The organism is Psychrilyobacter sp. (assembly GCF_037132775.1).
Classification (GTDB): domain Bacteria; phylum Fusobacteriota; class Fusobacteriia; order Fusobacteriales; family Fusobacteriaceae; genus Psychrilyobacter.
The window spans coordinates 1-57,671 of sequence record NZ_JBAHZY010000132.1 but is presented as its reverse complement, the minus strand read 5'-3'; the positions used below and the strand labels follow the sequence as shown (position 1 = coordinate 57,671).

General features: G+C 32.5%; 50 protein-coding genes, 1 tRNA gene and 1 riboswitch (1 of these 52 running past the window's edge). Of the genes, 31 read left to right on the top strand and 20 right to left on the bottom strand.

Annotated elements, in window-relative coordinates; translation table 11 throughout:
- From miaB to V5784_RS09170, 5 genes are all read left to right on the top strand, one after another.
- Nucleotides 1-479, top strand: partial view of a tRNA (N6-isopentenyl adenosine(37)-C2)-methylthiotransferase MiaB gene (gene miaB, locus V5784_RS09190; protein ID WP_336888733.1) — the 3' portion only. It extends 850 nt beyond the left edge of the window; the window shows 479 of its 1,329 coding nt (coding positions 851-1,329); its start codon lies off the left edge, out of view; the stop codon is at nt 477-479.
- Between the two features lie 15 nt (nt 480-494).
- Complete coding sequence (locus V5784_RS09185; protein ID WP_336888732.1) at nt 495-1,511, top strand: hypothetical protein; 1,017 nt, start codon at nt 495-497, stop codon at nt 1,509-1,511.
- A gap of 2 nt (nt 1,512-1,513) precedes the next feature.
- Entirely contained in the window at nt 1,514-2,761 is a 1,248-nt protein-coding gene (gene rho, locus V5784_RS09180; RefSeq protein WP_336888731.1) for a transcription termination factor Rho, read from the top strand.
- Nucleotides 2,758-3,714 (top strand): M23 family metallopeptidase, encoded by a 957-nt coding sequence (locus tag V5784_RS09175; protein WP_336888730.1) that lies wholly within the window; start codon nt 2,758-2,760, stop codon nt 3,712-3,714. Before rho ends, V5784_RS09175 begins: the two co-directional genes overlap by 4 nt.
- A gap of 23 nt (nt 3,715-3,737) precedes the next feature.
- Nucleotides 3,738-3,813: transfer RNA gene (locus V5784_RS09170), tRNA-Thr, on the top strand.
- Nucleotides 3,814-3,895: 82 nt separating this feature from the next.
- Here the strand turns inward: V5784_RS09170 and V5784_RS09165 are convergent.
- The 12 genes from V5784_RS09165 to V5784_RS09110 form a co-directional block, all read right to left on the bottom strand.
- On the bottom strand, nt 3,896-4,306 hold the full coding sequence (locus V5784_RS09165) for a MaoC family dehydratase (protein ID WP_336888729.1): 411 nt from the start codon (nt 4,304-4,306) through the stop codon (nt 3,896-3,898).
- A gap of 2 nt (nt 4,307-4,308) precedes the next feature.
- Nucleotides 4,309-4,974 (bottom strand): 3-oxoacid CoA-transferase subunit B, encoded by a 666-nt coding sequence (locus V5784_RS09160; RefSeq protein ID WP_336888763.1) that lies wholly within the window; start codon nt 4,972-4,974, stop codon nt 4,309-4,311.
- The gene (gene atoD / locus V5784_RS09155; RefSeq protein ID WP_336888728.1) at nt 4,961-5,623 is read right to left on the bottom strand and encodes an acetate CoA-transferase subunit alpha; all 663 of its coding nucleotides are present in this window, start codon (nt 5,621-5,623) and stop codon (nt 4,961-4,963) included. Before atoD ends, V5784_RS09160 begins: the two co-directional genes overlap by 14 nt.
- Before the next feature lie 38 nt (nt 5,624-5,661).
- Nucleotides 5,662-7,053, bottom strand: coding sequence for a short-chain fatty acid transporter (locus V5784_RS09150; RefSeq protein ID WP_336888727.1), 1,392 nt, complete (start codon nt 7,051-7,053; stop codon nt 5,662-5,664).
- Nucleotides 7,054-7,429: 376 nt separating this feature from the next.
- Nucleotides 7,430-8,218 (bottom strand): OAM dimerization domain-containing protein, encoded by a 789-nt coding sequence (locus V5784_RS09145; protein WP_336888726.1) that lies wholly within the window; start codon nt 8,216-8,218, stop codon nt 7,430-7,432.
- Nucleotides 8,218-9,777 (bottom strand): lysine 5,6-aminomutase subunit alpha, encoded by a 1,560-nt coding sequence (locus V5784_RS09140; RefSeq protein WP_336888725.1) that lies wholly within the window; start codon nt 9,775-9,777, stop codon nt 8,218-8,220. Before V5784_RS09140 ends, V5784_RS09145 begins: the two co-directional genes overlap by 1 nt.
- Nucleotides 9,778-9,879: 102 nt before the next feature.
- Nucleotides 9,880-11,322 carry a hypothetical protein gene (locus V5784_RS09135; RefSeq protein WP_336888724.1) on the bottom strand — a complete coding sequence of 481 codons (1,443 nt, stop codon included), beginning with the start codon at nt 11,320-11,322 and terminating at the stop codon, nt 9,880-9,882.
- The gene (locus tag V5784_RS09130) at nt 11,319-12,290 is read right to left on the bottom strand and encodes a hypothetical protein (protein ID WP_336888723.1); all 972 of its coding nucleotides are present in this window, start codon (nt 12,288-12,290) and stop codon (nt 11,319-11,321) included. The genes V5784_RS09135 and V5784_RS09130 overlap by 4 nt, the downstream gene beginning before the upstream one ends.
- 49 nt (nt 12,291-12,339) lie before the next feature.
- Complete coding sequence (gene ablA / locus V5784_RS09125; protein WP_336888722.1) at nt 12,340-13,596, bottom strand: lysine 2,3-aminomutase; 1,257 nt, start codon at nt 13,594-13,596, stop codon at nt 12,340-12,342.
- Between the two features lie 26 nt (nt 13,597-13,622).
- Nucleotides 13,623-14,657, bottom strand: coding sequence for an L-erythro-3,5-diaminohexanoate dehydrogenase (locus V5784_RS09120; protein ID WP_336888721.1), 1,035 nt, complete (start codon nt 14,655-14,657; stop codon nt 13,623-13,625).
- An 11-nt stretch (nt 14,658-14,668) separates the two neighbouring features.
- Nucleotides 14,669-15,484 carry a 3-keto-5-aminohexanoate cleavage protein gene (locus tag V5784_RS09115; RefSeq protein ID WP_336888720.1) on the bottom strand — a complete coding sequence of 272 codons (816 nt, stop codon included), beginning with the start codon at nt 15,482-15,484 and terminating at the stop codon, nt 14,669-14,671.
- 9 nt (nt 15,485-15,493) lie between these two features.
- Nucleotides 15,494-15,865: a hotdog domain-containing protein gene (locus tag V5784_RS09110; RefSeq protein WP_336888762.1), complete on the bottom strand. Its 372-nt coding sequence runs from the start codon at nt 15,863-15,865 to the stop codon at nt 15,494-15,496.
- 88 nt (nt 15,866-15,953) lie between these two features.
- Nucleotides 15,954-16,134, bottom strand: a riboswitch (Lysine riboswitch).
- A gap of 632 nt (nt 16,135-16,766) precedes the next feature.
- Between V5784_RS09110 and V5784_RS09105 the strand changes: the two genes are divergently transcribed.
- The 3 genes from V5784_RS09105 to amrB (V5784_RS09095) all read left to right on the top strand — a co-directional run bounded on the left by V5784_RS09105 (nt 16,767) and on the right by amrB (V5784_RS09095) (nt 18,032).
- Nucleotides 16,767-17,342 carry a hypothetical protein gene (locus V5784_RS09105; protein ID WP_336888719.1) on the top strand — a complete coding sequence of 192 codons (576 nt, stop codon included), beginning with the start codon at nt 16,767-16,769 and terminating at the stop codon, nt 17,340-17,342.
- 110 nt (nt 17,343-17,452) lie between these two features.
- A complete protein-coding gene (gene amrB / locus V5784_RS09100; protein ID WP_336888718.1) occupies nt 17,453-17,608 on the top strand; it encodes an AmmeMemoRadiSam system protein B in 156 nt (51 codons plus the stop codon).
- Nucleotides 17,547-18,032 (top strand): AmmeMemoRadiSam system protein B, encoded by a 486-nt coding sequence (gene amrB / locus V5784_RS09095; protein WP_336888717.1) that lies wholly within the window; start codon nt 17,547-17,549, stop codon nt 18,030-18,032. Before amrB (V5784_RS09100) ends, amrB (V5784_RS09095) begins: the two co-directional genes overlap by 62 nt.
- A 640-nt stretch (nt 18,033-18,672) precedes the next feature.
- On the opposite strand, the gene V5784_RS09090 is transcribed toward amrB (V5784_RS09095), so the two are convergent.
- From V5784_RS09090 to V5784_RS09080, 3 genes are all read right to left on the bottom strand, one after another.
- A complete protein-coding gene (locus tag V5784_RS09090) occupies nt 18,673-19,896 on the bottom strand; it encodes a uracil-xanthine permease family protein (RefSeq protein WP_336888716.1) in 1,224 nt (407 codons plus the stop codon).
- A gap of 48 nt (nt 19,897-19,944) precedes the next feature.
- Nucleotides 19,945-20,325: a thioesterase family protein gene (locus tag V5784_RS09085; RefSeq protein ID WP_336888715.1), complete on the bottom strand. Its 381-nt coding sequence runs from the start codon at nt 20,323-20,325 to the stop codon at nt 19,945-19,947.
- A 108-nt stretch (nt 20,326-20,433) separates the two neighbouring features.
- Nucleotides 20,434-21,072: a YitT family protein gene (locus V5784_RS09080; RefSeq protein ID WP_336888714.1), complete on the bottom strand. Its 639-nt coding sequence runs from the start codon at nt 21,070-21,072 to the stop codon at nt 20,434-20,436.
- 411 nt (nt 21,073-21,483) lie between these two features.
- On the opposite strand from V5784_RS09080, the gene pepF reads away from it, so the two are divergent.
- The 18 genes from pepF to V5784_RS08990 all read left to right on the top strand — a co-directional run bounded on the left by pepF (nt 21,484) and on the right by V5784_RS08990 (nt 48,495).
- Nucleotides 21,484-23,415, top strand: coding sequence for an oligoendopeptidase F (pepF, locus tag V5784_RS09075; protein WP_336888713.1), 1,932 nt, complete (start codon nt 21,484-21,486; stop codon nt 23,413-23,415).
- Between the two features lie 21 nt (nt 23,416-23,436).
- A complete protein-coding gene (sppA, locus tag V5784_RS09070; RefSeq protein ID WP_336888712.1) occupies nt 23,437-25,146 on the top strand; it encodes a signal peptide peptidase SppA in 1,710 nt (569 codons plus the stop codon).
- Nucleotides 25,147-25,267: 121 nt separating this feature from the next.
- Nucleotides 25,268-25,627 (top strand): YbaB/EbfC family nucleoid-associated protein, encoded by a 360-nt coding sequence (locus V5784_RS09065; protein WP_336888711.1) that lies wholly within the window; start codon nt 25,268-25,270, stop codon nt 25,625-25,627.
- Between the two features lie 170 nt (nt 25,628-25,797).
- Complete coding sequence (locus V5784_RS09060) at nt 25,798-26,430, top strand: lysophospholipid acyltransferase family protein (RefSeq protein WP_336888710.1); 633 nt, start codon at nt 25,798-25,800, stop codon at nt 26,428-26,430.
- A 35-nt stretch (nt 26,431-26,465) separates the two neighbouring features.
- The gene (metG, locus tag V5784_RS09055; RefSeq protein ID WP_336888709.1) at nt 26,466-28,379 is read left to right on the top strand and encodes a methionine--tRNA ligase; all 1,914 of its coding nucleotides are present in this window, start codon (nt 26,466-26,468) and stop codon (nt 28,377-28,379) included.
- A 257-nt stretch (nt 28,380-28,636) separates the two neighbouring features.
- Complete coding sequence (galU, locus tag V5784_RS09050) at nt 28,637-29,506, top strand: UTP--glucose-1-phosphate uridylyltransferase GalU (protein ID WP_336888708.1); 870 nt, start codon at nt 28,637-28,639, stop codon at nt 29,504-29,506.
- Nucleotides 29,507-29,620: 114 nt separating this feature from the next.
- The gene (locus V5784_RS09045) at nt 29,621-31,783 is read left to right on the top strand and encodes a Tex family protein (RefSeq protein ID WP_336888707.1); all 2,163 of its coding nucleotides are present in this window, start codon (nt 29,621-29,623) and stop codon (nt 31,781-31,783) included.
- A gap of 1 nt (nt 31,784) precedes the next feature.
- Nucleotides 31,785-34,157 (top strand): ATP-binding protein, encoded by a 2,373-nt coding sequence (locus V5784_RS09040; protein WP_336888706.1) that lies wholly within the window; start codon nt 31,785-31,787, stop codon nt 34,155-34,157.
- Nucleotides 34,150-36,951: an isoleucine--tRNA ligase gene (gene ileS / locus V5784_RS09035; RefSeq protein ID WP_336888705.1), complete on the top strand. Its 2,802-nt coding sequence runs from the start codon at nt 34,150-34,152 to the stop codon at nt 36,949-36,951. Before V5784_RS09040 ends, ileS begins: the two co-directional genes overlap by 8 nt.
- Before the next feature lie 81 nt (nt 36,952-37,032).
- Nucleotides 37,033-37,497: a signal peptidase II gene (gene lspA, locus V5784_RS09030; protein ID WP_336888704.1), complete on the top strand. Its 465-nt coding sequence runs from the start codon at nt 37,033-37,035 to the stop codon at nt 37,495-37,497.
- 73 nt (nt 37,498-37,570) lie between these two features.
- Nucleotides 37,571-38,440, top strand: coding sequence for a glycine--tRNA ligase subunit alpha (gene glyQ / locus V5784_RS09025; RefSeq protein ID WP_336888703.1), 870 nt, complete (start codon nt 37,571-37,573; stop codon nt 38,438-38,440).
- A gap of 84 nt (nt 38,441-38,524) precedes the next feature.
- On the top strand, nt 38,525-40,603 hold the full coding sequence (glyS, locus tag V5784_RS09020) for a glycine--tRNA ligase subunit beta (RefSeq protein ID WP_336888702.1): 2,079 nt from the start codon (nt 38,525-38,527) through the stop codon (nt 40,601-40,603).
- A gap of 246 nt (nt 40,604-40,849) precedes the next feature.
- Nucleotides 40,850-41,323, top strand: a complete 474-nt coding sequence (locus tag V5784_RS09015; protein WP_336888701.1) for a helix-turn-helix domain-containing protein — start codon at nt 40,850-40,852, stop codon at nt 41,321-41,323.
- A 253-nt stretch (nt 41,324-41,576) separates the two neighbouring features.
- On the top strand, nt 41,577-42,554 hold the full coding sequence (locus V5784_RS09010; protein ID WP_336888700.1) for a hypothetical protein: 978 nt from the start codon (nt 41,577-41,579) through the stop codon (nt 42,552-42,554).
- Between the two features lie 189 nt (nt 42,555-42,743).
- Nucleotides 42,744-43,724: a hypothetical protein gene (locus V5784_RS09005; protein WP_336888699.1), complete on the top strand. Its 981-nt coding sequence runs from the start codon at nt 42,744-42,746 to the stop codon at nt 43,722-43,724.
- A gap of 502 nt (nt 43,725-44,226) precedes the next feature.
- The gene (gene malQ / locus V5784_RS09000) at nt 44,227-45,723 is read left to right on the top strand and encodes a 4-alpha-glucanotransferase (RefSeq protein WP_336888698.1); all 1,497 of its coding nucleotides are present in this window, start codon (nt 44,227-44,229) and stop codon (nt 45,721-45,723) included.
- A gap of 57 nt (nt 45,724-45,780) precedes the next feature.
- A complete protein-coding gene (locus V5784_RS08995; protein WP_336888697.1) occupies nt 45,781-48,171 on the top strand; it encodes a glycogen/starch/alpha-glucan phosphorylase in 2,391 nt (796 codons plus the stop codon).
- A gap of 81 nt (nt 48,172-48,252) precedes the next feature.
- Complete coding sequence (locus tag V5784_RS08990) at nt 48,253-48,495, top strand: TIGR03905 family TSCPD domain-containing protein (protein WP_336888696.1); 243 nt, start codon at nt 48,253-48,255, stop codon at nt 48,493-48,495.
- A 323-nt stretch (nt 48,496-48,818) separates the two neighbouring features.
- Here the strand turns inward: V5784_RS08990 and V5784_RS08985 are convergent, their stop codons facing one another.
- Both V5784_RS08985 and V5784_RS08980 read right to left on the bottom strand, forming a co-directional pair.
- Entirely contained in the window at nt 48,819-49,904 is a 1,086-nt protein-coding gene (locus tag V5784_RS08985; protein ID WP_336888695.1) for a transposase, read from the bottom strand.
- Nucleotides 49,905-50,234: 330 nt separating this feature from the next.
- Nucleotides 50,235-50,660 (bottom strand): MarR family transcriptional regulator, encoded by a 426-nt coding sequence (locus V5784_RS08980; RefSeq protein ID WP_336888694.1) that lies wholly within the window; start codon nt 50,658-50,660, stop codon nt 50,235-50,237.
- A gap of 418 nt (nt 50,661-51,078) precedes the next feature.
- Here V5784_RS08980 and V5784_RS08975 point away from each other — a divergent pair, with 418 nt between their 5' ends.
- The 4 genes from V5784_RS08975 to V5784_RS08960 are packed head-to-tail and all read left to right on the top strand — an operon-like array spanning nt 51,079 to nt 53,499.
- A complete protein-coding gene (locus V5784_RS08975; protein ID WP_336888693.1) occupies nt 51,079-51,816 on the top strand; it encodes a hypothetical protein in 738 nt (245 codons plus the stop codon).
- A gap of 48 nt (nt 51,817-51,864) precedes the next feature.
- Nucleotides 51,865-52,746, top strand: a complete 882-nt coding sequence (locus tag V5784_RS08970; protein ID WP_336888692.1) for a hypothetical protein — start codon at nt 51,865-51,867, stop codon at nt 52,744-52,746.
- Nucleotides 52,747-52,761: 15 nt separating this feature from the next.
- On the top strand, nt 52,762-53,172 hold the full coding sequence (locus V5784_RS08965; protein ID WP_336888691.1) for a CesT family type III secretion system chaperone: 411 nt from the start codon (nt 52,762-52,764) through the stop codon (nt 53,170-53,172).
- 9 nt (nt 53,173-53,181) lie between these two features.
- Nucleotides 53,182-53,499 carry a PspA/IM30 family protein gene (locus tag V5784_RS08960; RefSeq protein WP_336888690.1) on the top strand — a complete coding sequence of 106 codons (318 nt, stop codon included), beginning with the start codon at nt 53,182-53,184 and terminating at the stop codon, nt 53,497-53,499.
- Here V5784_RS08960 and V5784_RS08955 read toward each other — a convergent pair.
- From V5784_RS08955 to V5784_RS08945, 3 genes are all read right to left on the bottom strand, one after another.
- Complete coding sequence (locus tag V5784_RS08955; protein WP_336888689.1) at nt 53,458-55,428, bottom strand: multicopper oxidase domain-containing protein; 1,971 nt, start codon at nt 55,426-55,428, stop codon at nt 53,458-53,460. The genes V5784_RS08960 and V5784_RS08955 overlap by 42 nt on opposite strands.
- A 51-nt stretch (nt 55,429-55,479) precedes the next feature.
- On the bottom strand, nt 55,480-55,740 hold the full coding sequence (locus tag V5784_RS08950; protein ID WP_336888688.1) for a hypothetical protein: 261 nt from the start codon (nt 55,738-55,740) through the stop codon (nt 55,480-55,482).
- Nucleotides 55,741-56,086: 346 nt separating this feature from the next.
- Nucleotides 56,087-56,857: a sterol desaturase family protein gene (locus V5784_RS08945; protein WP_336888687.1), complete on the bottom strand. Its 771-nt coding sequence runs from the start codon at nt 56,855-56,857 to the stop codon at nt 56,087-56,089.
- A 276-nt stretch (nt 56,858-57,133) separates the two neighbouring features.
- On the opposite strand from V5784_RS08945, the gene V5784_RS08940 reads away from it, so the two are divergent.
- Nucleotides 57,134-57,478 carry a heavy metal-associated domain-containing protein gene (locus tag V5784_RS08940; RefSeq protein WP_336888686.1) on the top strand — a complete coding sequence of 115 codons (345 nt, stop codon included), beginning with the start codon at nt 57,134-57,136 and terminating at the stop codon, nt 57,476-57,478.
- Nucleotides 57,479-57,671 lie beyond the last annotated feature (193 nt).

Sequence of the window (57,671 nt, the reverse complement as noted above, 5' to 3'; positions counted from 1 at the left end):
CTAGGGAAGATTATCTAGCCTTAGTAGGAAGGATAAAAGGTGCACTGCCAGATATATCACTTACTACAGATATCATAGTAGGATTTCCTGGGGAGACAGAGGAAGACTTTTTAGAAACCATGGATCTAATCAAACAGCTTAAGTATGAAAATGCTTACATGTTTATGTATTCTATCAGAGAGGGAACTCCAGCAGCAACGATGAAAGGTCAGATTTCAGAGGAAATCAAAAAATCCAGACTGCAGAGGCTGATGGATGTTCAAAATGAAAATGCAAAGGAATGCAGTTTGAGTTATGTAGGCAAGACTGTAAAAGTTTTAGTAGAAGGCACTAGCCATAGAAATAAGGAAAGAATGACAGGAAGGATAAGTGCAAATAAAGTAGTCATCTTTGAAGGTGACAGTTCTTTGAAGGGAACTTTTGTAGACGTTAAAATTGTAATGGCAAAAACATGGACTTTATACGGCGAGTTAGCATAAAACAGAGGTGAGAAGATGTCGTACGTATACATATTAATCTTTGTGATATTAGCAGGATTTATAATAGTGGTCGGTAAAAAATTAAGTTTATATGGAGATGCCATAGGTGACTTGATGGGGATAGAAAAATCCTGGATAGGGATCGTGATGTTAGCAGCAGTAACCTCACTGCCAGAGATGGTTACAAGTATCAGTGCTACCCTTATGGGAAACCCTCAAATGGCCGTATCAAATATATTTGGTAGTAATTTATTTAATATATTCGTAGTATTTATACTTGATATATTTGTATTGAAATCTACTTCTTTTTCATCCAAGGTAAGCAGTAGAAACTTTATGGCTGGTTTTTGGTCTATAATTTTAACGTTAATATTTTTATTGGGATTTTCGTTCCCAACAGAGGAAATAATGAATATTAGTTTATTTTCCTTGATAATTTTAGGAGTTTACTTTATAGCAATGAAATCGATCTATATTTATGAACATCAGAAAAATGACGAATTTAGTCAAAAATTGGAGGAAGAGATAAAGGAATTCCATGAGGTAGAAGAAAATGGGATAAGTTTACCTCAGGCAAAAAAGGGATTTGCTATGAGTGCATTTTTTATAGTTATTTTAGGTACTGGGCTTAGTTTTGTGGGAGATAAAATTGCTAACACACCATTCTTTGGAATTGAATTAGGGGAATCTTTTGTAGGACTTATGTTAATAGCTCTAGCAACATCTTTACCAGAATTAACTGTAAGTATTGAAGCAATTAAATTAAAGTCATATGACATGGCTGCTGGAAATTTATTGGGAAGCAATATATTTAATATAATGATTATATTTATTACAGATCTATTTTTAAGGGATCAAAATATATATCAATCATTGGGTGGGTTTCATAAGTTAACAGCTATATTTTCTATGCTGATACTTTTAGTATTTATGATGGGAATTATGTTTAAAAATAAAAAAAGAAGATATGATACATATATTATTGGATTAGTTTACTTTGTAGCAATGTATATACTATATATAAAAAGGTGATGATGAATTTGACAGATTTAAGTGGATTACTCCTTTCAGAATTAAGGGAGATAGCTAAAAAATTAAATATAGATAAATCTTATGAATATAAAAAATTGGAATTGATTGAAAAAATAAGCGAATATATAAGGGAAAGTGACGGACATACCATAGCTTGGGGTAGGATAGAAGTGTTTGCTGAAGGGTATGGTTTTCTCCGTGAAACCAATGTGGAAAAGGATGTATATATATCTTCTACACAGATAAGAAAATTTAAGGTTAGAAATGGTGATATAGTTTTAGGTGAAGCCAGAGTTCCAGTGGAGACAGAGAAAAACTATGCCATGAGAAAGATTCTCCTGATAAATGGAGATAATTTAGAAAAAGCAGAAAATCGTGTACCATTTGATGAGTTAATTCCGGCATATCCGGATGAAAAAATCCTCTTAGGAGGAAGTGGAGATATATCAGGAAGAGTTATTGATTTGATTGCACCGCTAGGAAAAGGACAGAGAGGTCTTATTGTAGCTCCTCCAAAAGCTGGTAAAACCATGCTAATAAGTAATATTGCTAATAGTATAATAAAAAATAATAAGGATTTAGAAGTATGGATATTACTTATAGATGAAAGACCTGAAGAAGTAACAGATATAAAGGAAACAGTTCATGGAGCTAAAGTTTTTTCGTCTACCTTTGATGAAGATCCCAGAAACCATATTAAGGTAACTGAAATGGTTTTAGAGAAAGCTAAGAGAATATTGGAAGATGGAAAAGATATTGTAATATTAATGGATTCTATAACAAGACTTGCAAGAGCTTATAATATTGTGATACCATCTAGTGGGAAGCTTATATCTGGTGGGATAGACCCAACAGCTCTATATTATCCAAAGAAATTTTTTGGATCGGCGAGAAACATTCGTGGTGGTGGAAGTTTGACCATCTTAGCTACAGCTTTGATAGATACTGGAAGTCGGATGGATGATGTTATTTTTGAAGAATTTAAAGGTACTGGAAATATGGATATCCATCTAGACAGGACTTTAGCGGAATTAAGAATATATCCAGCTATCGATATAAAAAAATCAGGAACAAGAAAAGAGGAGTTATTGATTGAAGCTGATAAACTCTCAACAATCTGGAAAATTCGTAGATATCTTAGTAAATTTAGTGCCGCTGAAAGTTCTAAACAACTAATAGACACTATAAAGAAAACAAAAAATAATGAAGAATTATTAAATTATTATTCGAAAGGAGAAGCAAAAAATTGAATAAAAAAATAAAAAAGCTTCTCATAGTTTTATTGATATTCAATGTATTTTTAGCATATAATACTATTAAAAAACTTGAAAAAGAAGTTGTTAATTTAAATGATTTTACAGATTACTATACTGAATCAGAGGCAGATAATGGTGGTTACCAGCTGTTAAGTTCTAATTTTAAAGTATATGAAAAAAAATATACCGTTGTAAGTAAAAAAATAAAAAAAGAATCAAAAACAAGAGCAAAGATCACATATTATAAAGTGAAATCAGGGGATACATTAGGTGGAATTGCCAATAAATTTGGGCAATCGCAGACTGTCTTAAAATATAACAACTCGAATATGGGAAAGTATCTAAAAATTGGAGAAAAACTTAAAATTACCAGAGGTAACTCCATAGCTTATAAGGTGATTAAGGGCGATTCTCTCTCAAAGATAGCTTTAAAATTTGGGAGAACTGTAAGGGAATTAAAAACTACCAATAATTTAACATCGAGTACAGTTCGTGTAAATCAAATGTTAATAATAAATAATCCCAAGGTAGATCTAGCTAGAATTACCAGGGCCAAGAAAGGGTTCAATGTATACTGGCCAACAGCATGGAAAGGTGTTACAAGTCCCTATGGTAGAAGATTTCATCCTGTATTGAAAAGATGGATAGGTCATATGGGGGTAGATTTACGAGCTCATTATGTAAATGTAAAAGCTGCGGAAAATGGAACGGTTACATATGCAGGATGGATGAGTGGATACGGTAAGATAGTTATTGTTAAACATTCTAAAGGTTATGAAACTAGATATGCACATTTAAATAAGATAAAAGTAAAAAAAGGTCAGAGGATAAATAGAGGTCAACTTATTGCAGAAAGTGGAAAAACTGGACGGGTAACAGGTCCTCATCTTCATTACGAGATAAGAAAATATGGTACTCCTATAAATCCAATGAAATATTTCAAATAATTGCTACCTAAGAGTAGCATTTTGCCGCCTTAGCTCACTAGGTAGAGCAGTACCATGGTAAGGTAGAGGTAGCCGGTTCGACTCCGGCAGGTGGCACCAAACTATAATATAAGACTATTAGGTCAAAAAAAAATAATTAAAAAATAAAGGAAATTAATCCTTGATTTTTTTTAATTATTTTTTATGCCTTTGGAAGCATTACACTGGCTTCTCCATCAATTACTATCTTGCCATCTTGATTTGTGCAAGTAGTTCTTAGAGTAGCTTTATCATTTCGACCTTCCTTAAGATCGATAATTTCAGCTTTAACTTCTAAAGTATCTCCTAAATAAACTGGAGCTAAAAATTTAATAGTCTGTCCTAAATATATAGTTCCTTCACCAGGGAATTTTGTCCCTAGAATAGATGATATATAAGATACTCCTAACATCCCATGAGCTATCCTCTTTTTAAACATAGTAGTTTTAGCATATTCCTCGTCTAGATGAACAGGATTATGATCTGTACTTACATCTGCAAATTTTTCTACATCTACAGCTTCTACGAGTTTATTAAAACTATAAGAATCTCCGATTTTTAATGATTTTATCATATTTAAACCTCCATTACTTTTATATCATCTGCCAAGATCAATTTTGCAGGTGTATTAGCTATTACATCTTCTATAGTATTGTATGGACCGATCTCTTTTAGTAATAATCCATCAGGTGTTACTTCGATAACTGCCATCTCTGTGATGATTAAATTTACCTGGTTAGCAGCAGTTAGAGGCAATGTACAGAGTGGAAAAATCTTTGGTTTACCCTTTGCAGTATGTTCCATGGAAACTATTACTTTTTTTGCTCCTACAACAAGGTCCATAGCACCACCCATTCCGGGAACCATTTTTCCAGGAATTATCCAGTTAGCAAGGTTACCTTTTTCATCTACCTGTAATGCTCCTAGGACAGTCATATCTACATGACCTCCACGGATTACAGCAAAAGACATAGCAGAATCAAAGAACACTGCACCATCTAAGGTAGTGATGGGCATTCCACCTGCATTGACAAGATCTTTAATCTCTTCTCCCTTTTGGGGGGCAGGACCTACTCCTATAAGACCATTTTCTGATTGAAAAATAATATCCATACCATCTGGAACATAGTTAGCAACAGCAGTAGGGAGACCTATACCAAGATTAACAACATCTCCATCATGTAGTTCTTGAGCAACTCTTTTAGCAATAATTTCTCTAATTAATTTTTTATCCATTATAATCACTTCCTACTATATGATCTACAAAAATTCTAGGTGTAACAACTTCATTTGGATTGATACTACCTACTTCTACTATATTTTCAGCTTCGACTATAACTATATCAGCAGCTGTAGCCATAAGAGGGTTAAAGTTTCTAGCGGTATTGGCATAGATAATATTACCTTTGGTATCCACAGTATGTCCTAAAAGGATAGCAATATCCGCTCTCAGAGGTTTTTCCAAAAGAAATTGTTTACCATCTACCTCTATTATTTGTTTACCATCTGCGACGATAGTACCTAGACCAGTAGGAGTAAGAACACCACCTAAACCAGCCCCTCCAGATCTGATTCTCTCTGCCAAAGTACCTTGGGGAACTAGCTCAACTTCAATCTCTTTTTCATTCATCTGTCTACCAGTTTCTGGATTTGTACCAATGTGTGATGTGATTACTTTTTTAACCATATTGTTATAGATAAATCTGCCCACACCACTATCTTTTATTCCTGTATCGTTAGATATAATAGTCAAGTTTTTCACACCTTTTTTTACAATGGCATCTACGATAGTGTGAGGTGTTCCGGTACCTAAAAATCCTCCCACCATGATGGTCATTCCATCTTCTATTTTAGATACTGCATCTGCAATATCAATTATTTTTTTAGACATAAACTTGTTTCCTCCTTTTTTATTTTAAGATATTAAATCTATAGAAACATTAAAACCAGTGAAATTATGACACCGGAGTAAATAAGTACTACCAAACAATAACCCATTATATCTTTAGCGCCTAAGCCTGCAATAGCGAGAGCAGGAAGAGCCCAGAATGGTTGTATCATGTTTGTCCATGCATCCCCCCATGCTATTGCCATGGCGGTTTTTGCTGCTGGAATACCTAGAGCAGCACCAGCAGGCATCATTATCGGAGCCTGAACTGCCCATTGACCTCCACCAGATGGAACGAAGAAGTTAACAAGCCCTGCACTTAAAAAAGCAAAGAAAGGGAAAGTCGTTTCAGTTGAAATATTAACAAACATTTGAGACATGGCTCCAGCAATAGAAACTCCATGTGCACCTTGTCCAACCATGATACCCATAATACCTGCATAGAAAGGGAATTGTAATATGATTCCAGAAGCTCCTGTTGTAGCTTCTTTAATTGCATTTAAAAATTTTCTAGGTGTACCGTGTAGTATAATTGCAGTGAATAAGAATACAAAATTAACTATATTTAAGTTTAATACAAATCCATTTTTCATAAAATATGAAATTATATAAGTATAACCCATTATTCCTAAAAATAGAGAAATAACTTTATTGTTTTCTATTTTTTCTGCTGGTGTCATAGTAGCAAAATTTATTTTTTCTTCTGGAATCTCTATGAGAAGATCATTGTCTATAGTTATAACATCATCTTTTTTTGGATGCATAGCTCTATTGACAAAGGGTAAAGTAACAAATAAAATAGCTAAGATAATCAAATTAGTCGATGAAAAAATAGTCATAGATGTAGGAATCGCAGCTGTAACAGCACCAGCAGTTGCACTTTCTAGACCATCACCAGATGCAAGTTTTAAAGGGATTGAAGCTGATAACCCCCCATGCCATACTAAAAACCCAGTATACGCAGAGGCAATCAATAATCGATAATCTACACCTTTTACTTTTTTAGCAATTTCTTTAGCAAATATAGCCCCAATTACGAGACCAAAACCCCAGTTGATAAATGAAGCTAATACAGAAACTACAGTAACTCCTATTATGGCTTGAGATGGATTTTTTAATTTACCGGCCATGGATGATAAGGTTCTTTTAAAGAATGGAGAATTAGCCATAGTATGCCCTGTAACTAATACTAAAGCCATCTGCATAGCGAAAGATAATAAACTCCAAAATCCATTGGTCCAGTCATTGATAATAGACATAGGAGATTGTTTAGTAATAGGGATTGCAATCAAAAAAACTATAAATGTCAAAATGGCACAAAATATAAATGGATCAGGTAGATATTTTTGTATTAATATTACACAAAAATTTGTAAATTTTTCAAAGATATTCTTTTGTTTACTACCTGTTTCATTAACTGCTGTTTTATTCATAGAATCTACTCCTTTTAAATTTAAAAAACAATAAAAGTATTTAAATTTTTACGAAAAACTCTAAATTTCATGAAAAAAGTGTAATTCGTAGTCAAATGTTTTTATTATACTATCAAAAACATTAAATCACTTATATCTAAGTTAAATTTAATGTTTTTTTTAATATAATGTAAAAACAATATAAGTATACTTCATTATCCTTAAAAGTAAAGAAACAATCTTATTATTTTTCTTTTGGAAACCCTAAAAATAGATTATTATCTATGGTTATAACACCATCTTTTAAAAAGAAATTTAGGTTTATAAAAACAGAAAAAAGTAACAAGAAAAAGTTCTTGTTACTTTTTTCTGTTTTTTATTTTAAAAAGTTTTATTATTATACTAACTTTCTTTTCACCATTTCTTCTACAATAAATGTTGCTACATCATCTGCATATTTTCCAGGTCCGAATCCGGCATCATAACCTAATTCTTTAGCTAGTTCATGGGAGATCCTAGGACCTCCAGCAATAAGTACTACCTTATCTCTGATTCCTTCAGCCTCCATCAATTCTACTAGATGAGTCAAGTTTTGGATATGGACATTTTTTTGAGTAACTGTTTGAGAAACTAGTAGTGCATCAGCTTTTAACTCGATGGCTTTTTTGATGAACTCCTCATTTTCTACCTGAGATCCTAAGTTATAAGCTTCGATCCCTTTATATCTTTCAAGACCGTAGTGACCAGCGTATCCTTTCATATTCATAATAGCATCTATTCCTACTGTATGAGCGTCAGTTCCTGTACTAGCTCCTAGGATAACTATATCTCTTTTAATATTTTCTTTGATAAAGTTTTGTACTCCGTACATATCCATAGTCTCTACATCTACTGTTTCTACATGGATCTCATCATAATCTACAGTATGGTTCAATGATCCGTAAACTACATAGAATGAGAAGTGAGTGTCTAAAGCTTTATAATGAGAAACAGCCGGTTCAAGTATTCCCATTTTTCTAGCCAATTCTTTAGCTGCTTCAGCACCTTTTTCATCAGCAGGAACTGGTAAAGTCAGACTGATCTGTACCTTTCCATCATTCATAGTATCTCCATAAGGCTTTAATTTTTTTAGGTCTAACGTAGTATCAAAACTTTTATCTTCAGTTGAATATAATCCTCCACTCATTATTTGTCACCTCCAATCATTAGTTCCATAAATGGATTAAAGTATGTAGTATCCTTTACAAATACTCCATTTAACCCTTTTCCACCATCAATAGGTCTTTTAATACCTGCGAATTTACCTTTTTGAAGGGTATCAAACATTCCTGTTGTTTCGATCTCTTTGATTAGGTCTCTACCTTTTTCAAGAACTTCCTTGGCACGATTCACAATTATTCCATCTTTTTTAAATGTTATTTCAGAACCAAAATCTTTCATATTTTTGAATATATATTGAGCATTATCGATGGCAAGAGCTCTATCAGACATAAATGGAGTATGGATAGCTTCGGTCATGATTCCCATCAGATGAAGTCTTTGTCCTGTCATAATAGTGACCATATTAAAGAGAGTATCCTGTACGTGTCCCTTGAAGATATCTCCAGTCATAAATTTTGTAGGAGGCATGTATTTTAAAGGTGCTTTTGGAAATATTTCTCTAGCCATTTGAGCTTGAGATAGTTCTAACAAGAATCCATTTTCTGTATCTGGATGGATCTCAAATGCATGTCCTAACCCTTGCTGTTCTTCAGGCAGATTAGCAAGAAGTGCAAACTGTTCATTTATAAATTGAGAAGCTAATACTGTATGAGCTTCCTCTATTGCGTCTGCTGTAGTAAGGTAGTTATCCTCACCGGTATTGATGATTACCCCTGCAAATCCATTGATGATTCTAGAAAAATATTGATCTACAAATGTTCTTTTCATGTTGATATCTCTGAATAAAATTCCATAAAGAGCATCATTTAACATTACATCTAGTCTTTCAAATGCTCCCATAGCAGCGATTTCAGGCATACATAGACCAGAGCAGTAGTTACAAAGTCTAATATATCTACCTAATTCTTCTCCTACTTCGTCTAGTGCCTTTCTCATTATTCTAAAGTTTTCTTGGGTAGCTAATGTCCCGCCAAATCCCTCTGTAGTAGCTCCAAAAGGTACATAGTCTAATAAACTTTGACCTGTACTTCTGATAACAGCGATGACATCTGCCCCTTGTTTAGCAGCAGCTACAGCTTGAGTTACATCTTCATATATATTTCCAGTGGCTACAATAAGGTATAAAAGTGGCCCTGTTTTGTCTCCAAATCTTTCTAAATAAGATTCTCTGTCCTTTCTGTTGTTTGCAATTTTATCAGTGTTTTCACGAGCAATTTTGTCTATAGCTAATTTTATTTCAAAAGCATCATGGGTAGATATTTTCCCCAGATTCAATTCTCCGTGAGATATTTTTTCAGCAATCTCTTGAGGTGAAAGGCCAGTTTCTACCATGGCATTTCCAATATAGTGGGAAACTCCTAAAGTAAGGTTTCCCTCTTTTTCAATATGTTCTACCACTATATTTGGTAAAGGTACTTCAAATTTATCTATTCCGTCTATACCAAGTAAACGACAAATTGTTCTTTCTACCGACACTGTTGAGTGATCATCTATATAAGTTTGTACATCTAAGGCGATATTTTTAGCGGATTTTCTAGTCTCTGCCACTACATCCCAGTCTAAGTGTAATTTTGAATTTTGCATATTATTTTCCCCCATGACTCTACCTTTTTAATACTCTCTACTATATAAGTCTTTCTCCCTATTGGGGGGGAGAGTGCCGACAGGCGAGAGAGGGTTAAAGAGTTAGTATAAATTTTTTATTATATCTTTTAAATCCCCATCGATTCCAATTAAAGTTGCTACATTGAGTGCATCCTTTGGAACTTCAAGGTTAGAATGAATCTTTTCTATGGAATAATCCATATGTTTTTGGATCAGAGAGATTGAATTTTGATTATTTAGATCAATCTTTCTTTTTAAGCTATCAAAATCTATATTCTTTAATCCAACAACTTGATAATGAGGAGTCGAATCATCGACTACACCATCATAGTGAGTTGCCATGATTGAAAAACTGTTAAACTGTTTCATATAATTTGATAATCCCCTTACAAACTTTTTACCTTCACTTGGGTTGGTACCCCGGGCAAATTCATCTAGTGCAATAAATCCCCTGTCATAGGTTTTTAGACACCCTGTAATTTCTTTAAGTTTCATTATTTCAGCTCCAAAACTGCTGAGCCCTTTGGAAACGTCTTGAATATCATCGGATAAAAACTGTATAAACTTTAATATAGGAATAGTCGCATAGTCTGAAAAAACGTAAAAGCCCATTTGTGCAAGGATGAGATTGAGAGTAAGGGTTTTTAAAATAACACTTTTCCCTCCCATATTGGCTCCTGTTAAGATAGTATTACCAGTTTTTAATAGGATATCTAATTTTTGAAATTCTTGGTTTTTAATTTTTAAAGTTTCTAAAATTTCTGGATTAAACATTCCGACAAATTCGATGTGTTCGCCTATTTCAGGTCTGTTAGCACCATATTTTATAGCGAGTTTTGCTTTAGCTAAGGTGAAATCAATATTTGCAACCTTGTCGATATCTATAAGAATATCGGCGGTATAAGAAATTAGTTGTCTGCTTATCTCTATTTTGGTTTTAGATTCTTCACAATTTTCTAAAATAACGATCTCTCTTCTCTCTTCCTTTAGTTTTATCTGTAGTTCGTTATCTGTAGTTGAAAAAATTAATTTTTCAATTTCTGACTTTTTATTTCTGATCTCTTTTAATTTTTCTGAATATTCATTATAGATATGAAAGGTAGGTATTTTTTTTGATCCTGGATCTAAAATATCTATAATAGGACTTAAATCAACAAGATGAAAATCTTTTAAAAATATATCATTTGAAATACTTTTAATCTCCATAAAGATCATGGTATTTATCTTTAACTCAAATAATTCAACCTCATCTAAAATTCTTCCTTTTTGAAGATTTAAAACTATATTGTATATGTTTTTTAACTTCATAAGGAACAGTTCTACTTTTTGGATCTCTTTTTTATTCTGCTCGCATATTTTTATAAAAAATTCTAAATGATCAAAAATTTTTTCTAAAGTTTCAGCTTCTTCTATGGGAACGATATCTCTTTTTTTTTGGTTACCATATGGAGATATTGTAGCCAGATTATTTGTGAGATATTCCAATCCAATTTTTTCTTTGTTTTTAAGATCAAGGTATCTCATAGTTTTCCTCCTACAATATCTACAACATCTATATCTATAGATGTTTTTAATAGTTTACAAAATTTTTCACTCTCAAATGAATGTCCATAAGGGGATGTGGGATTGCAGGTCAAATATAGAAGGTTAATGCTGTCTAATACCTCTAACTTGACCGGTATCATAGATAATTTATGGTATATATTAGAATCTATAAAAATTTTTGTTCCATCTTCTATGACGATCGTAAAATTTTTAAACAACTCTCTATTTTGTATGATAGATTCTATCAATCCCTTGGATACAGCACCTCCTAAAACTAAAATTTTATGATTAGGTTTGACTGCATCTACTATCTCCCTATGAGAATTGAGGGAAGTAAGGAGGTCTAAGACCTCTATATTTGATTGGGTATCTATAAACCCAATTTTTCCCATTTTTAATATTTGTCTGGCTAAATCTACTATTTCTTCAGAGCATTTTGGTAACTGTAACATCTCTACATTGTGACGACTCTCCTCTACAACTCTTGTCAAATCTGGGGAAAAACTAGCTCCAGTAGCTAGTATAGTGGCTTCTGAAACTAAATTTCCTGCACTGCCTTTTCTACTAAGTGCACCATCAATGAGGACTAAGTCACATCCAAAACCTAGCATAAGATCTCTTACTTTTATAAGAGCTGAATTGTAGGAGGGGCCAGCTACATCTACAAATCCGTTGCTGAGTGCCCTCATAATTATTATTTCACCCATAGGGGTGGAGATCCCTGTGGTAGCTAGAATTTCCTTGGTTATATCACATTTGCAGAGTAAATTTTTAGCTGTCGCAATTAGACTCCCCTTTTCTACATAAATTTTAGGTTTATGTGTATTGGTTACTCTGTCACAGTCTTCACCATCACGTCCAATAGAAGTAAGGCCGATAACTTTAGTTCCCTTTAAATTTTTTAGTATATAATTTAAAGTGGTAGTTTTCCCTGAATTTTTTTCCATTCCGATAATAGATACACTATTATAAGGGAAAAGGGAAGTAATGATCTTCTTAGTGTTCATTTCTAATATGTCTATCAAGTACTTTAGGTTCAATGGCTAATTGTTTACCATCTAAAAGTTTAGCTATTCCGATATGTTGTTTCTCTTCTTGACAGTGTTTGCAGTTACATTTCTCTTCATAAGGTTTTGGTTCTGTATATGTTGTGATAACTCCTTCAAAGTTTCTAAGAACAACTCTTTTTGGACTTTGAGAGATAATATATTGTGGCATAACCGGAATCTTACCTCCTCCACCAGGAGCGTCTACAACAAATGTTGGGATTGCATATCCAGATGTATGTCCACGAAGACCTTCTATAATCTCGATTCCTTTAGATACTGAAGTTCTGAAGTGTTCTAATCCTACTGAAAGGTCACACTGATAAATATAGTAAGGTCTTACTCTTATAGCTACTAGGTCATGTACTAATTCTTTCATGATATGAGTACAATCATTTATTCCTCTAAGTAAAACCGATTGATTTCCTAGTGGAATTCCAGCATCAGCCATGAGTTCACATGCAGCTTTAGAAGCAGATGTTATCTCATCTGAATGATTGAAGTGAGTATTTAACCAAATTGGATGATATTTTTTCATCATATTTACTAACTCAGGAGTAATTCTTTGAGGTAATACAACTGGAGTTCTAGATCCTATTCTTATAATTTGTACATGAGGAATAGCTCTCAATCTTTTGATAATATACTCTAATTTTTCATCTGAGATAAGTAGAGCATCTCCTCCAGAAAGTAATACATCTCTGATCACAGGAGTCTTAGCGATATAATCAATAGCTGTATCTATCTTTTCCATTCCTAAAGCAGCATCTGTTTGACCAGCAAATCTTCTTCTAGTACAATGCCTGCAGTACATAGAACACATATCTGTAACTAATAATAATACTCTATCTGGATATCTATGAGTAAGTCCTGGAACCGGTGAATCCTCATCCTCATGTAGAGGGTCATCTAAATCAGCGTCTGATTTATGTACTTCAGCAGCTGTAGGAATTGCCTGTTGTCTTACTGGACATTTTGGATTTTTTGGATCAATTAAAGTTAAATAATATGGAGTGATTCCCATTCTAAGGATAGAGTTAGCTGTTTTTACTCCCTCTTCCTCTTCTGGTGTTAGGTCAAAATATTTTTTTAAATCTTCTAAAGTTTCGATTCTATTCCTTACTTGCCATTGCCAGTCATTCCACTCTTCGTCACTCACATTTGGAAATAATTCTTTTCTTCTAATCTCATAGTTTAAATTTATCATAATTCTGTTGCCTCCCCTTTTATTTTTTATACGTATAATTTTTCAAATAAGTTTCTGATAGTTTTAGATTCACGTATAATATTTAATGTAAGTTCAGCATGCCCTTTAGCATATCCATTTCCTACGATCATTTGTACGTCTTTTCCTACACCTTCAGCTCCTAGAGCTGCTTTTGTAAATGATGTTGCCATAGAGAAGAAATAAACTATCCCATCGTCCTTTGTAATAAGGATAGATGACATCTCTGTATTAGCTACATTTACATTATTAATGACTACATCACACATATCGTTCCCTGTGATCTCTTTTACTTTTTCATAAATTTCAACAGGTTTAGTAGCGTCTGCAATAATTACATGGTGAGCTAAATTCATATCAAGGATTCTTTTTGCATTTTCTTCACTGTATTCAATTACGATAACTTTACCAGAATCTCCAGCATTTATCATGGCTTGATAAGCACATAAAACACCAGATTTTCCGCCTCCGCCGATAATACAAACTGTGTCACCTTCTTTAACTAATCTTTCTACCTGAGCAGGAGCACAGGCTACATCCAGTGCAGCTAAAGCTAGTTTTTCAGGGATATCTGTAGGTAAAATAGAATAGAGACCAGTTTCAAACAAGACAGCTTGCCCATCTATATCAACTTGATCGTTAGACATATTTATATTTTTGATTTTATCGATCTTTAATGGTGTAAGAGACAATGAAACTAAGGTAGCTAATTTATCTCCTACTTTTAAAGATTTATCAGGAAAATCAGAACCGATCTCTTTAACAACACCGATCAACATTCCTCCAGATCCAGTTACTGGATTTTGCATCTTTCCTCTCTCCTCTACAATCTCATTGATCATAGCAGTCATCTTATCTACATCTTTATTGCATACTTCCTTTATTTGTGTGAATGATGCTGAATCTATATTTAATGTCATTACATCTAATAATAACTCATTATTTTTAATTGTCATTGTGTTATCAATTTTTAATGCAGCCTGTGGCATAGTTCCCATAGGTTCTATTACTCTGTGTGTTCCAAATGGACATCCTTTTATCATTTTTATCCCCCTTATAATCCTAATATAGCTCTTGCTTCTGCTGGTGTGGCTATTTCTCTCCCTAGTTCCTTGGCAATTCTTACTACCTTAGCTACTAAGACACCATTAGATTCTGCCAAGACACCTTTTTCTAAATAGATATTATCTTCAAAACCGACTCTCACATGACCACCACTTATGATAGCTGCTGTAGCCAATGAAAATTCAAATCTTCCAAGACCGGCAACGGAATAAGTAGAATCACAAGGTAAACTTTCTTTCAAAAATAAGAAGTCTCTTAATTCTCCTCCAATACCACCGTTAACTCCCATTACAAAACTAAAGTGCATAGGCGACTTAATGAATCCTTTTTTGTTTAGCCTGATAGCCATCTCAATCATAGATTTGTCAAAACACTCCAATTCAGGTTTGACACCTCTTTCTATCATCTTTTCACCAAATTCTTTGATGGTATTCTCTGTATTGGTAAAGACATCGTTTCCACCGAAATTTAAAGTCCCACAATCTAGTGTTGCCATCTCAGGAGATAGTTCTATAGGCTGTAATCTCTCTGCGTTAGTCATTCCAACAGCTCCACCAGTAGATGGCTGGACAATAACATCTGGACATTTTTCTTTTATAGCATCTATACATAATTTAAATCTTTCTTTTGATTGAGTAGGAGTGCCGTCATCCTCTCTGACGTGAAGATGTATGATACTAGCTCCCTCTATATATGCTCCATAGGCTTCTTTTACAATCTCTTCTACAGTATAAGGAATATTAGGATTGTGCTCCTTAGTACCTTCGGCTCCACATATGGCAGCTGTTATGATTAATTTTTCCATCTTTGCCCCCTAATTTCTTTGTTTATCTTTAGGTGTAACACAAGTTCCAGTGGCTTTGCAGACAATAACTGCTTCCTCTAAGACTTCACATGCAGAATCACTGATATCAGGTCTAGGAACGATTACCTTTCTAGCTTCAAAAACCATCCTTCTAGATGTATTACCAACTTTTTCTATATAACCTACGGCTTCGATAAAATCACCAGCATATACTGGTGCCATAAATTCAACGTTGTCATAGGCTTTGAATAAACCTTCATCGCCATCTTGTCTGATAAGAAGTTCAGTAGCTACATCTCCAAATAAACCTAGCATTCTAGCACCGTCTACTAAATTACCACCATAATGAGCATCGTGGGTACTCATCCTCAATCTAATCATTACTTCTTTCACAATTCATTCCCCCTCTTTTATTTTTGTATTAAAAAAACACCTACCTATGATTTCAGACAGAAAATTACCAAGAACTAAAAGAAATAGCTCTCCACAACTAAAGTTGTGACAGTCAAGATGGATTCTCCCATATTGACCAAGGTTAGTTCAATTAGATCCAACCTTTCGGCAATTAAGTCCTTCACTCACAGTATTCAAGATCTATTGATCTGTTGAATAATCTGAGCTACCACAATAAATGCTCCTCTATTATATATTTTATTTATGTTACCTATCTAAAAAAATGAAAATTCATTCATAGATTCATTCTAATACATTTTTACTATAGAAAGAACATAAAGTCAAGTGAAAAAAATAATTTTATCTTTGAAGCAAAGGAATAGAACGGAGAAATTCACTTAGGCATTATTTATCTAATTGATAAGCTTATTTTTTAAAGCTAAGTGCATCAAGGGAAAAATACAAATATGACTGCAATATTTGTGTTATTAAAAAATAATAATTTAGTTTAATATATTTTAAATGAATAGTTATCATAATAAAATTGTATAATTAATTTAAAAAATTAAATTCGATTGTTCCTATGATAATTGAAAAATATATATTTAAATAAAAGGGAAAGTTTATTAACTTTCTGAAATAGAGAATGAAGGAAAAATATATGCGGGGAATTGATGAGTGAAAATTATAGAATAATTTCGGCTCTCAATATAGATCCAATTGAAAAAAACCCATTTCACCATTTTATCCCGGGGAAGAGGTTTTATCCATTGGAAGTATAGGGTGTAATATGAATTGTACTTACTGTCAAAATTATGAAATAGCCAAGGAATTTAAAGGATTTGGAGTGGCGTTTATCTACAATGAACTTACTGTTTGGTAAAAATTTATGATCGATGTGGCACATTTAGCTAAATGCTACTCTAAGAAAACCATGATGATAAGTAACGGACTTATAGAAAAGGAGCCTTTTCTGGAGTTAACTACCTGTATAGATGCATTCAGCATAGATTTAAAGGGATTTACAGAAGAAATTTATTCTAAACTAGGTGGGACTTTAGAAGTGGTTAAAAAAACCTTGAAAGTAATAGCAGAGAGAAAAAAACATCTAGAGATAGAGTTTTTATTGGTGCCGGAATTAAATGATGATAGGGAGACATTTATAAAAATGGTTAAGTGGATAAAGGATGAATTGGGATCAAATATTGTTTTGTATATAAACGGGTATTACCTCAGTTATAAGCTGAAAACTCTAGCAACAGAAAAAAAACTTCTTTTAGAATTTTATAAGCTGGCTAAAAAATATTTGAACTATGTATATTTAGGAAATGCAGGGGTAGAAATGGATACAGTCTGCAGTTGTGGAAATCTGCTTATTCTAAGGGATGGATGGAATATAGAGATGGTAGGATTAAGTGAAAATGGTAAATGCAATAAATGTTGGGAAAAGATAGTGGATATGTAGGAGGCAGTTATGAAAAAAAGAGAGGAATTTGTAAGGGGGAAATTTTATCCTGCTGAAAAAAAAGATATTGAAAAAATGATTGAATTTTTTTAGAAATAGGTGGTGAGGTTTTGGGAGGGATAGTTCCCCATGCAGGTTATGAATTTTCAGGGCCTTCTGCAGTTCATTTTTTTAATACATTAAAGGGAAAAGATATTAGAGACTGTGATTATAGTAAATCCAAGTCATACGGGATATGGGGAAGCTATAAGCCTAGATATAAATGAAGTGTGGGGATCCCCTATGGGAGCCCTGGAGATAGACCTTGATTTTGAAAAAGAATTGGATCTATTATATTCGAAAGATGCACATAAATACGAACACTCTGGAGAGGTCATACTACCTTTTTTAAAATATTTTATAGAAAGTGAATTTAAAATAGTCCCCATTACTATGAAGATTCAAACTTATAAAAATGCAAAATATCTGGCTGAAAAAATAGATAAAATTGCTAAAAAACAAGGGAAAAAAATTCTGGTAATAGTATCTTCTGACTTTTCCCACTATGAAAAAAAAGAAGTTGGATATAAGTTAGATCAGTTAGCAATAGACAGGATAATGGAACGTGATAGTCAAGGAGTAGAAAATACAGTAGAGGAATATAATCTAAGTATATGCGGGTATGGTCCTATTATGACCCTTTTAGAATAGAGTAAATTGGTAGCAGATAATCCAAAGATAGAAATTTTGAAGGTGAAAGGAAATCTATCCTTTCATTTTTTTATTGAGGTGGTTAAAATAAATTAGAACAGAAAATTTTTAATAAGTAAATTATTATTTTCACTTAAAATGTTATTATAGATTACTAGATGATTTATTTCAATACAATTTGATGTTTTTAACATATATAATAAATATGTTTTCATAACTAATCATAAATAAAATAAATATTTGTTGACTTTTATTAATAGATGATATATTGTATGCATACAAAAAGAAAATAATATTCATTTTAAATATATTAGGAGGGGTGGAAATGAAATTATTATTTAAAAATTTAAATGAGACAAAGGTAATTATGGAGAATATGGTTTCTTTTAAAAAATAAAACGGAGCCTTCATCGTAAAAAGTATCGAAGGTAATGAAAAAGTAATAGCAGGAAAAGTAATAGAGATGACAAATTCAAAATTAGTAATTGAAGGGAATGCAGTTAGAGAGACATATAGATTAGCACCGCTTAATTTCTAAAAATACTATATACTTATATATATATATATATATATATATGCTTTGATTAAATGCGGATATCCGTGTTTTTTTTTGGCTAGTTGCCAAAAGTAAATATAAAGATTATATATTTTTAGGTAGAACTTTGTTTAAAACTACTCCTACAATAGCTGCTATAGCTAGACCAGATAGAGAGAGAGTTCCCCAAAGGACTACGTTGCTGATAGCTATTCCCAAAACAAAGATAAGGGAAGCAATGATTAAATTTCTTGAGTGGGCAAAATCTAAATTAGCTTCAATTAATGTTCTTACTCCTACACTAGAGATCATACCAAATAATATGATAGATATTCCTCCCATAACAGAATCAGGAATAGTCTGTAGAACAGCCCCGAATTTTCCTATAAATGAAAGTGCAATGGCATATACAGCTGCGATTCTAAGAACAGCAGGATCATATACCTTGGTAACTGCTAATACACCGGTGTTTTCACCGTAAGTTGTATTGGCTGGTCCACCAATAAGCCCAGCGAAAAGTGTTGCAATGCCGTCTCCTAACATAGTTCTGTGGATCCCAGGTTCATCGAAGAAGTTTTTTCCAACAACGGCACCATTAGTTGTAATATCTCCAATATGTTCTATGAATACTACCATAGCTATGGGAGCTATTGCTATAACAGATGTCCAAGAAAATTTAGGAACAGTCATAAGATCTTTTAAAGCACTGTCTGAAAATCCAATCCATTTAGCCTCGGCAATGGGAGTGAAATCTACCAATCCAAATAAAACTGCTAGAGTATATCCAACCATTACAGAAACAAGGATAGGAACTAATCTAAAGAAAGATTTTTCTAAAACTGAGATTACCACCATGGTAGTAACTACAACTACAGCAATAATCAATCCTTTCGGTTCAAATGTACCATTGTTGTATCCAATCATGCTTAGAGCAACCGGACTCATTCTAAGACCGATAACCATGATAATGGGACCGACAACTATTGGGGGGAAAAATGATTTTATTTTTTCAACACCAAAGACCATGATGATTATAGACATCAAGATATAGATAAATCCTGCTGATATAACACCTGCTTTTACAGCACCTATACCATCATGCTTTAAAACTAAAGAGATAGCTCCAATAAACGCGAAACTAGAACCTAAAAATACAGGAACAATTTTCTTGGTACAAAAATGAAATAACAGAGTACCTCCTCCTGCGGCTAATAGTGCGATAGATGGGTTAAGCCCGGTTAAGAATGGCACCAATACAGTGGCTCCAAACATAGCTAACACATGTTGTAATCCCAATAGATATTTTGTTTTTCCATGAATTTTATGCATTTTTTTCTCAATCCTCCTAATTTTTTTCAAAAAAAAAGATAGTAAAATCTATCTTTTAATGAGTTTATTTATAAACTTTTCCTTATTGACAATAAATCTGTCATGGAAACAACTTCCTATAATAGTTTCTTCGTGGATAACAACAATTTCGAAGAAAAGTTTTTTTCCGTCGATCTTAGTCAGTGTAGCAACACAACTTAATTTATCCCCTACTAAGTTAGCTTTTAGATGTCTAGCATTTACAGATATACCTACTGTGGTATTTTCTTTATCTAGATATTTTTCAACACTAATAAATGCAGTTTTTTCCATAAAAGCAATTAAACTTGGAGTAGAAAAAACATCTAATCCGCCAGATTCCATTTTAATAGCAGTTTCCGATGAATTTATAATTTTTTCTAATGTATAAGACAAATCTTTTTTTAACATTGTATTACCTCCTCTATTTTAAACTTTCGAAATTGTACTCCATTTATTTACAAATGTCAATGATTTTTCTAAATAAACTCTTCATTGAAGAGTTTATTTAGAATTTTCTTAGGCTAGAGAAAATATATTTTTCTTTAATTTCTTAGATTTAGCAATGGTGAAATTAACAGTTCTTCCGATTAAGAAAGAGCAAACCACAGCATAGATAACTGTATCAAATCCTAAGAAGTAGGCACAGATTAATATCACGATAGAGTCTGCTACCATCAACACGGTTCCTACAGGAAACTTAAAAAGTTTATGAAAAATCTGAGCTATAATAACAGTTCCGCCAGTATTACTTCCAAAACCTATAGTCAGTCCAATTCCGATACCGATGCAGACAGCACCTGTAACAACAGCGATAAATTTAAATGTTAAACTATCGGCAGAAGGATAATCAAACCTTAAAAAACTATGGGTGAACCATTCATAGAATGGGAATAATATGAGGGCATATATAGTGGTGAAAGCATATTTTTTTCCTAGAATAAGGGCTCCTAAAATAAATATTGGGATATTAAGTAACAACATAGCCTGACCTATAGAAAAATTTGAAAAAAGTGTGTTTATTAAAATCGACAGTCCTGTGAATCCTCCAGCAGTAAATTTTGCAGGTCCTAAAAAATTAGTGATACCCATTGCTGTCATAAAAAATCCTAGATTAATAAATAAAAATTCTATTAGATGTTTTTTTCGTTTTGACATTATTTCACACTCCTTGTGTATAACTATTTAAGTATTAACGGTGTATTATATACTTTTATTAAAGTATTGTAAATGATTAAATCAAAATGTTTCAAACTATATAAAGAGCAGACTAAGTATTAAAAAATATGGTATTTTTAAAATAAATAAAATCTGTTGAATAAGGTTAAAATTAGGGATATACTAGAAGTAAGAAAAAACGTTAAAACTTTACTACTAATTACTCAAATAATATTAACAAAATCCTAAAATCAAATAACTTTGACACAGATTACACAAATTTATATAGAAGAAAAATAAAAGTTAAGTTAATCTGATAAATTTGAGGCAAAGAAAATATTAGAGAAAATTGGTATTAATTCGTAGCAAAAGAAAGGCTTTTTGCAGGATGAGACAGGGAGGATAAAATATATGAAGAAAAGAATTTTAATATTAACAGGAATTTTGGCATTGGGAATAGCATCTCATTTTTATATAGATCAAAATTATAAAAAAAAAGTAGAGGGAAATGAAATAAAAATTAAGGAGGAAGTCATAAAGATGGGAAATAAGTATAAATGGAATTTAAATGATATATACAGTGATTGGTCCCTGTGGGAGAAAGATTTTTCTAAGATGGAAAAAATGATGGATAAAATCAATGAATATAAGAAAAAAATATCTAAGGATCCTAAAATTTTTATAGAATTTTTAAAATTACAGGAGGATGTGGATATCTTGTCCTATAAGGTTTATCTGTATCCGAATATGAAAAAAGATTTAAACGGAGGAGATCAGAAAGCTGGAGAAAACCTCCAGCGTATTATAACTCTGTTTAGTCAGTACAGTACTTCTGTAGCTTGGGTGACTCCAGAGATTTTGACAATTCCGAAGGAAACCATGGTCAGCTGGATAGAAGGAAATCAAGATTTGAAACCATATGAATTTAATTTGATGGAACTTTATAGGTTACAAGGGCACATATTAGATGCAAAGTCAGAAAAATTAATCTCCTATTATGGTCAGTACCAAGGAGCTCCTAAGAGCATATATTCTGAGTTATCTACTACCGATATTGAATTTGGTGAGGTAGAATTTAAAGATGGGACTAAACTATCTATGACCTATGGAAACTACAGCAAGATTATGGCAACTAATATGGATCAGGGGGAAAGAAAAAAGGCTTTCGATACCCACTATAAAACTTTTGAAGATTATAAAAATACCTATGGTGCAATATATAGAAGTTCGTTACAACGAGATTTTGCAGTATCTCAAACAAGGAATTATAGGTCTACTTTAGAAGCTGCTCTAGAGCAGAATAATATACCTACTTCGGTATATGAAAATTTAATTGAGGTAGCTAAAACAAACAGTGAACCATTGAAGAGATATGCTAGACTTCGAAAGAAAATATTGGGATTAAAAAGTTACCATAGTTATGATGGTTCAATTCCATTGGTAGATTTTCAAAAAGAGTATAACTATGATGATGCAAAACAATATGTATATGACTCTATAGCTCCTTTAGGTAAAGATTATAGAACTAAGATGGAAAAAGCTATAGGTGATGGCTGGATCGATGTATATGAAAGTAAGGGAAAGAGGAGCGGGGCATACTCTGTAGGTGTATACGGAGTTCATCCATATATGCTTATGAATTATAATAAGACTTTGGACAATGTATTTACATTAGCTCATGAATTGGGGCATACTATGCATACCCTTCTTTCTAATGAAGAACAGCCATTTGCAACTCATGATTATACTATCTTTGTAGCCGAAGTGGCTTCTACATTTAATGAGAGGTTATTACTCGATCATATGCTGAAAAATACCAAAGATCCCAAGGAAAAAATTGCATTATTACAACAAGCCATTAGGGGGATAACTGGAACATTTTATTTCCAATCTCTTTTGGCAGACTATGAACTTCAGGCACATGAATTAGTAGAAAAAGGAAAACCTGTCACTCCAGAAATTTTGAGTGGAATTATGGCAAAGCTATTTAAGGAATATTATGGTGATTCTATAGAGACCGATAAGATAATGAAAGTTTTATGGGCTAGGATACCGCATTTCTTTAATTCACCCTATTATGTATATCAATACGCTACTTGTTTTGCCTCGTCATCGGTATTTTATGATAGGGTAACTAACGAAAATTATAGTATAGATGAGAGGGAAGAGGCACTAGAAAAATATCTTACTCTACTAAAATCAGGGGGTAATGATAACCCTATGAACCAGTTGAAAAAAGCAGGAGTAGATTTATCTAAAAAAGAGACTGTAGAGGCAGTTACTAAGGATTTAGATAGACTTTTAGATCAATTGGAAAAGGAAATAAATAAATTGAAAGAATAAATAATAATGATGGGGTGTGAAATGAAAACAATCTTAAAATATATAGGGGAAATTATTTTGTTTTTTTCTAAACAAGTGTTACAGGCAATCTTAGTAGTGACGATATTTCTAGCAATTATAGTAGGGGTAATAACTGCTACTTTAACTGAGTATAAAAAAGAAGTTAAAATCGAAAAAAATACATACTTAGAACTTGATTTTTCCAAGGGAATAATGGAAAAAGATGAAGGCGGGTTGTTTGACTTAGAAAAATCTATAAAATTATATCAGGTATTGGAAGGGATAAAGCAGGCCTCTAAGGAATCTAATATAGATGGGATTTATATGGATATTGACCATGTAAATCTTTCGGTCAATCATATAGAGGAAGTCGGTGAAGCTTTGGATGAATTTAAAAAAAGTGGAAAAAAAATATATGCGTTTACTAGAAATATAGATAATCAAAATTACAGGCTGGGAATATATGCTACAAAGATAGTGATGCCACCGATTCGATCGGCTACAATAAATTTGAGTGGGTATTATAGGGAGTTCAATTATTTTAAGAACTTAGCTGATTATGTAGGTATAAAATTTAATGTGATTCACATAGGGGATTATAAGGCTTATGGGGAGCAATACTCGAAAGAGAAAATGTCAAAAGAGTTCAAAAAAAATATTAAAAGAATCTATGACAGAGTATATAATTACAGGATAGAAGAAATCTCGAGAAGAAGAAATATAGAAGAAATTGCAATAAATAAAGCTGTATTAGGTGGAGAATTAGTCCTGACAAATCCAATATACGGAGAGAAAATAGGCCTTATAGATGGATTGAGTTATCAGAGTGAATTTGATGAAAAATATGGAGTAGGGGATAAAATATCCTTAGAAGACTATCTAACTACTGTTAAAAGCATAGAAAGAAAAGAAAAAATTGCTTTAATATATGCTTCTGGAGATATAGTTTACAGTAAAAATCGTGGGGGTAAAAATAGCATAGATATTGAAAGTATAAAAAAAGAATTGAAAAAAGCAGATGGAAACGAAGATATAAAAGGAATAGTGCTGAGAGTTAACTCTCCAGGTGGTTCAGCACTTGCATCCGAAATAATACATCATGAAATATCTAGATTGAGTAAACCAATCTATGTGTCTATGGGAGGGGTAGCGGCATCAGGAGGTTACTATATATCCGCAGGGGCAAAAAAAATATTTGCGACAAAATCAACTATAACAGGATCTATAGGAGTTGTGTCTATAATACCTGAGATAAGTGGATTGGTAAAAAAATCAATGGTCAATATAGAAAAAATAGAAAAAGGTAGATATTCCGGGATAAATTCATTGACTGCAAAGATGACACCGGGAGAAATTAAAAAGATAAGAGTATCTAGCCTAGGAGTATATAATGAATTCAAAAATAGGGTAAGCCTAGGAAGGAATATCCCCTTAGATAAACTAGAGAGTATTGCAGGTGGTAGAATTTGGTTAGGAGAAGAGGGTATAGAGAATGGATTGGTAGATGAAATTGGTGGACTTGAAACAACCATAAAAACTTTGGGAAGAGATTTAAAATTAAAGGATTATCAAGTTGTTGAGATAATAGAGAAAAAAGGGGTGTATGAAATTGTACAGGGATATAGAGATGTATATGGGAAGGTGAAAAGTTTTGTGGAGGCACCGGTGATGCAGGCTACACGATTTAGGGCGAAAATACCACTTTTATTTATGCCCTATGAATTTAATTAAATTATTGACACCATCCTAGGTTGATATGCTATACTTTTGAGGAGTAAGAAGCACTCATAAAGAGTGTTAACAACAATTTTATAAGAAGCAAGAAATGCATTTAAATAAAGGAGGAACAACATTGGTTAGAAAAATTAAATCTAAAGGAAATAAAGTGGCAGGAAATCAAGGAGATATCTTAAAGCAGGCACAAGTAATGCAACAAAAAATGTTAGAGATCCAAGAGGAATTAAAAGGTAAAGAGTTAGAAACTTCAGTTGGTGGAGGAGCAGTAAACGTTAAGATCAACGGACAAAAAGAGATCCTTTCAATAAATATTTCAGATGAAATCTTAAAGGAAGCTGTGGAAGATAATGATAAAGAGATGTTAGAGGACCTTATCGTATCAGCAGTAACCGAGGCAATGAGACAAGCTGAAGAATTAGCAGAAAAAGAGATGTCTTCAGTAACTGGTGGAATGAATATTCCAGGATTATTCTAAGGATAATTTCAAATTATATCTAAAAGAGCTTTCGAGCTCTTTTTTTTTGTGATATCGTGTCTATTTTTTTTGGTTATAGGGATTATTTACTGGGAATATAAAAAAGTTGTGTTATAATTATAGTAGGATAATTAAATTTTATAATCAGTAAGGGAATTGGGGGTGGATCGATGGAGGAACAGAAAAAGTATAAGATATTTGGATTACTGATCTACTATATCTTAAGGATTTTATCTAAGACTTATAAAGTTGAAAAGATAAGTGTAGAAGGAGTTATGGATGAAAATGCAGTATATGTTTCCTGGCATAATAAAATAGTTCCTATTACTGTGATTATGGATAAATTAAAGAGAAAAGCTGCTCTTGCCAGTGCTTCTAAAGATGGGGAGTTAATAAGTATACCCTTAGAAAAATTTGGCTATAAGGTGGTCAGAGGTTCTAGTGGAAGGGATGGAGTAAAAGGTCTTTTGAAGATGGTTAAATTTTTAAAAGATGGATATATTGTAGGAACTCCAGTAGACGGTCCAAAGGGACCGGTATATAAAGTGAAGCCCGGAATGCTTTTTTTAGCTCAAAAATCTGGGAAAAAAATGGTTCCAATTGGTGCTGCTTCTAAAAATAAGTGGGTATTTGAAAAAACTTGGGATAGGATAGAACTGCCTAAACCATTTTCTAAGATAGTATGTATATTAGGAGAACCTATAAGTATCGGGCCAGATGAAGATCTAAATGTAGTGGCATTAAAAGTAGAAAAAATCTTATCGGAGTTAGACAGACAGGCAGAAAATAAATTAAATAATTAAAAATAATAAATATTTAAAATAGAAGGAGATATATTATGAGTAAAAATTTTTATGTGACAACACCTATATATTATGTAAATGGAGATCCCCATGTAGGGAGTGCTTATACAACTATAGCAGCAGATGTATTGGCAAGGTATAAAAAAACAATGGGATACGATGTATTTTTCTTGACTGGTTCAGATGAACATGGTCAAAAAGTCGAAGAAAAAGCCATTGAGATGGGATATACTCCTCAAGAGTGGACAGACAAGATGTCAGTTAAATTTAAAGAAATGTGGAATAAATTAAATATAGATAACAATGATTTTATCAGAACGACTGAGGATAGACATAAAAAAGCTGTGCAAAAAATCGTTCAAAAAGTATATGATAATGGAGATATATATAAGGGGTCCTATGAGGGAAAATATTGTGTTTCATGTGAAACTTTTGTTCCTGAGAATCAAATTGTAGGAGAAAATGGATGTCCGGATTGCGGTAAAGAGTTAAGTGTAGTAAAGGAGGAGTCGTACTTCTTTAAAATGAGTAAGTATCAAGATATATTATTAAAACATATAGATGAAAACCCTGAATTTATCCTACCCAAAAGCAGAAGAAATGAAGTTATATCTTTCATAAAGCAAGGACTTACGGATCTATCGATATCAAGAAATACTTTTGATTGGGGAGTACCATTAAAAATAGATGAAGAACATATTACCTATGTGTGGTTTGATGCACTGACAAACTACCTGACTGCTGTAGGGTATGAAAATAATGAAGAGATGTTCTCTAAATTCTGGAAAGACGGAGAGATAGTACACCTGTTAGGAAAGGATATATTGAGATTCCATGCGATAATCTGGCCTTGTATGTTATTAGCTGCCGGGGAAAAATTACCAGAGAAGATAGTAGCTCATGGATGGTGGACTGTAGCAGGAGAAAAGATGTCAAAATCCAAAGGAAATGTAGTGGATCCTATTATGGAAATAGAAAAATATGGTGTAGACGCATTTAGATATTTTCTACTCAGTGAAGTACACTTTGGAAGTGATGGCGACTACAATACTACAGCTATGATAAACAGAGTAAATGCTAATCTGTCCAATGATTTAGGAAATTTACTCAATAGAACTTTGGGAATGTATAAAAAATACTTTGGTTCTGTTGTAGAAGCCGGGGAAGGTCATGAAGTATATGATGACGAGATAAAAACTTTATGGAGTGAAACATTGGTAAATGTTGACAAATATATGAGTACAGTTGAATTTTCTAAAGCGTTGGAAGCTATCTGGAAATTTGTATCTAGAATGAATAAATATATAGATGAAACTATGCCTTGGGCTTTAGCTAAAACTGATGAAGGAAAACCAAGGCTGGCAATGGTATTAAAAAATCTTGTGGAAGCATTGAACAAGATAGCAGTATTGGTGTATCCATATATCCCTGAATCAGCTTCTAAAATGTGGGAGCAGTTAGGTATAGAAGGAGATATTAAAAAAGCTCAAGTAGCTGATATTAGAGAGTGGAATATCCTAAAAGATGGACACAAATTAGGAGAAGCAACTCCTATATTCCCAAGATTGGAAAAACCTGTAGAGGAAATAAAAGTAGAGATAGATGAAAATTTAGTTATTGAAAATCCTATTGATATTACAGATTTTGAGAAGGTAGAAATGGCTGTAGTAGAGATATTAGAAGCAGAGTTAGTAGACGGTTCTAAAAGATTGATTAAATTTAAAGTAGAGACGGGGTTTGGGATCAGACAGATAGTATCTGGGATTGCTAAAACTTATAAAAAACCAAAAGAGTTAGTTGGGAAAAAAGTTATGGCAGTATTGAATTTAAATTCGGTAGAGTTACAGGGAGAAATATCACAAGGAATGTTATTGACTACAGTGGAAAAGAAGAAAACTAAATTAATTTTTATAGATGATGCTATAAAAATAGCTAGTAAAATAAAATAAAAACTTTTTATTCTAAGGGACTTTTAATATGAACTCAGATCAAAGAAATTGAAATGGAGTTATTTGGGTTTAAAATTTAAAAATATAGGGAAAAGGTAGTGTTGTTATCTTTCTCCTATATTCCAGCTTTGGTTCCCCTGTGGGAAACCATCAAAAGGAAGGCAGTATTAGACTTAATCTATAATTATCTAATAGTTCCGTGTAATTCATGGCAAAAAATGTCTTGAAATATAAAATTGATGAAAGGGAGAATGGATATGAAGAAAATTACAAAAGCAGTTATACCAGCAGCAGGATTAGGAACTAGAATATTACCTGCAACAAAAGCTCAGCCAAAAGAGATGCTTACTATCGTAGATAGACCGTCATTACAATATATAGTTGAAGAGTTAGTAGAATCTGGGATAACAGATATAGTTATAGTAACAGGGAGAAATAAAAATTCTATAGAGGATCACTTTGATTATTCATACGAAGTAGAAAAAACTCTAGCAGAAAAAGGGAAGTTAGAATTATTGGATAAAATAAAGCATATATCTAATATGGCTAATATTTTTTATGTAAGACAAAATCATCCTTTAGGATTAGGTCATGCAATCTTGAAAGCTAAACCGTTTATAGGTGATGAACCGTTTATTATCGCTCTAGGTGATGATATTATGTATAATGAGGAAAAGCCTGTAACTAAGCAGCTTATTGAAAACTATGAAAAATATGGTAATAGTGTCATAGGGGTTCAAGAGGTAGCAGATGAAGATGTATCTAAATATGGGATTGTAAAACCAATTAAAAATTTAGACGAAGACACTGTCTTGATAGAGGACTTTATAGAAAAACCAAGTCTAGAGGATGCTCCCTCTAAGATGGCTTGTTTGGGTAGATACCTATTAACTAGTGATATATTTAAATATCTAGAAAAGCAAGGTGTAGGTGGTGAGATACAACTTACGGATTCAATCTTAGCTATGATAAAAGATGGAAAAAATATAGAAGCATATAGATTCAAGGGTAAAAGATATGATATCGGAAGTAAGTTAGGTCTACTTAAGGCTAATATAGAGTTTGGCCTGCGTAACGAAGAGACCAAAGTTGGATTGAAAGAATATTTAAAAATGATGAATTTATAATGAAAACAAGGGGTATAGAAGGGAAAGTGCCCTCCTATACTCTCTTTTTATTTTTAAAAAAATGTTTGATATGGTATAATTATGAGTGAAAATACGAAGGTGGGTGGAGAATAATTGAATATTAACCAAATAGTAGCTGAAGAGCTGAAAATCAAAGTAGTACAAGTGGAAAATACGATTAAATTGTTGGACGAGGGAGCTACTGTTCCTTTTATTTCAAGGTATAGAAAGGAAGTTACGGAAAACTTAGACGAAGTAGTGATAAGAGAGATCTTAGAAAAAATTACTTATATGAGAAACTTGGAGAAGAGAAAAAATGAGGTTATAAAGTTAATAAATGAGCAAGGGAAATTGACAGAAGAATTAAAAACAGCTATCCTAGGTGCTGAAAAACTACAAAAAGTGGAAGATCTATATCTGCCATATAAAAAGAAAAAGAAAACTAAGGCTGATATAGCTATAGAAAATGGTCTAGAGCCTCTAGTTTTGTATACAAGAAAACTAGGGATCACATTGAGTGATATAGAGGAAGAAGCAAAAAAATATATCAATGAAAATGTATTAGAAACTAAAGCTGCTATAGAAGGAGCTAAATTAATTTTGGCTCAAAATATAAGTGAAAAAGCTAAATACAGGGAAAATATAAGGGAAAGAATGTTGAAATTTGGTGAAGTAAATACAACTTTAGTCAAAAAAAATAAAGAATTGGATGAGAGAAAAACATATGAAGACTACTATGAACATGTAGAAAATGTATCGAGGATGCCGTCTCATAGAATATTAGCTGTAAACCGTGGGGAGAAAGAAAAGATCATCTCAATATCTATAAAATTAAATGATAAAACTAGAGAGATGATAGAATTTCATCTGTTGAGTGAATTCATAAATAGAGATCTGAAAGAATTCTATTTAGATGTAGTAAAAGATGCCTTAAGTAGACTTATTTTGCCATCTGTAGAGAGAGAAATCAGAAACATTATGACTGAAAAAGGTGAATTAGATGCCATTAAGATATTCAAAGAAAATCTAAGAAATCTAATGTTGCAACCACCTCTAAATGAGAAAAATATCCTGGGTTTAGATCCAGCCTATAGAACAGGGTGTAAAACTGTCGTGATAGATTCAGATGGTTTTTATCAAATGGATGACGTATTGTACCTGGTAAAGGGAATGCATAATCCAGGGAAATTGCAGGACGCTAAGAAGAAGATATTGGGGTATATAGAAAAATATAAGATAGATATCATAGCTATCGGTAACGGAACGGCATCACGTGAAACAGAAGCTTTTGTAGCAGAACTATTAAAAGAAGTCAAAGAAGATGTAAAATATCTTATTGTAAATGAAGCAGGAGCTTCGGTATATTCTGCATCAAAAATTGCAGCAGAGGAATTTCCTGATTTTGATGTAACGGTAAGAGGAGCTATATCCATAGCTAGAAGGATCCAGGACCCTTTAGCAGAATTAGTAAAGATAGATCCAAAATCTATTGGTGTAGGGATGTATCAACATGATGTAAATCAAAAAAAATTAGAGGGTTCTTTGGGAGATGTAATAGAGGGCGTAGTAAACTCAGTTGGAATAAATGTAAATACAGCATCTTGGGCATTACTAGCTTACATATCTGGTGTAAAGAAAAATGTAGCAAAAAATATAGAGGAATATAGAAAGATAAATGGAAAATTTACTACTAGAAAAGAATTGCTAAAAGTTAAGGGATTAGGTGCAAAAGCCTATGAACAGATGGCAGGATTCTTGATAGTACCTGAAAGTGAAAATCCATTAGATAACACTATAATTCATCCAGAATCTTATAAGATAGCTGAAAAGATGTTAAAAAATAATAAGACTAGTTTAATTCAGTATAAGAACGATTTAGAAGGTGTGAGGTCTAACTTAAAAACTATGGATTTAGAAGAATTCATAGCAAAGGAAGAGGTAGGAAGGGAAACAGCTAAAGATATCTATGAAGCATTGATAAGAGATAGAAGAGACCCTAGAGATGATATACCAAAACCACTTCTAAAATCAGATGTATTGAAAATATCCGATCTAAAAGAGGGAATGGAACTGGAAGGTACTGTAAGAAATGTAGTTAACTTTGGAGCCTTTATTGATATTGGATTAAAAAATGATGCCCTCCTACATATATCGAAATTTGAAAAAAGGGTAGTAGATATGACCTGTGAATTAGCAGTAGGAGAGATAATCAAGGTAAAGGTAGACAATATAGACCATAATAGAAACAGGGTAGCACTAACTAAGAAAGGACTATAAGATGAAGCTTAAAAGAGATTCGCTACTTTTTAAAACAATATTATATAACGACCTATCTATGTTGCTTACTGGGCTGACAATAATAGGGTTAGTTGTTATTTTTGTATTTAAAGAATTGGAAAAAAACTTTTCCATTAAAGCTGTAGAAAAATTTCAAGTGATAGAGGATATGTTGGATATAAGAAACACTGAATTTATAAATGAACTTATTGAATTTACTAATTCTAAAGGGTTTATAGAAAAAGGTATTTTTACAACTTCAATCCAAACACCAGAAAAAAACAAAGAGATCTATGAAAATATGAAAAAAAAATTGACCTCTAAAAATTTTAGTTTATACCACGAATCTAGGCTAGCAATCATAGGAAAAGATGGATCGATATTGGATGAGAATGGGATTCATACCGAGGTAAATAAAGGATTTATTAAAAACCTAAGAGTTATGAGAAATAAACTATCTACGACTATAGATTCTGTTATGTATGATGAACTAGAGGGAAAATTTTACTATGAAATTGTAATTCCTGTAGAGAAAAATAGAGAAGTATATGCTGTTTTGGTAGAAATTCCCTTGGAAAAAGATTATTTTAGAGGAAATAAATATCTTGCGATTGCAGGACATAATGATGTTGAAGACATAGGATTGTATCAGACAAGGGAACCATTATCTTTAAATGCTATGGAGTTAAATAGATTAAAAAAGGAAAAAGCCAAGGTAATAAAATTAAATCAAAAAGAATACAGTGTAAAAAGTTTGATTATTCAAGGTATTGATTATAATATTGTTTCTAGACCAGTATTAAATTCTTTTGGTAAGGAAGTTGGTTATTTGATATTGAGTCTGGCAGAACCGGCATTGACCAAATTTAAAACGGATACGATGTCTTTAATAATATTAGCTACAGTAATCTTGATCTTGCTCAATTCATTTATAATAAACGGGACATTTAAACAGCTTCTTATGCCACTAGAAGAGTTGTCTTTGGCTGTAGATGACATAGCATCTGGTAATTTAGATAGAAATGTAAGATTGAATGGAACCAGTGAGATAAAACTCCTAAGTCTTGCTACGAAAAAAATGGTAGAAAGATTGAAAAATAATAATTTTATATTAGAAGATCAAAATGAAAAATTAAAGGATTATATCCATAGGGTAGAGGGAGTAGAAAAACTCCTCCTAGATGTAAGGAAGGAACCTAGTGATAGTGGTATTATAGATATCATCTTGAAAGGATTTACTTCTGGAGTAGGCTTAAATTACGACAGGGCTATTTTTTTTGAATACAGTAATGAAAAGGGTTGTCTAGTAGGGAACAAAATTAGAAAGAATAGAAATATACTGAAGGAAGATAAGCTATCTAGTTTTGATCTGAGGTATGAAACTATGAAGGAAATAGTTCCATTGATTAAGATAAAAAATGACGATAATTTATTTCATAAAGCAATATCAGAGAAAAAAATCATCTTTGAAAATAAAAGAGGGTATAAGATCTATTTAGGGAGTGAACTCCTTAGGGGATTTGGACTGAGTAACTTTATGATTTTACCTATTTTTAATGGGGATAAAAATGTCGGCTGTATCTTAGTAGATAACTATATCTCTGGTAGGAGGATAGAGGTTGAAGATATAGAGTTATTCAATGTAATCCTATTAAATGTCGGTATACACTATGAAAATCAACAGATTGAACTGGAGAAAATAACCAATGAAAGAGATATAGCCATAGGGCGAATGTTTAAAAAAATTATCTATAGGAGAAATAAAGTAATTGAAAAATATACCCTTATGATGATGAAACTTTATAAAAATAATCAAATAGATAGTGGTGCTTTCAAAGAATTTAGAGATGAGATATGCAATATCAATAGGGAAGACTCGATATTATTTGATTATTCCGATAAAAAGGAGTATAATTTTGAGAAATTAAAAATCAATAAATTTCTGACTGAGGTAGTAGAAAGTTATGTTAGGTGTAATCCAAATAGAGATATTTCTTTATTTTTAGGTGAAGAAGCCACTTTTTTAGGAGACTCTATAGAGCTTACAAAAGCACTTCGTGAGATTATAAATAATGCATTAAATGCAATAAGTGGGGTTACAAATGGTAGGATCAATATAATATCTAAGATAAAAGCTGAGAATATAACAATAAAAATTCTTGATAATGGATCAGGAATATCAGCTAATGCTTTAGGAGAAAAATTATTTGAACCGTTTGCCAGTGGAAATGAAGAATCATCTGGGCTGGGTCTTGCTATTGCTAATAAGATAATAAGTAGCCATAGAGGGATTATTAAAATAAAATCAAAACTTGGTGAAGGAGCAGAAATAAAAATAATATTAAATAGATATAAGGAGGATATGAATGTCTGAAGAAAAAAAAGATTATGGAAAAACCCTAAATCTCCCGAAAACAAACTTTCAAATGAGGGCTAATTTAGTAGGTAAGGAACCTCAAATGTTAAATGTTTGGAGAAAACAAAATATATATGAGAAGAGTTTAAAAAAGGGTGCTAAGAAATTTATATTGCATGACGGACCTCCGTATGCTAATGGAAATATCCATATTGGACACGCGTTAAATAAAATACTAAAAGATATTATATTAAAATATAAAAGGTTACAAGGTTTTGATGCACCATATGTTCCAGGTTGGGATACACATGGATTACCAATTGAATTTAAGGTCGCAGAGGAATTAGGAGATAAAATAAAAGATATGCATCCTCTAAAAATCAGAGAAAAATGTACTAAATATGCTGAAAAGTGGGTAGAAAAGCAAAAAGAAGGATTTAAAAGACTTGGAATATTAGCGGAATGGGATAATCCTTATTTAACTTTAAACCCAGAGTATGAAGCTGAGCAATTGGAAGTATTCAAAGAATTATATGAAAATGGGTATATATTTAAAGGATTAAAGCCGATACACTGGTCGCCAGTAAGTAAAACAGCTCTCGCAGAAGCAGAGATAGAGTACCGTAACCATAAATCTCCTACAATGTTCCTTAAGATGGAAGCTAATCCAGATGCGTTAGAAGCAATGGGTGTAGAAGAAGCTTCATTTGTAATTTGGACGACAACTCCTTGGACAATTCCTGCTAATATGGCAATCTGTCTAAATGAAGAGTTTGACTATGGTATCTATAAGACATATAAAGGGAATTTAGTAATGGCTGAGGGCCTAGCAGAGAAAGCATTAGCTGATATGGGAATAGAAGGTGCTGAATTAATCAAGAAATTTAAAGGTGGAGAATTAGAAAAATTAACATATAAACATCCATTCTTAGAGAGAACTGGATTAATTATTCTAGGTGACCACGTAACTTTAGAAGCTGGTACTGGATGTGTACATACAGCTCCAGGGCATGGTCAAGATGACTATGTAGTAGCTACTAGATATGGTATAGAAGTAATCTGCCCGGTAGACCAAGATGGTCACTTGACAGACGAAGCTGGTGAAAGATTCTCTGGGATGTACTATCAAAAAGCAAATAAAGCAATCTTAGAGTACATGGAAGAAACAGGTCATTTATTACATACAGAAGTAATAGAACATTCTTATCCACATGACTGGAGAAGTAAAACGCCTGTAATCTTTAGAGCAACTGAACAGTGGTTTGTAAAGATAGAGGGATCAGATATTAGAGAAAAAGCATTAAAAGCATTGGAAGACGTGGAGTTCTTACCTGCATGGGGAAGAAATAGATTAACTACTATGATGGAAAACAGGCCTGACTGGTGTATCTCTAGACAAAGAACTTGGGGAGTACATATCCCTATTTTCTATAAAAACAAGACTGGAGAAGTGATTTTTAACTCTGAAATAGCTGATAAAGTTATTGCGTTAGTTAAAAAAGAAGGATCAGCAGCATGGGTTAAATATTCAGCTGAAGAGTTAATTGGAGAAGAGTTATTAGAAAAATATAATTTAAAAGGTATAGAGCTTAGAAAAGAAACAAATATCATGGATGTATGGTTTGATTCAGGAGCGTCTCATAGAAGTGTATTAAGCACTAGAGACTATTTAAAAAGACCTGCAGACCTATATTTAGAAGGGTCAGATCAGCATAGAGGTTGGTTTCAAACTTCATTATTGACTTCTATAGCTTCTACAGGAGATGCACCTTATAAAACTATCTTAACTCATGGATTTGTAAATGATAAAGATGGTAGAAAGATGTCTAAATCAGTAGGAAATACAGTAGATCCTATGGATATAATAAACACATATGGAGCGGATATTCTAAGATTGTGGTGTGCATCGGTAGACTACAGTGATGACATAAAAATATCTGATAATGCAATTAAGCAAATTTCAGAATCTTATAGAAGAGTTAGAAATACGGCTAGATATATTCTAGGAAATATCAATGACTTTGATCCTGCAACGGACAAGGTAGCCTATGAAGATCTAACAGAGATAGATAAATGGGCATTACATAGATTGGAAACATTAAAAACTAATGTAACAGCTAACTATGAAAAATATGAATTCTATAACTTGTTTAATGATATTCATTATTTTGTAGGGATTGAGATGTCAGCATTCTATCTAGATATAATTAAAGATAGGTTATATGTAGAAAAAACTGATTCAGTTGCAAGAAGATCAGCTCAAACTGTTATGTATGAAGTACTAGTAGCTATGACTAAGATGATCTCACCTGTATTATCATTTACAGCAGAAGAAATTTGGGGGAAATTACCAGAAGCAACTAAGGATACAGATTCAGTATTACTGACTTCTTGGTATGAAGCTAATCCTGAATGGATAAATGAGGAATTAGGAACTAAGTGGGATGAGATTTCAAAACTTAGAAAAGAGGTAAATAAAGTATTGGAAAAGGCTAGACAAGGGGAAGAGAAGATAATTGGTAATGCATTGGATGCAAAATTAGAGTTAAATATAACCAATGAAAAATTAAAAGCTTTTGTTGTATCTAATAAAAATCTTTTAGAAATGGTATTTCTAGTATCTCAATTTGATATTGTAAAGGAAAAAACAGAAGAATTTACAACAGCAGAAGAGGTAGAAGGATTAGGTATAAGAGTTAGCCATGCAGCTGGAGAAAAATGTGAAAGATGTTGGAAATATTCTGAAAGCCTAGGAACAAATACAGAATATTCAGATGTTTGCCCTAGATGTACAGACGTAATGACAAAATAAAAAAATTAGCATAATTAAGAGGAGAGAGGGTAGATTGAGGTCTTTTCTTTCTCCTCTTAGATTAAAATAGGGGGAGCAAATGTGAGATTAATTATTTTAATTGTAGCTCTATTAGGAATAGATCAATGGACTAAGGAATTAGTAGCTAGATCTATGTCCGAAGGAGACACTATAGGTATTTTAAATAATTTTTTTCATGTAACTTATGTAAAAAATTATGGTGTAGCTTTTGGATTGTTCCAAGGGGAGATGAAAACTATTAGTATAATAGCTATAATAGCTATATTAGGAATAATATATTTTATGATAAAACAACTAAAACCTCATGAAGTTATCTCAAAATATGCATATGCTTTTATATTAGCTGGTGCTATGGGAAATATGATAGACAGAATATATAGAGGATTTGTAGTTGATTTTGCAGATTTTCGAGGTATTTGGAAGTTTGTATTTAATATGGCAGATGTTTGGATTAATATAGGAGTATTTTTACTGGTATTAGAAGTGATTATATTAGAGAGAAAGAAAAAACAACTAAAAAATTAACTCTTTCCTTAAATAATTTTTGCAATGTGAAAAAGAGCAACTATAAAAAGGATGGGTTACTAAGGAGGCAAGAATGAATTTTCAAGATATGATAATGGCGTTACAACAATTTTGGGCGTCAAAGGGATGCGTAATAGGAAATCCATACGATATAGAAACTGGTGCAGGAACATTTAACCCTAACACGACACTAATGGCATTAGGACCTGAGCCGTGGAGTACAGCCTATGTAGAACCATCAAGAAGACCAAAAGATGGTAGATATGGTGAAAATCCAAATAGAGTGTATCAACATCATCAATTTCAAGTGATGATGAAACCATCACCACTTAATATTCAAGAACTTTATTTAGAGAGTTTAAGAATGCTAGGGATAGATCCATTAAAGCATGATATTAGATTTGTAGAAGATGACTGGGAATCTCCGACACTAGGTGCATGGGGATTAGGATGGGAAGTATGGTTAGACGGTATGGAAATCACTCAATTTACTTACTTTCAACAAGTAGGAGGGATTGACTTAGATGTTACTCCAGTTGAAATTACCTATGGTTTAGAAAGGATAGCACTATATATTCAAGAGAAAGAGAGTGTATATGATCTAGAATGGGCACCTGGAATTAAATATGGAGATATGAGATTACAGTATGAATATGAACAATCAAAATATTCATTTGAATTGGCTGACTTAGATATGCATTTTAGATGGTTTGATGAGTGTGAAACTGAAGCTCATAGGATATTAGATGAAGGATTAGTATTCCCGGCTTACGACTTTGTATTAAAAGGATCTCATATCTTTAATGTATTAGATGCCAGGGGAGCTATCTCTGTAACGGAGAGACAATCTTATATATTGAGAGTTAGAAATATGTCTAAAAGATGTGCGGAAGTATTTCTACAGGCAAGAAAAGACTTAGGATACCCACTTTTGAAAAAATAAAAGTAGATGCTATGGACACAGAGATTCATAGAGGTGAAGAGAGATTTAATTAAAAAAACTCATAATAAAAAATAGAGGTGAAAGATGAATATTTTATTAGAAATCGGTATGGAAGAGATACCTGCAAGGTTTTTAAAACCTGCATTAAATGATCTAGAAAAAAATATGAAAACTTATTTAAAAGAAAATAGCATTTTTTTTGGAGAAGTAAAAACATATGGGACTCCCAGAAGATTGATATTATCAATATCCAATCTAGCAGTGAAACAAGAAGATTTAAATATATTAAACCAGGGACCTGCAAAGCATATAGCTTTTGGATCGAATGGGGATCTTACAAAGGCAGGAATGGGATTTTCAAAATCTCAGGGGATAGAAGCAACAGATTTAGAGATAATTGAAACTCCTAAGGGTGAATATATTGCAGCTAAGAAATTTGTAGAAGGAAAAGAAACCAAAGCATTGTTACCAGAAGCGCTAAAAGGATTGATAGAGGGATTAACTTTTCCTAAATCTATGAAATGGTCCGATAAAAAAATAAAATTTGCCAGACCAATCCAATGGATATTAGCTTTAGTCGACAATGAGTTAGTTAAATTTGAAGTAGAAGGATATAAGAGTGGATTAACCTCTAGAGGACATAGATTTTTTGGAGAGAAAGAATTTACTGTAACTAGTATCGCTGATTATTTTACAAAAGTAAGAGCTAATAATGTAATTATTGATATAGAAGAAAGAAAAAATATGATCGTTGAAATGATCAATAAAAATTGTTCGTCAGCAGGAGAAAAAGTGGTTATTGAAAACGAACTCTTAGACGAAGTAACGAACCTTGTAGAATATCCGTATCCAATGGTGGGGACATTTAATTCTGAATTTTTAGAAGTACCTCAAGAAGTACTTATAATCTCTATGCAAGTACACCAAAGATATTTCCCAATCTTAGATTCAGATGGAAATCTACTGCCTAAATTCGTAGTGGTAAGAAATGGTATAGATGGATCTCAAAAAGTAAGGATAGGAAATGAAAAAGTATTATCAGCTAGACTTTCCGATGCAAGATTTTTCTATCAAGAGGATCTTAAAAAACCATTATCTGAAAACATAGAAAAATTAAAACATGTTGTATTCCAAAAAGATTTAGGAACTATTTACCAAAAATTAGAGAGAAGTAAGAAAATAGCTAATAAATTAGTGGATATATTGGGATTTGATGGAAATAGAACAGATATACTCAGAACAATTGAGCTATCTAAAGCAGACTTAGTTTCTAATATGATTGGAGAAAAAGAATTTACAAAATTACAAGGATTTATGGGTGCAGAATATGCACTTAGGTCTGGGGAAAATGAAAAAGTAGCTAAGGGAATAGAGGAACACTATTACCCTAGATACCAGGGAGATAGACTACCTCAAAATATAGAGGGAGTAATTACAGGTATTTGTGACAGGGTAGACACTTTAGTGGGCTGTTTTGGAATAGGACTTATTCCAAGTGGGTCAAAAGATCCATTTGCTCTTAGAAGATCGGCACTGGGGATAGTAAACATTGTATTTAATTCAAAATTAGATCTATCAATAGATAAACTTATAAAGATCAGTATTGATACATTGGAATTGGATGGAGTATTGAAAAAAGATAAGGGAAAAGTGAAATCTGATGTAATGGAATTTATGAATCAAAGAATAATAAATGTACTATTAGATAAGGGATACAGAAGAGATTTTATCATGGCTGTCTTAGATGTTGAAAATGAAAATTTATTAGAGGTAGAGAAAAAATTATTAACATTGGAGGAAGTATCTTCTAATGAAAACTTTAATAAACTAGTTTCCCTTCTAAAAAGAGTTGGAAATATATCTAAAGACCATGAAGGTGCAGTAAATATTAGTAAAGAACTTCTAAAAGAAGATGCTGAAAAATCACTATATAACTTCTATATGGAGTTTGTGAGTGTATCTGAAGAGATTTTAGGTAAGAATGATTATCTAACTTATTTAAAAACTATCCTTTCAGGAAAAGAAATAATAGATAATTTCTTTGACTCAGTGATGGTAATGGATAAGGACGAAAATATAAAAGATAATAGATTATCCCTCTTAGCTTCTTTAAACACTATATTTAACAGGGTAGCAAATTTAAATTTAATAGAGATAAAATAATAGAAAAGGATTGGTCGTAGACCAGTCCTTTTTATTGTCTCAACGTATGATAAATAAAAAAATAGATTGAATATTACTTAAAATAATATTATTTTGAAATGAAAAAGAACTTTAAAAAAGGTTGAAAATATGTACTGAAAGCAAAAAAACATGTGTACAAAAATAGGAGGGACCCTATATTTTAAATTGAAAAAAACTAAAAAAAAAGGTATAATTTTCTTTAGAGGAAAAGTGAGGTGGTTAAAGTTGGAAGGAAAAGAGATAATTGTAGATATTTTAACAGTAGCAAATGCTATTTCAATGGCTGGGAAAGAGTTGTTAAATGATGTACTAGAAAAACATAATATAAGTTTTAAAGAGTATTATATACTGCGTCATCTAGAAAAAAATCCGGGAGAAACCCAGTATAACCTTTTAAAATATACAATGTTAAGTAAGTCTAGAGCTAATCAAATAGTCAGTAAGTTAGAAAAAATGGGGTATTTGGAGAAAAAAATAGAGATGGTAGGGGCACTCTTAAAAAAACCACTATATTTAACAAAATCAGGTGAAAAAGTAGTGATAGAAGGGGTAAAAGAGATCTATACAAACACTATAGAAAATATGACGGGAGAAGAAAAATTTGAGTATGGAATGTATAGAAATAAGATGGTTGAAATATTGATGAATATGAGACTTACCTTGGGGATAACGACACCGGAATATTTGAAAGAAAAATAATTTTTAAGGCGAGGGAGGTCATGCCTTTTTTTAATACACAGAAATAAAAACAGTAGGCAAAACCTTGATTAGTTAAAAGTTTAATAAATAAACGGTTTAATAAAATAACTGTTGTGGAAGCTAGATATTTGGAGTAAACTTCTATCAAGCTAAACAGATTAATTAAATTTAATTAATATTCGCGTAAGATTAATTAAATTTAATTAATCTGTTTAGAAAGAGATTAAAATTATTTATTTTTAGGAGGAAAGAGATGAACAAAAGAAGAATAGCTTTATTAGCTGGATTAATGACAATGGGAATGGTATCATTCGCAATGGAAGAGGGAATGGCTGATGTATTAAAAACTCAAGAGCAAAAAGAATTAAGTATTTTCAACGTCAACGACAGAGTAAGATTTGATGAAAACAGATTAGAAGTAAATGGAAATTTACACTTAGATAAAAATAATAGATTAGAACTAAGAGTTAGAAGTTACTCTAACATATCAGATACATTTGGTTCTGAAACAGGAGATGGAACTGGTAAAGGAGAATCTACAGGAAGAACTGAATTAAGAATGAGATTACATACTCAAACATCTGTAGAAAATATGGAAGTTAGAACTGAATTAAAGACTAATACATATGATGGAAAAGACGGTACGCAATACTTCAGAGTACAGCCAACATGGCACTTATTCAACGATGTTGAAGGATTAAGTTCATTAGTAAGAGCAGGTTTAGGAATGAACCATACTTCTGGATCTGGAGAAGATTTTTCATTCACATCATCATTTGAAAACTACTATACAATAAATGATTATTTAGCAGTCGAAGGAAATGTCTACTACGACTATACATTTGCTAGAAACAGAAATAAATACAATAATGTAGACATAGAGGCATATGTATATGCTAACTATCCATTATATAATGCCGAGGGAATAAAGGTAGAAGCATTATTTTCAGGTGGAGCAGACCCATATTCATTCGGAGCTAGAGATTTCGATAACTTAAACAATGTTACAAAAGATGATGAGGGTGAAGAATCATATGTATTATATGCTGAACCATCAGTTAAGGCTACTAAGACATTAAATGAAACTAACTCAGTTTTCTTACAAGCTGGATACTATATAGAGATGACTGAAGCTAATGATAAAACTAGTGATACTGGAGCTTGGAAAGGTAGTTCAGACAAGTATAATGACACTGGATTCGTAAGAGTTGGATTCACAAGTAAGTACTAATTAAATTTTATAAAAATTATATTCAAAAGCACCCCTGCAAAGGGGTGTTTTTATTTTATTTAAGGCAGTCTGAGATTTTTTTAAAAAGATATAAAATAAAAAGGAATTCTCTGGATGGTGGTGTAGATTATAAAAGATCAATTTACTGGGGACAAAAATTAAAAAAAATTTATTTTTGGAGGGAAAGGGATGAATATAAAAAAAATAGCTGTATTAGCCGGGTTGATGACCATGGGGACGGTATCTTTCGCTGCCGAGAGAAACGATGCGGAGGCATTATTGATACATAAAGGAAAAGAATTAAGTATTTTTAACATCAACGACAGGATGAGATTTGATGAGAACAGGTTGGAGATCAACGGGAATTTACACCTAAGTGAAAATAACAGATTAGAGATGAGACTTAGGCATTTCAGTAGCATAGGTGATGGAGATGTTGGAGATACTAGAGACAGTGGCAATACCGCAGAGGACAGGACAGAGATGAGATTTAGATTACATACTCAAGTAGATGTAGAGAATATGATAATCAGAACAGAGTTAAAGACAAACACATACGGTAGTAATGACGGTGTAAATAATTTTGGTGGAAATAAACAATACCTTAGAGTGCAGCCGACATGGCACTTATTCACAGATGTTGAAGGATTAAGCTCCCACTTGAGGGCAGGTATAGCGTTTCAACATTATTCACCAGATGAAAAATCTACAGAGTATGCTTATTCGTTTACATCATCGTTTGAAAACTTCTATACAATAAATGATTATTTAGAAATCGAAGGAAATATCTACTATGACTATACTTTTGCTGGGAAAGGTTCAGATGATTATAACAGTGTAGACATAGAGGCATATGTATATGCTGACTATCCGTTGTATAATGCCGAGAATGGTATGAAATTAGAAGCATTGCTGGAGGGTGGGTTTGATCCGTATTCATTTGGGGCTAGACACTTTGGTGATTTGAATAACGTAAGTGGAAGTGGGGTAGAAGGACATGAAACTTATGTATTGTATGCAGAGCCATCAATCCAAGTAAGTAAATTATTGGATGAAAATAATTCAGTGTATTTAAAAGGCGGATACTATGTAGAACAAAATGATGAAAACTCAACTGGTAAGGTAGACGATACAGCATTTATAAGATTTGGATATACAAGTAAGTTCTAATTGCCCTGCTAAAAACACTCCTAATAAAGGAGTGTTTTTATTATATAACTAAGAACTACAAAAGAAAAACTGGTGTTTCTTTATCTTTAATAGGGCTATATGTTTATAAATAACAATAAATGTAAAGAAATAGAATGCTTTCTTAACATTTGTTATTATTTGTATTTACATTATGTGGAAACGATTCCAAAATAAAACTTTGGTTCAGAGAACACGAAATTTTTTAAAACTTAAACCGCTAATCATACGAATAAATTTGTGACTAATTACGCGTAAAGCATCAAAACTAAAGAGCCGTGTCGTTTCCTTGACATAAAAAAATAGTCACCAATGATGCGAAGAACGCTAAGATACAAAATAAAGTTTTTATGTAACTCTTAATTTATAAAAAAATTTAGAGTCTTGATGATGATCCTTACAATCACTTAGTGATGAAAAGGTTTTAAATTCGATTATAAATTTTTAAATTATTAATTCGCCATAGGCGATAGGGGGAATAATTATGTTTGGAAGAAGCAGTGGGATATTGTTACACATCTCATCCTTAGGGGGGGACGGTGGGATAGGAACCTTTGGCAAAGAGGCCTATGAATTTATTGACTTTTTAAAAAAATCGGATCAAAAATCATGGCAAATTCTACCACTGGGAACAACTTCTTACGGGGATTCGCCATATCAGTCTTTTTCAGCCTTTTCAGGGAATCCTTATTTTATCGATTTAGAAGAATTGATAGAGAGAGGTGGGCTAAACAGGCAAGAGGTGGAAGACACAGATTTAGGAGATGATAGGGAATACATAGACTATGAAAAATTATATAGAAATAAATTAAAACTTTTGAAAAAAGCTTACTTCAATGAGGGGAAGGATTTTTTAGAGGAGATAGAAATTTTTAAGAAAGACCATATCTACTGGATAGATGATTATGCGCTATTCATGGCACTAAAAGATAAAAATAACGGAAAAGAGTGGACAAAATGGGTGAAGGAAGAAAAGTTTGCCCATATAAATACCTTAAAAAAATACAGGGTAGAACTAAAAAATGAGATAGATTATTATATCTACCTGCAGTATTTATTCTATAGTCAGTGGGGAAAGTTGAAAAGATATGCCAATGAAAAGAAGGTGAAAATAATAGGGGATCTGCCTATATTTATATCTGGCGATAGTGTAGATGCATGGTTAGAAACAGAATTATTTTTATTTGATGAGGAAAAATATATGAAGGTTGTGGCAGGATGTCCGCCAGATGCTTTTAGTAACACAGGTCAACTATGGGGAAATCCACTCTATAACTGGAAGATTATGAGAAGACGAGGATATTCATGGTGGATTGAAAGGATAAGAGCAGCATTTGAGTTGTATGACCTGGTAAGGATAGATCATTTTAAGGGGTTTGAGTCCTATTGGGAGATACCGGCAAATGCTCCTACTGCCAGACCTGGAAGATGGGTAAAGGGGCCAGGCATAGAGGTATTTAAAGCCATAAATAATAAATTAGGAAATCTGCCTATTATTGCTGAAGATCTAGGGGTTTCAACTAAGGAATCAAGAAAACTATTAAAAGATAGTGGTTATCCAGGGATGAAAATATTGGAATTTGCTTTTGATTCAAAGGGAGATAGTGACTACTTACCCCATAAATATCTTTCAAATTCAGTGGCTTACACAGGAACCCATGACAACGAAACTGTTGTAGGATGGTATGAAAATATAGTGAAAGATGATAGGGAATATACCAAAAAATATTTGATGAAATATTTAAAATTAAAAATAAAAAATAAAGAAAAAATAAATGATCTATTTATAGAGGCTATCTGGAAATCTAAATCCGACCTAGCTATAGCTCAGATGCAAGATTTTTTGGGACTGGATAATAAAGCCAGAATGAATACTCCATCAACATTAGGAAATAACTGGAAATGGAGACTGAGAGGGGATGAACTTACAGATGAATTGGCAAAAAAAATAAAGAAAATGACAATTAAATATGATAGATAGGAAAAAAATGAGTTTAAATTATTTTTAATTTCGTCATAGGCAATATGGGAGGGATACATGAAATTTGAAAAAAGTATAATTAAAACAGGTTTGGAAAAAAAATTATTAGTTAAATATGGGAAGAAAATATCTGAAGGGTTGGATTTTGAAATATATGATGCACTATCTCAAGCAATAATGGAGGAGATAGCTGGATCTTGGAAAATTACCAAAGATCTATATAATAATGGCAGAAAAGCCTTTTATTTTTCTGCGGAATATCTAATGGGAAGGGCCTTGGGTAATAACTTAATCAACCTAGGAATGTATGAAGGGGTTAAGGAGTTGTTGGAGGAGTTAAATATTGATATCAATAAGATAGAGAGTGCCGAATCAGATGCAGGATTAGGTAATGGTGGACTAGGAAGATTGGCGGCTTGTTTTATTGAATCTATGGCTACACTAAATTTACCTGGGACAGGATATGGGATCAGATATAAATTTGGAATGTTCAGGCAGCAATTTGAAGATGGGTTTCAAGTGGAATATCCAGATAACTGGTTAAAATACGGGGATCCTTGGAGTCTGAGAAAGGACAGAGATAGAGTGAAAGTAAGATTTAATAAAGATGAGAGTGTCGTGGCAGTACCTTACGATACACCTATCATTGGATATGGGACTAATAATATAAATACACTAAGACTATGGCAGGCAGAACCTGTGGAGGAGCTAGATTTAGGCGAATTTAATGAACAACATTATATAGGAGCTATGAAGGAAAAAAATGAGGCGGAAAATATATCTAGAGTTTTATATCCTAATGATGATACCAATGAGGGGAAAAAATTAAGATTGAAACAACAATATTTCTTTACCTCAGCATCATTACAAGATATTATTAGAAAATTTAAGCTAAAACATGGAACGGATTTTAGTATGTTACCAGATTTTACAAGTATTCAATTAAATGATACCCACCCAGTGGTAGCCATACCTGAATTAATGAGAATTCTAATAGATATAGAGGGATTGTTATGGAAGGATGCATGGAGGATAGTCAATAAAACATTTGCGTATACTAATCATACGATCTTATCAGAAGCCTTAGAAAAATGGTATACAGAATTATTTAAAGAGGTATTGCCTAGAATATACACTATAATAGTGAGGATTCATGTGCAATTTCAAGAATTGTTGGAGGAAAAATATCCAGTAGATCTAAAAAGAAGAAAGAGAATGACAATAGTCGATGAGAACACAAACTTAATCCATATGGCTTGGCTTGCAATTTATGGTTCTTATGCTGTAAACGGTGTGGCGGCACTCCATACAGAAATATTAAAGGATTCAGAATTAAAAGATTGGTATGAGTTGTATCCTGAAAGGTTCCAAAATAAAACTAACGGAGTTACTCAAAGGAGATGGCTATTAAAATCAAATCCTGAATTAGCAGGATTGATTACAGAGTTAATTGGTGACAAATGGGTTGTTGATCTAAGTGAATTGAAAAAATTAGAGATGTATGTGACAGATGAAAATGTATTGAATAGGTTTTTAGATATAAAAAACATAAAAAAAGAGCAATTAGCTAAATTTATAAAGGGAAATACAGGAATAGATATAGATACTGATTCTATATTTGATATACAAGTAAAAAGGTTACATGAATACAAGAGACAAATATTAAATATATTCCATATAATGGATCTATATAATAGAATAAAAAAAACCCCTAAGATGAAAGTTACTCCTAAAACCTATATCTTTGGAGCTAAGGCAGCATCTGGATATTTTAGAGCTAAGGGAATTATAAAATTAATTAATGAGGTCGCAGAAACTGTAAATAACGATATAGATGTAGATGGAAGAATAAAAATTGTATTTGTAGAAAACTATAATATTTCACCAGCAGAACTTATATTTCCAGCAGCAGATGTATCTGAACAAATTTCTACAGCAGGAAAGGAAGCTAGTGGGACAGGAAATATGAAATTTATGATGAATGGAGCTCCTACACTGGGAACTTTGGATGGAGCAAATGTAGAGATAGTAGAAGAAGCAGGAATCGAGAATAACTTCATCTTTGGAATGAAGGTGGAAGATATAATAGAGTTAAAAAAATCTGGATATGACCCAACTAAGGTTATGAATGTAACTAAAGGGCTAAAAAAAGTAATGGATCAGTTAATAGATGGAACTTATAGTGATGGTGACACAGGAATGTTCAAAGAGCTATATGAGGCACTCTTAGTAGGAGCATCTTGGCATGCACCGGATCATTATTTTGTATTGCAAGATTTTGATGATTATAGAAGGGTTAGAGAGAGTATCGATAGTGTTTTTGAAGATAGAATGGGATGGGCTAAGAAAGCATGGATGAATATATCCAATGCCGGAAAATTTACAAGTGACAGGACGATAGCACAGTATGCAAAAGAGATATGGAAGATAGAGGGAAAAAAGATATAGTTAGATCTTATCCCTTGAAAATTTTCGACTAAGGTGCTACAATAATTGGTGAAAAATTATATAGAAACTTAGGGGGAAAAGATGCAAACATTTAGAACTAGCGGAGTTTGTGCTAAAACAATAGATTTTAAAATAGAAGATGGTATACTAAAAGATGTAAAATTCAATGGTGGATGTGCCGGAAATGCTATCGGGTTATCAGCTTTAGTAGAGGGAATGAAAATAGAAGAGGTGATTGCTAGACTACATGGGACTGAGTGTGGAAAGAGACCTACATCATGTCCTGATCAATTAGCAAAAGCATTGGAAGATTTTATAAAATAAAAATGAGGAGGTTTTTAGTCTTTAAATGCTAAAGACCTTTTTTAAATTTATTCTATTTTAAAGAAAATATGGTAAAATTATAGGAGTTCAGAAAAAACGTAATCGCAAATTTTGATAGTAGCCATAATGCATACTTTAGAAGGACTATAATCGAAATTAATATAATTTTTAGCATGTGTGACATACTCCCCCACCTAGCCTATGAAAACGGCTTGAGGAGGGGGCTTCTTGGGAAGTGAGTTATTAAGAACTAGCTCATATTTACCAAGCTCTACGGGTAAGCCCTACACTGATATATTTTAGTAAGCTAGTAGCTTTTCACCTTATGAAAGGATATTGTAACTAGCATTAAGATCTCTATCTATCGAAAGTCCACAATTACAACTATAGATTTTTTCATCTAGTTTGAGAGTTGATTTTACTGAACTGCAAGATGAACAAGTTTTAGAAGAAGGATAATACCTATCTATTTTAATAACTTGTTTACCTGAAAATATAGATTTGTATTCAAGCATTAGAACAAACATACCCCACGCATTGTCAAAGGTATGTTTAGCTAGATTTTTAATCTTAATAGATTTAAGATCTAAATCTTCAATACAGATTGCATTATATTTATCTATAAGTTTCTTAGATAATTTATGAAGATAATCAGCTCTTGAATTTTTAATTTTTGAATGTAGTATACCTACTTTTAATTTTTGTTTATACCAATTATTAGAACCTTTAGTTCTTCTAGCTAATATACGTTGTTCTTTAGCTAATTTATCATGATATTTATTATAGAATTTAGGTGCATGACCTCTTTGGTTTTCAGAGGAAACAAATAATTCTTTGGAAAAATAATCAAGACCAATTATATTATTGTCGTTAGGTACTGGTTTAATATCTAATTGAAATTCAGTTAAAAGGCTTACATAATAAGCCCCATTAGGTTCACAACTTATGGTAGCTAATTTAATCTTATGAGTATTAGGTACTAATCTATGAAGTTTTATTTTAAGACACTTGAGCTTAGGAAATTTCAATCTCCCATTTTCAATTCTAATAACGTTGTTTACATTGTTAGTTGAATAAGATTTTTTTGTATTTCTTTTAGATTTAAATTTAGGGTATTTAGTTATTTTTTTAAAGAACCCTTGGAAAGCTTTATCTAAATTTTTTAATGTTATTTGTAGAGACATACTATCCACTTCTTTTAAGAATTCTAATTCTTTCTTTAATGAAGTCAATTCCTTAGCTTGAGCATTATATGCAGTAGATTTTTTTTCACTCTCATATAATTTGATTCTCTTGTCTAAAAACATGTTATATATTAACCTTGTAGAGCCAAAAGTCTTATGAATTAATATTTCTTGTGCCTTAGTTGGTAGTATTCTAAATTTAAAAGCTTTGTTATATTTTTTCATAGATTTTCACCTCCTACACACATGATATATACATAATATTATAACATGTATAGTACAGTTTTAACAGAAGAAAACTATATCCAATCTCAAGATGGAATTAATTAGAAAACCTTTGCTATTCATCTCCCTCTTAATAGAAGAGGGAGTTTTCTAGCAAAATTAAGATAAAAAAAAATTATACACTCTAATCCCTCTCTTGATTACTAACTAATACTGTCGTATTAAAATGATCAAGGAGGGTTACTGGCTTTGAAAGTAATGTGTAATTCATTGATGTTAATCCTTTCTAAAAGTGTTGAAATTGTTATTTTAATTCAAGAATAGAAAGTCTTAGTATCCAACATTTCCAATCATTCTAGAGGTTATTCTTTTAAATATCTCCATCTCCTCTTCGGAAATATCCTTTTTCAAATCCCTATTGAAGTTTTCTCCTACGGGAAGTGTTCTTTCTCTCAGCTCCATACCTTTTTTAGTAAGTTCTATAAAAGTCACTCTTCTGTCGGCTATAGTTTTTTTCCTGACAATATAGCCCTCTCTTTCCATCCTATCTATGAGGCGGGCCACTGTAGAAACCTTGATATTCATTTTTTCCCCCAGTTTATGCTGGCTTGTACTCCCGAATTTTTCCAGATAGGAGAGAACAATCCACTGGACCCTTGTTATCCCTTCTTTCAACAGTCTTTTATTAAAACTGTCTGTTATTTTCTTGCTGGCATTGGTAATAAACCATGTAGTGCATTTATCTATATCAAACATATTTTCACCTCTGTTTTTAAGTTTTATCTTTATAACATATACCCTCTATACCTATCATATCTCACTGATATCAACTTTGTCAAATAAATAAAAACTAATAACAGCAAGTATTCTAATAACAAAAAATATTATACAAAGTATTTATATTTTTATAGAGTAGAGTGGTATTCTATAAAAAGTATTAATAATTATTATGACTTTTTTTATTGAATAATTCTTTTCTTGTCACAAAGCTGACATAAAACTACGTTATCATCAATCATAATATTACAGTTTGATATTTTAAAGACTCAAGTTGTAGATTTAAAAACAAAAAATGAGGTGTAATAATATGAAAAAAAGTTTTATGCTCTTGGTCTTCATTCTGTCAATATTTACTTATAACGTCAATGCTTATCCAAAAACTTATCGGAGTAGGATGAAAAGTTACAAAAAAAGTAGTGGCAGCGTGTTCAAGAGTTACAACAAATATAGTAGTGGTTCCAAAAAAAAGGAAAAAATTTTTAAAAGCTTTTCCTTTGGAAATAAACCTAAGACAGAAAAAATAAAGTTGAGTTCCACAGCTAGTAAAAAAACATATAATAAATATCTAAAAAACAGAAAATATTCACCCAAAGAAGATATTCCATCATCTTCAAAAAATTACAGTTCATCTACTCAATATAAAGATGCTTATAACAAGAGTAGGTCGTATACTAAAAAATCCTACTCAGATTATAAATATCGGTATTATTCAAGAAAGAGGTATTCACCGCCAAGTTATTACTATCGCTCCTATAGAAGTTTTGGGATATGGAATTCTTTATTTCTTTGGATGATGTTGGATAGTATAAGCACTCCACGGTACTCAAGGTTTTACTACAGCCATTACGATGACCCAGATGTACAAAAATTTATAGAGGAAGCCAATGAACTTTCAAAGGATAATGAAGAACTTAAGGAAAAATTAGATACAATGGAAAAAGAAGTTCAGACTATGAAATTAAAAGGCGCAGTAGTTGATTCAAATTATATTCCTGAAGATATCTCGCCTGAGCTTGCACACAGCGAAAGCCATCTTGAAAAAAACTTCCAAAAAGATTCGATATTTAGCATAAAAAAAATTAGTCTGATAATTATTATTGTTTTAGGAGTCCTGACTATATTTTCAGTATAAAAGGAGGTAATATGTTCAATTTTTTAAAAAAACAAAAAGAAAAACAAAATGATGATTTTTTATCTTACTATTTTTAAAATAGAGTCATATGTCGAGTTTGACCCCATACTGTTTTCAAATTTAGGCTTGGACTCAAAATTTCTTTTTTTCAATTACAGGAATATTGTAAAGAAGATAGGAGTTTTTGAATCCAATGGAGCTAAATTAGCAAATGTTTACCTCGATTCTGAAACTGGCGAAAAAAGCTATATCCAATTAATGTTTTCTGGGAAAGAGGTAGAAAGTTGCATACTTTTTAAGAATTATGACAACATCTTTCCAGCTAGCGAAGAGGATTGGCTCACATGGCTAGGAGATGATTCAGAAGTTGGGCTAATAGGAGATCCATATTTTGTAATAGAAGATACTCCAGAAGAAAGACTCCAGGACATTGTTTTTAAGGTTATACAGAAGAAGATCCCTAGTTTTAATAACTTTGAAGATGCAAAAATAGATTTACAAGAAAATATCTTTGCAACTGACCTGCTACACTGCGCAGCAGATAGTGAAGGGATCGACTATTTGGAGATTCTTAAAATTGTTCAAGATAATTTTAAGGATGAAAAGTGGATAGATAAAGTAGAAGGAAGTACACATAGCACAAAATTTTATATTAATCTTTGCGAAACTGAGGCTCACATGACTTCAGAATATGAAAATTATTATGAGATTTCCAAGGGGATAGAATTTAAAGAAACTATATACAGCAGTAAAGATGGCGATCCTGAAAAAATTGTAGAAAAAATACACGCTCTTTATTCGAGAAAGGTATCAGAGGAGTTTTTTGAATTTGAGTTTATTAGTTTAAATTCAATAAAAAATGATGATGGTGCTTACGTCTCTATTGATATTGGTATAGAGCTTCCAAAATCTGTCCTTGGGAAACTTTAATTTAGGAGGTTTAAAATGAACGTTTTTGTCAAAAAAAATGAGATCAAAACTTTAGAGGATATCCTATTAGAAAACGGATTCTCTATAAATAAGGAGGATGAAATTTTATTTGTCAATTTAATTGATTCCGATGCATCTGTCGCCATTGTGAAAAACGAAGATTCCCTTTACTTTGAACTTGATCTGGTGGGAATAAATAAAGTCAGGGATGACATAGACTTTTATAAAAAAATATTGAACTTAAATACGGAAATACTGCCAGTTTCCATAGCTATCAATTCATCAGAGGAAACAGATAATAGGCTGATAGTAGCAGAGTCTCTTCCAACTGAAAATCTGGATGAAAATGAAATTTTAGAGGTGTTGGACGTTATGGACATCAGCCTTCCAAAAATACTAAAACTAATAAACGAATATATTAAATAGGAGGTTCACATGGGAATGTTTTCAAGGGTAACAAGCATCTTTAAATCAAATGTCAACACTATATTGGAAAAAATGGAAGATCCGAATAAAATACTGGATCAAAATATTAGGAATATGGAATCGGAGTATGTCAAAGCAAAAGAGAGTGTTTCAAAAGCAAAAGCCGAAGAAATAAGACTCACTCGTAGAGTTAACGAATTGACTACAGAGGCTTTAAAATGGACTAAGAATGCAAAGTTAGCTCTCACAAAAGGAAATGAAGACTTAGCCAGGAAAGTCTTTTTATTAGAATCTTATTTTTACTCCTATTCCTTCATCATATTCTGAGTGAGTATTTGCTGTAAATGAGATCCACTTTCTATATCTGTATTCCAGTTCCAAAACATATTCTTCTTCGGTATCTACCTCCCAATTAAATTGGAGTTTGTTGGTAAGTTGTAGTTCATTGGAAAACACGACCTCTATATCCCCGTCATCGTAAAGTTTCAGTTCAGATTCTATTAAGAGTGGGAGAAGGTACTCAACACCTAAAAATCCTCTGTTGTCTATTTCTTCGTCATCCTCTTCATTAAAATTAAATCCCAAGGTTAACGACAGGTTACGGTTTACATATCTGCTATAATATACATCCAAGTCATGCTCGCCTTCATAGGAAGCTTCACCACTTAGGGAGAGAATATTTTTTGTATTGAAGGATGATAAATTGATGGCTGAGTAGTTGGTCGCTCCAGTGACATCTCCTTTGTAAAACCACTTTCTATCCGAGGAGAGCTTGGTGGACAGAGTTTTGGGAAGTTCCTCGCTGTCGTAGCTAACTATCCTGGACATACCTGTTTTCATGTGATATAAGTTATGGCAGTGAAAAACCCAGTCCTTTTCCTCATTGGCCAAAAATTCTATCTCTACAGTCTGCATGGGAGGAACATCTACAGTGTGTTTCAGTGGAGAATTAGGCCCATGCTTGTTTAGGACTCTGAAAAAGTGTCCATGTAGATGAAGAGGATGATGCATCATAGTCTCATTTTCCAAGATAAATTTCACCTTTTCCCCCTTGCGGATGAGGATTTTGTCGCTTTCCGACAATGCCTTATTGTTAAAGGTCCAAATATACCTCTCCATATCGCTTGTAAGTTTTAGATGGACAACTTTCTCTTGGAGATCGTTACTGTATTCCGTTGATTTCATAGCCCTTAGAAAGTCATATGAAGAGGCTTTCCCCTCAGAGTTCATAGAAATATCATGGTTCATCATACTGATTTCGCTATTTGCAGTTTCCATAGGCATCATATGAGAAGTTTTTTCTTCATCTTTCTTCATCTGCACTTCACCAATATGGAGCACAGTATCTCCCGTGCCATACTGGGCAGAAGCTTTAAATGTTCCTCTAGCTTCAACAATAAGATCGTAGGTTTCAGCAACTCCTATGAGTAACCTGTCCCTGTGAACGGGCACAACGTTCAAACCATCTGCAGCTACTATCTTCATAGTTCCCTTTGAATAAGAAAGGTTAAAGTAAGTTGATGCTGCTGCATTTATTACCCTTAATTTTATGGGTGTTCCTTCCTTAATATTTTTCAGAGATATCTTTTCTTGTCCATTTATGAGAAATTTATCATACCCCACGTCTGAAAGATCCATGGGACTCATTCTCATTAAAGAGCTCATCAATCTTTCACTTATTCGCCCTTCCCTGACTACTCTTTCCCAAGATTGAACCGTCCCTTTTTTTAAAGCATAATAGTCACCATCTTTCTTTAAGTTTCTAAGGACCTGATCCGGAGATTCATCGGTCCAATCTGAAAGGACAACTACATACTCTGTCATCGTTTCTTTTTTATCTTTGGGATGGATTACTATACTGCCATATACTCCTCGCTGTTCCTGAAGACCAGTATGCGAATGATACCAGTATGCTCCCGACTGTATCAGAGGAACTTCATATGTAAATGAAGTTCCTGCCTTGATAGGGGGAGTATTGAGATAGGGAACACCATCCTGATCATTTGGAACGAGGAGTCCATGCCAATGAATAGAGGTCTCTACATCCATTTTATTGTTGAAGGTTACTCTGAGAAGATTTCCTTCTGTAAACACTAGAGTTGGACCTGGAATACTGCCGTTTAATGTCATAGCCATTACTGGAGTACCTGTAAAATCAACTTCAGTATAGGCTATATCGATTTCATATTCCACAACCTTGGCAGTGGATATAACTGATAAAATTATATAGATAAATAGATGCAAATACTTTTTCATATTCTCCTCCTTTTTTAATTACTGTACTATGCGCTAATCTTATGAATTTCATCATGAGAGAGGCTTTTCTTCCTCACCTACTTTTTGTTTTTCCTCCTTAAGATGTGTATCCTCCACTTCACCTTTTCCTGGTGGATTATAGTGTTCTCCATCATCTTCAAAACCATATACTCCAAAGGTAATAATCTCTACTGCATCTGGATCTACTCCTGGTATCTTTCCCCTCTTTTTATTCCAGGCAGCAGCACATTCTGGACATGATTGTTCTCGACCTTCTATTACTAGAAGGTCAGCACAAATACAGTATCCCATATAAATTGCACACCATGCACAGTCATTTTGAATACAGCACCTGTATTTTCCTTTTTCTCTCAATTCTTGTTTTAAAGTCTCTAAATTGTTTTGAAACGCTGCAACACTAATAACCTCACTTTCTCTATAGGTTGATTTGGGTTCCCAAAATTCTATGGTGTAGAGATGGTATCCAACTAGAACTAAGATTATAGAAACAAATATATATACTTTTTCACATTAATTCACCTCGCTAAAAAATTGGTATACAATAAGAATCATCAATATTCTCCAACTTGCAATAAATTAAGGAAGATAAAAGTTCCCTGAAGGATAGTTGACTATTCCTCCCAGAAAATTTACAGGCCTATTTCCCTTCTATAAAGGGCTGTTTTATCATGTATGAAAAGTGCTCATACCTCTCTTCGGTATATCCAGGTATTCCATACTTAGGTGTCGATATTTCCTCCTGGGGAAGGAAGGTTCCAAAAAATTTATCCCATAGTATCAGAAAGGATGAAAAGTTAGAATTTGATTCCTTCCACTTTAAAGAATGATGAATCCTATGGATATATGGTGTCACAATAAACTTAGAAAGAAGGATATCTAACCTCCGGCTGATTTTTATATTGCTGTGATGGAAATATACATTAATATTAAATATAACATCATAGAGCAAAAGGGCTTCTACGGGTACTCCTATTAAAAGAATAAAGGGAAGCTTGAAAAGATGTCCCATGAGTACCTCAAAAAAATGAAATCTCAGGGCAGAAGAAACGTTGAGCAGCTTGTCTGTATGATGAATACTGTGAAACCTCATTAGAAAGGAAACCCTATGAAGCAGCCGGTGCCACCAGTAGTTTACACAATCTAAAAATATAACTCCTAAGATAAGTTTAAATTTAGAATCAAAAGAGGTTGTATTCATAATCCCCACTTTTAAGTTCTCAAGGTATTTGGCCAGAGCATAAACTGTAAATAGTGCAAAATACCTCCCAATAAGTAAGTTAACTACCCCAAGACCCAGATTACTTATATCATGACTTTTCCCAACTATATTCCTGCCTACCTGAGGCATTATTCTTTCCAATATAAATAACATCAAAAAAATTCCTCCCATCAATATCAATCTTTCCATAGCTTCCCCCTTTTTTTCAATAGCTTTGAATCTCAATTCCTGAAATTTTATAACTATAATGTATTTTATACTCTCTATTTCTCTTGTTCCTCCTTTACAGAGTCTACTTTGAAGAGAACCTTTGGTCTGTCAGGACTATGCAGATATTGTATCGACCTATAAATTGAGAACCTTATCCACTTATCTGATAACATTTAAAGAGGAAATGGTATAAGACTTTAGTAAATAATATTTAAGATGATGTTAATTTTAATATATATAAAATGGAGGGAATTTATGAGAAAAATTTTGATTGAGGGAATGATTTGCAGCAAATGTACGGATAAAATTGAAAAAAAACTCAGATCTATAGATGGAGTGGAAGATGTAAAAGTTCTTCTGGATGAAAAGGAGGCATATGTATCTGGAGATGTGGATGAGCAGGTTTTAAAAGAAGCTATTGAATCTGAAGGGTACGAAGTTACTGCAATAGAACCAATAGAGGGAATCAAACACCCTGAAGAAAGAAAAGGTTTTTTTAGGAGACCTCTAAAGAGGATAGAAAATTCCAATGAGGATACTTTTGGACCTGGAGACCTTCACTACTATAACTCAAAGAAAAAAGAAAAGGAAGAGAAGTAATGTCAAAAAAGGGAAGCAAAATTGTTTCTCTTTTGGGGCTGTTGTAAGTTTTATGTAAACTCTAAAAATTAATGTAAAACTTTTATAAAAAGAGGAGTAATAATTCTTTAATTATTGCTTCTCGTTTTTAATATATTAGAACTTTATTTTTTGTATGTCAATAGCAGAGCCTAAAATTAGCCTCTTTTAAAAG

Excerpts from the sequence above, each read along its gene's own strand:
- V5784_RS09185 (WP_336888732.1), top strand. The coding sequence starts at position 495 with ATGTCGTACGTATACATATTAATCTTTGTGATATTAGCAGGATTTATA.
- rho (WP_336888731.1), top strand. The coding sequence starts at position 1,514 with ATGAATTTGACAGATTTAAGTGGATTACTCCTTTCAGAATTAAGGGAG.
- V5784_RS09165 (WP_336888729.1), bottom strand. The coding sequence starts at position 4,306 with ATGATAAAATCATTAAAAATCGGAGATTCTTATAGTTTTAATAAACTC.
- atoD (WP_336888728.1), bottom strand. The coding sequence starts at position 5,623 with ATGTCTAAAAAAATAATTGATATTGCAGATGCAGTATCTAAAATAGAA.
- V5784_RS09150 (WP_336888727.1), bottom strand. The coding sequence starts at position 7,053 with ATGAATAAAACAGCAGTTAATGAAACAGGTAGTAAACAAAAGAATATC.
- V5784_RS09145 (WP_336888726.1), bottom strand. The coding sequence starts at position 8,218 with ATGAGTGGAGGATTATATTCAACTGAAGATAAAAGTTTTGATACTACG.
- V5784_RS09140 (WP_336888725.1), bottom strand. The coding sequence starts at position 9,777 with ATGCAAAATTCAAAATTACACTTAGACTGGGATGTAGTGGCAGAGACT.
- V5784_RS09135 (WP_336888724.1), bottom strand. The coding sequence starts at position 11,322 with ATGAGATACCTTGATCTTAAAAACAAAGAAAAAATTGGATTGGAATAT.
- V5784_RS09130 (WP_336888723.1), bottom strand. The coding sequence starts at position 12,290 with ATGGAAAAAAATTCAGGGAAAACTACCACTTTAAATTATATACTAAAA.
- ablA (WP_336888722.1), bottom strand. The coding sequence starts at position 13,596 with ATGATAAATTTAAACTATGAGATTAGAAGAAAAGAATTATTTCCAAAT.
- V5784_RS09120 (WP_336888721.1), bottom strand. The coding sequence starts at position 14,657 with ATGATAAAAGGATGTCCATTTGGAACACACAGAGTAATAGAACCTATG.
- V5784_RS09115 (WP_336888720.1), bottom strand. The coding sequence starts at position 15,484 with ATGGAAAAATTAATCATAACAGCTGCCATATGTGGAGCCGAAGGTACT.
- V5784_RS09110 (WP_336888762.1), bottom strand. The coding sequence starts at position 15,865 with ATGATTAGATTGAGGATGAGTACCCACGATGCTCATTATGGTGGTAAT.
- V5784_RS09105 (WP_336888719.1), top strand. The coding sequence starts at position 16,767 with ATGATCGATGTGGCACATTTAGCTAAATGCTACTCTAAGAAAACCATG.
- V5784_RS09090 (WP_336888716.1), bottom strand. The coding sequence starts at position 19,896 with ATGCATAAAATTCATGGAAAAACAAAATATCTATTGGGATTACAACAT.
- V5784_RS09085 (WP_336888715.1), bottom strand. The coding sequence starts at position 20,325 with ATGTTAAAAAAAGATTTGTCTTATACATTAGAAAAAATTATAAATTCA.
- V5784_RS09080 (WP_336888714.1), bottom strand. The coding sequence starts at position 21,072 with ATGTCAAAACGAAAAAAACATCTAATAGAATTTTTATTTATTAATCTA.
- pepF (WP_336888713.1), top strand. The coding sequence starts at position 21,484 with ATGAAGAAAAGAATTTTAATATTAACAGGAATTTTGGCATTGGGAATA.
- sppA (WP_336888712.1), top strand. The coding sequence starts at position 23,437 with ATGAAAACAATCTTAAAATATATAGGGGAAATTATTTTGTTTTTTTCT.
- V5784_RS09060 (WP_336888710.1), top strand. The coding sequence starts at position 25,798 with ATGGAGGAACAGAAAAAGTATAAGATATTTGGATTACTGATCTACTAT.
- metG (WP_336888709.1), top strand. The coding sequence starts at position 26,466 with ATGAGTAAAAATTTTTATGTGACAACACCTATATATTATGTAAATGGA.
- galU (WP_336888708.1), top strand. The coding sequence starts at position 28,637 with ATGAAGAAAATTACAAAAGCAGTTATACCAGCAGCAGGATTAGGAACT.
- V5784_RS09040 (WP_336888706.1), top strand. The coding sequence starts at position 31,785 with ATGAAGCTTAAAAGAGATTCGCTACTTTTTAAAACAATATTATATAAC.
- ileS (WP_336888705.1), top strand. The coding sequence starts at position 34,150 with ATGTCTGAAGAAAAAAAAGATTATGGAAAAACCCTAAATCTCCCGAAA.
- glyQ (WP_336888703.1), top strand. The coding sequence starts at position 37,571 with ATGAATTTTCAAGATATGATAATGGCGTTACAACAATTTTGGGCGTCA.
- glyS (WP_336888702.1), top strand. The coding sequence starts at position 38,525 with ATGAATATTTTATTAGAAATCGGTATGGAAGAGATACCTGCAAGGTTT.
- V5784_RS09010 (WP_336888700.1), top strand. The coding sequence starts at position 41,577 with ATGAACAAAAGAAGAATAGCTTTATTAGCTGGATTAATGACAATGGGA.
- V5784_RS09005 (WP_336888699.1), top strand. The coding sequence starts at position 42,744 with ATGAATATAAAAAAAATAGCTGTATTAGCCGGGTTGATGACCATGGGG.
- malQ (WP_336888698.1), top strand. The coding sequence starts at position 44,227 with ATGTTTGGAAGAAGCAGTGGGATATTGTTACACATCTCATCCTTAGGG.
- V5784_RS08995 (WP_336888697.1), top strand. The coding sequence starts at position 45,781 with ATGAAATTTGAAAAAAGTATAATTAAAACAGGTTTGGAAAAAAAATTA.
- V5784_RS08990 (WP_336888696.1), top strand. The coding sequence starts at position 48,253 with ATGCAAACATTTAGAACTAGCGGAGTTTGTGCTAAAACAATAGATTTT.
- V5784_RS08985 (WP_336888695.1), bottom strand. The coding sequence starts at position 49,904 with ATGAAAAAATATAACAAAGCTTTTAAATTTAGAATACTACCAACTAAG.
- V5784_RS08980 (WP_336888694.1), bottom strand. The coding sequence starts at position 50,660 with ATGTTTGATATAGATAAATGCACTACATGGTTTATTACCAATGCCAGC.
- V5784_RS08975 (WP_336888693.1), top strand. The coding sequence starts at position 51,079 with ATGAAAAGTTACAAAAAAAGTAGTGGCAGCGTGTTCAAGAGTTACAAC.
- V5784_RS08970 (WP_336888692.1), top strand. The coding sequence starts at position 51,865 with ATGATGATTTTTTATCTTACTATTTTTAAAATAGAGTCATATGTCGAG.
- V5784_RS08965 (WP_336888691.1), top strand. The coding sequence starts at position 52,762 with ATGAACGTTTTTGTCAAAAAAAATGAGATCAAAACTTTAGAGGATATC.
- V5784_RS08960 (WP_336888690.1), top strand. The coding sequence starts at position 53,182 with ATGGGAATGTTTTCAAGGGTAACAAGCATCTTTAAATCAAATGTCAAC.
- V5784_RS08955 (WP_336888689.1), bottom strand. The coding sequence starts at position 55,428 with ATGAAAAAGTATTTGCATCTATTTATCTATATAATTTTATCAGTTATA.
- V5784_RS08950 (WP_336888688.1), bottom strand. The coding sequence starts at position 55,740 with ATGGGATACTGTATTTGTGCTGACCTTCTAGTAATAGAAGGTCGAGAA.
- V5784_RS08945 (WP_336888687.1), bottom strand. The coding sequence starts at position 56,857 with ATGGAAAGATTGATATTGATGGGAGGAATTTTTTTGATGTTATTTATA.
- V5784_RS08940 (WP_336888686.1), top strand. The coding sequence starts at position 57,134 with ATGAGAAAAATTTTGATTGAGGGAATGATTTGCAGCAAATGTACGGAT.